This window comes from Thermoplasma sp. Kam2015 (genome assembly GCF_003205235.1).
In the GTDB taxonomy this organism is placed as follows: domain Archaea; phylum Thermoplasmatota; class Thermoplasmata; order Thermoplasmatales; family Thermoplasmataceae; genus Thermoplasma.
This window is the reverse complement of the sequence record NZ_QJSM01000032.1, coordinates 1-40,957: the sequence shown is the minus strand read 5'-3', so window position 1 is coordinate 40,957 and position 40,957 is coordinate 1. Positions and strand designations below refer to the sequence as shown.

Annotated in this window: 37 protein-coding genes; 16 read left to right on the top strand and 21 right to left on the bottom strand. The window is 42.3% G+C overall.

The genetic code is table 11. The features are described 5' to 3' along the window. From DMB44_RS06930 to DMB44_RS06910, 5 genes are all read left to right on the top strand, one after another. Positions 1-223: zinc ribbon domain-containing protein (locus tag DMB44_RS06930; RefSeq protein ID WP_153280189.1), on the top strand; the 223-nt coding region annotated here is incomplete at its 5' end. A gap of 271 nt (positions 224-494) precedes the next feature. Then, complete coding sequence (locus DMB44_RS06925) at positions 495-1,091, top strand: orotate phosphoribosyltransferase-like protein (RefSeq protein ID WP_010901571.1); 597 nt, start codon at positions 495-497, stop codon at positions 1,089-1,091. 148 nt (positions 1,092-1,239) lie between these two features. Next, a complete protein-coding gene (gene lysS / locus DMB44_RS06920; RefSeq protein ID WP_110642173.1) occupies positions 1,240-2,772 on the top strand; it encodes a lysine--tRNA ligase in 1,533 nt (510 codons plus the stop codon). A 64-nt stretch (positions 2,773-2,836) separates the two neighbouring features. After that, positions 2,837-4,480: a methionine--tRNA ligase gene (gene metG, locus DMB44_RS06915; protein ID WP_110642167.1), complete on the top strand. Its 1,644-nt coding sequence runs from the start codon at positions 2,837-2,839 to the stop codon at positions 4,478-4,480. A gap of 140 nt (positions 4,481-4,620) precedes the next feature. Continuing rightward, positions 4,621-6,069, top strand: coding sequence for an amino acid permease (locus tag DMB44_RS06910; RefSeq protein WP_110642165.1), 1,449 nt, complete (start codon positions 4,621-4,623; stop codon positions 6,067-6,069). On the opposite strand, the gene DMB44_RS06905 is transcribed toward DMB44_RS06910, so the two are convergent. The 6 genes from DMB44_RS06905 to rnz form a co-directional block, all read right to left on the bottom strand. Then, a complete protein-coding gene (locus tag DMB44_RS06905) occupies positions 6,066-6,251 on the bottom strand; it encodes a DNA-directed RNA polymerase subunit K (RefSeq protein WP_110642163.1) in 186 nt (61 codons plus the stop codon). The two genes, DMB44_RS06910 and DMB44_RS06905, sit on opposite strands and share 4 nt — an antisense overlap. A 113-nt stretch (positions 6,252-6,364) precedes the next feature. Beyond that, positions 6,365-6,811 (bottom strand): UPF0179 family protein, encoded by a 447-nt coding sequence (locus DMB44_RS06900; RefSeq protein ID WP_110642161.1) that lies wholly within the window; start codon positions 6,809-6,811, stop codon positions 6,365-6,367. A 1-nt stretch (position 6,812) separates the two neighbouring features. Next, positions 6,813-7,871, bottom strand: a complete 1,059-nt coding sequence (locus DMB44_RS06895; protein WP_110642159.1) for an NAD(P)-dependent glycerol-1-phosphate dehydrogenase — start codon at positions 7,869-7,871, stop codon at positions 6,813-6,815. Between the two features lie 104 nt (positions 7,872-7,975). After that, positions 7,976-8,845 carry a dihydrodipicolinate synthase family protein gene (locus DMB44_RS06890; RefSeq protein ID WP_110642157.1) on the bottom strand — a complete coding sequence of 290 codons (870 nt, stop codon included), beginning with the start codon at positions 8,843-8,845 and terminating at the stop codon, positions 7,976-7,978. A gap of 40 nt (positions 8,846-8,885) precedes the next feature. Continuing rightward, positions 8,886-9,869, bottom strand: a complete 984-nt coding sequence (locus DMB44_RS06885) for a hypothetical protein (protein WP_110642155.1) — start codon at positions 9,867-9,869, stop codon at positions 8,886-8,888. A gap of 110 nt (positions 9,870-9,979) precedes the next feature. Next, positions 9,980-10,900, bottom strand: coding sequence for a ribonuclease Z (gene rnz / locus DMB44_RS06880; RefSeq protein ID WP_110642153.1), 921 nt, complete (start codon positions 10,898-10,900; stop codon positions 9,980-9,982). Positions 10,901-11,000: 100 nt separating this feature from the next. Here rnz and DMB44_RS06875 point away from each other — a divergent pair, with 100 nt between their 5' ends. Then, the gene (locus DMB44_RS06875; RefSeq protein ID WP_237265345.1) at positions 11,001-11,795 is read left to right on the top strand and encodes a fumarylacetoacetate hydrolase family protein; all 795 of its coding nucleotides are present in this window, start codon (positions 11,001-11,003) and stop codon (positions 11,793-11,795) included. A gap of 40 nt (positions 11,796-11,835) precedes the next feature. Here DMB44_RS06875 and acs read toward each other — a convergent pair whose 3' ends face one another. After that, positions 11,836-13,932 carry an acetate--CoA ligase alpha subunit gene (acs, locus tag DMB44_RS06870; RefSeq protein ID WP_110642149.1) on the bottom strand — a complete coding sequence of 699 codons (2,097 nt, stop codon included), beginning with the start codon at positions 13,930-13,932 and terminating at the stop codon, positions 11,836-11,838. A gap of 196 nt (positions 13,933-14,128) precedes the next feature. Continuing rightward, entirely contained in the window at positions 14,129-14,797 is a 669-nt protein-coding gene (locus tag DMB44_RS06865) for a hypothetical protein (protein ID WP_153280188.1), read from the bottom strand. A 109-nt stretch (positions 14,798-14,906) separates the two neighbouring features. On the opposite strand from DMB44_RS06865, the gene DMB44_RS06860 reads away from it, so the two are divergent. Continuing rightward, positions 14,907-15,302, top strand: a complete 396-nt coding sequence (locus DMB44_RS06860; RefSeq protein WP_237265344.1) for a toprim domain-containing protein — start codon at positions 14,907-14,909, stop codon at positions 15,300-15,302. A 72-nt stretch (positions 15,303-15,374) separates the two neighbouring features. Next, positions 15,375-15,815: a single-stranded DNA-binding protein gene (locus DMB44_RS06855; protein ID WP_110642143.1), complete on the top strand. Its 441-nt coding sequence runs from the start codon at positions 15,375-15,377 to the stop codon at positions 15,813-15,815. A gap of 3 nt (positions 15,816-15,818) precedes the next feature. On the opposite strand, the gene DMB44_RS06850 is transcribed toward DMB44_RS06855, so the two are convergent. Next, positions 15,819-17,585 (bottom strand): ATP-dependent DNA ligase, encoded by a 1,767-nt coding sequence (locus tag DMB44_RS06850; RefSeq protein WP_110642141.1) that lies wholly within the window; start codon positions 17,583-17,585, stop codon positions 15,819-15,821. A gap of 176 nt (positions 17,586-17,761) precedes the next feature. Between DMB44_RS06850 and cysS the strand changes: the two genes are divergently transcribed. From cysS to DMB44_RS06835, 3 genes are all read left to right on the top strand, one after another. Beyond that, the gene (gene cysS / locus DMB44_RS06845) at positions 17,762-19,120 is read left to right on the top strand and encodes a cysteine--tRNA ligase (RefSeq protein ID WP_110642139.1); all 1,359 of its coding nucleotides are present in this window, start codon (positions 17,762-17,764) and stop codon (positions 19,118-19,120) included. A gap of 157 nt (positions 19,121-19,277) precedes the next feature. Beyond that, the gene (locus tag DMB44_RS06840) at positions 19,278-20,375 is read left to right on the top strand and encodes a transposase (protein WP_237265343.1); all 1,098 of its coding nucleotides are present in this window, start codon (positions 19,278-19,280) and stop codon (positions 20,373-20,375) included. Positions 20,376-20,470: 95 nt separating this feature from the next. Then, positions 20,471-21,658 carry a nicotinate phosphoribosyltransferase gene (locus DMB44_RS06835; protein ID WP_110642137.1) on the top strand — a complete coding sequence of 396 codons (1,188 nt, stop codon included), beginning with the start codon at positions 20,471-20,473 and terminating at the stop codon, positions 21,656-21,658. Between the two features lie 156 nt (positions 21,659-21,814). Here DMB44_RS06835 and DMB44_RS06830 read toward each other — a convergent pair whose 3' ends face one another. Further along, positions 21,815-22,000, bottom strand: coding sequence for a DUF1059 domain-containing protein (locus DMB44_RS06830; protein WP_110642135.1), 186 nt, complete (start codon positions 21,998-22,000; stop codon positions 21,815-21,817). Between the two features lie 33 nt (positions 22,001-22,033). Then, on the bottom strand, positions 22,034-22,171 hold the full coding sequence (locus tag DMB44_RS06825) for a YHS domain-containing protein (protein ID WP_201796949.1): 138 nt from the start codon (positions 22,169-22,171) through the stop codon (positions 22,034-22,036). Between the two features lie 85 nt (positions 22,172-22,256). Here DMB44_RS06825 and DMB44_RS06820 point away from each other — a divergent pair, with 85 nt between their 5' ends. After that, complete coding sequence (locus tag DMB44_RS06820) at positions 22,257-24,275, top strand: cation-translocating P-type ATPase (protein WP_110642133.1); 2,019 nt, start codon at positions 22,257-22,259, stop codon at positions 24,273-24,275. A gap of 2 nt (positions 24,276-24,277) precedes the next feature. Here DMB44_RS06820 and DMB44_RS06815 read toward each other — a convergent pair whose 3' ends face one another. Beyond that, positions 24,278-26,149, bottom strand: a complete 1,872-nt coding sequence (locus DMB44_RS06815; RefSeq protein ID WP_110642131.1) for an aldehyde ferredoxin oxidoreductase family protein — start codon at positions 26,147-26,149, stop codon at positions 24,278-24,280. A gap of 311 nt (positions 26,150-26,460) precedes the next feature. On the opposite strand from DMB44_RS06815, the gene DMB44_RS06810 reads away from it, so the two are divergent. Further along, positions 26,461-26,904: an HIT family protein gene (locus DMB44_RS06810; protein WP_110642129.1), complete on the top strand. Its 444-nt coding sequence runs from the start codon at positions 26,461-26,463 to the stop codon at positions 26,902-26,904. Positions 26,905-26,912: 8 nt separating this feature from the next. Here DMB44_RS06810 and DMB44_RS06805 read toward each other — a convergent pair whose 3' ends face one another. Then, a complete protein-coding gene (locus DMB44_RS06805; RefSeq protein ID WP_110642127.1) occupies positions 26,913-27,374 on the bottom strand; it encodes a GNAT family N-acetyltransferase in 462 nt (153 codons plus the stop codon). Between the two features lie 119 nt (positions 27,375-27,493). Here DMB44_RS06805 and DMB44_RS06800 point away from each other — a divergent pair, with 119 nt between their 5' ends. Beyond that, positions 27,494-27,922, top strand: a complete 429-nt coding sequence (locus tag DMB44_RS06800; protein ID WP_110642125.1) for an adenylyltransferase/cytidyltransferase family protein — start codon at positions 27,494-27,496, stop codon at positions 27,920-27,922. Between the two features lie 32 nt (positions 27,923-27,954). On the opposite strand, the gene mptA is transcribed toward DMB44_RS06800, so the two are convergent. From mptA to DMB44_RS06785, 3 genes are read right to left on the bottom strand one after another with little or no spacing between them, the layout of a single operon-like run. Beyond that, positions 27,955-28,815 (bottom strand): GTP cyclohydrolase MptA, encoded by an 861-nt coding sequence (gene mptA / locus DMB44_RS06795; RefSeq protein WP_110642123.1) that lies wholly within the window; start codon positions 28,813-28,815, stop codon positions 27,955-27,957. Next, positions 28,812-29,186 carry a prefoldin subunit beta gene (locus tag DMB44_RS06790; protein WP_110642121.1) on the bottom strand — a complete coding sequence of 125 codons (375 nt, stop codon included), beginning with the start codon at positions 29,184-29,186 and terminating at the stop codon, positions 28,812-28,814. The genes mptA and DMB44_RS06790 overlap by 4 nt, the downstream gene beginning before the upstream one ends. Further along, on the bottom strand, positions 29,179-29,397 hold the full coding sequence (locus tag DMB44_RS06785) for a KEOPS complex subunit Pcc1 (RefSeq protein ID WP_110642119.1): 219 nt from the start codon (positions 29,395-29,397) through the stop codon (positions 29,179-29,181). The genes DMB44_RS06790 and DMB44_RS06785 overlap by 8 nt, the downstream gene beginning before the upstream one ends. A gap of 105 nt (positions 29,398-29,502) precedes the next feature. Between DMB44_RS06785 and DMB44_RS06780 the strand changes: the two genes are divergently transcribed. After that, positions 29,503-35,748: a glycosyltransferase family 39 protein gene (locus tag DMB44_RS06780; RefSeq protein WP_110642117.1), complete on the top strand. Its 6,246-nt coding sequence runs from the start codon at positions 29,503-29,505 to the stop codon at positions 35,746-35,748. After that, the gene (locus DMB44_RS06775; RefSeq protein WP_110642115.1) at positions 35,745-36,518 is read left to right on the top strand and encodes a CARDB domain-containing protein; all 774 of its coding nucleotides are present in this window, start codon (positions 35,745-35,747) and stop codon (positions 36,516-36,518) included. The genes DMB44_RS06780 and DMB44_RS06775 overlap by 4 nt, the downstream gene beginning before the upstream one ends. A gap of 107 nt (positions 36,519-36,625) precedes the next feature. Here DMB44_RS06775 and DMB44_RS06770 read toward each other — a convergent pair whose 3' ends face one another. The 5 genes from DMB44_RS06770 to DMB44_RS06750 all read right to left on the bottom strand — a co-directional run bounded on the left by DMB44_RS06770 (position 36,626) and on the right by DMB44_RS06750 (position 40,880). Further along, the gene (locus DMB44_RS06770) at positions 36,626-37,318 is read right to left on the bottom strand and encodes a hypothetical protein (RefSeq protein ID WP_110642113.1); all 693 of its coding nucleotides are present in this window, start codon (positions 37,316-37,318) and stop codon (positions 36,626-36,628) included. A 72-nt stretch (positions 37,319-37,390) separates the two neighbouring features. Further along, positions 37,391-38,731: a DHH family phosphoesterase gene (locus DMB44_RS06765; protein ID WP_110642111.1), complete on the bottom strand. Its 1,341-nt coding sequence runs from the start codon at positions 38,729-38,731 to the stop codon at positions 37,391-37,393. Then, the gene (locus DMB44_RS06760; RefSeq protein WP_110642110.1) at positions 38,728-39,165 is read right to left on the bottom strand and encodes a 30S ribosomal protein S15; all 438 of its coding nucleotides are present in this window, start codon (positions 39,163-39,165) and stop codon (positions 38,728-38,730) included. Before DMB44_RS06760 ends, DMB44_RS06765 begins: the two co-directional genes overlap by 4 nt. A gap of 187 nt (positions 39,166-39,352) precedes the next feature. Next, positions 39,353-39,643 (bottom strand): hypothetical protein, encoded by a 291-nt coding sequence (locus DMB44_RS06755; protein WP_153280186.1) that lies wholly within the window; start codon positions 39,641-39,643, stop codon positions 39,353-39,355. A 4-nt stretch (positions 39,644-39,647) separates the two neighbouring features. Further along, positions 39,648-40,880, bottom strand: coding sequence for an NAD(P)/FAD-dependent oxidoreductase (locus tag DMB44_RS06750; RefSeq protein WP_110642106.1), 1,233 nt, complete (start codon positions 40,878-40,880; stop codon positions 39,648-39,650). Between the last annotated feature and the right edge of the window lie 77 nt (positions 40,881-40,957).

The window sequence follows — 40,957 nt, the reverse complement described above, 5'->3', positions numbered from 1 at the left end:
TGGCTATGTAAATAAAAACAACAGGCATGGCTCGGTATTCAAATGCCTGAACTGTGGCTTCGAACTCCATGCGGATCTGAATGCCTCAAGGAACATCGAAGTGCCCGGTACATCTGAGTACTTCAGGCTGATGTCAGCCAGCCGATCGTTGCGGTTCGATGAAACCTCGTCTACGGGTGAAGGGGAGACCAGCAGCAAGCTCCGAAGCTTTAGCGAGGAGTAGCTGACGCATTGATCTATTGATTATCCATGCAGTGTTCGCATGACAGGAAAGTTTATGGATATATTTTGTATGCATGAGCATGATATCGCCTGCGATAGCCAAGCAGTGCGATATCATAATATAGGGCTGGTGCGGTCCGAATCTACGCCTGTGGAGATGCATATGAACATACCTCAGAAAAGGTATGGCCATTGCGTCTTTGAATCAGGAAGCTCCCAGGCTTAAGTTGGGGAGTAGGCCATCTGATGTTGCAAAGGCAAGGGGTATTGATATGAAGAGCATTGAAGAACTCTATAAGAGAGCTCTTGAATTAAAGAATAAGGGTATGAGCGACAAGGAGATATCAACTGAACTTCATCTTTCAGTAAATACAGTCACATGGCTTCTCAGTAAGGAATTTCTAAAAGAAGGCGCTGTTCAGGACGTCAAGATAGGTTGGAGAAGTGTAGGAGTATTTGGTTCAAGGATCATCAGTATAGCAGAGATAATGAGTGATATCATTCGTGAGGAAATGAATAAAAACTCATTTGAAGTTGATTCAATACTGGGCATAGCTATAAATGGTATACCTTACGCTACATTGGTCTCATATCTGATGGATAAGGAGCTGATTGTTTACAGGCCACATCCTGCGAGAAAGGAAGGTGTATTCAGTTCTAACTTTGCATCGGTAGAGGGCAAAAGAGTCGTGATTATTGACGACGTTGCCAGCACAGGGGAGACGATGAGAAGAACCATAACGGATGTCACCAAAGAGGGCGGAAAGCCAGTGCTCTGTGTGCTGTTGGCTTCCAAGATGAGCGTAAATGATCTGAATGGGGTACCTGTCAGATCGCTGATAAGGACGCAGGTCATCGGTGGCTCATAGGCACCAAATAGAATTCCATTTTTTACGGGAAAATAAGGAAGAAAGCTTTCGGATTCAAAGTGGACAATATATCGAATAAGGATTGAATTTACATTTTCATTCTTTATACGAATGAAAGTATTATTTACGCCTCTCCTATCTCGTGGCAGTGATAAGATTGTTCTGGGCAGATGCTTTGGTGAAGGATCTGAATGGTCCACAGCGTGTTTCCACCGGTATATCGCCCTCTGGTCCAATACATGTCGGAAACATGAGAGAAATCCTGACCGGAGATATACTATTTAAGGCCATATCCAAGAAAGGATTGGAGGCGGATTTTATATATTTATGCGATGATATGGATCCTTTGCGAAAGGTCTATCCTTTCCTCAGTGAAGATTACAAAAAGTATGTGGGACAGCCATTGAAGAATATACCGGCACCTGAAGGAACAGGGAAGTATTCTGATTATTATCTTGATCCATTCGTCCGTGTTATGAAGGAGGCGAACATCCCAGCAAGAGTCATAAAGACCTCCGATCTGTATGATACTGGTATACTTGCCAGAGCGTGCGATATTGCAATACAGAACAGGGAAAAAATAAGAGAGATACTTGAAACCGTGTCAGGAAGGCAGATAGAAGGTGATTTCTATCCCTACGAACCTTTATGCGAAAGATGCGGTAGAATAAACACAACCCAGGTTGTTTCATATAAGTATCCTTATGCTGAATATGTGTGCAAATGTGGCCATCATGGATTTGCCGATATTAGAAAGGCTGAAGGCAAGATGCCATGGAGGGTCGAATGGCCAGCAAAATGGTTCGCGCTCAAGGTTACTATCGAACCTTTTGGAAAAGATCATGGCGCACCAGGCGGTTCCTATGATACGGGAAAGAGAATTGCATCCGAAATATTCGGAATAGAGCCACCACTGCCACTGATATATGAGCGTATAATACTGAAAGGAAAGGGTGCTATGCATTCCTCCACTGGTCTTGCTATAGCGGCTTCAGAAATAATGGAGGTAATACCGCCGGATCTTCTGCGATATATGATTGCACGCGTTAATCCGGGAAGGCACATAGATTTCGATCCGGGACTTGGCATATTGGCACTCGCAGATGAACTTGGTAAGCTGCAGGATGCATACTTTGGAGATAGATCCGCGCTTGATGAGGATCAGATCGCTATAGTGGAATATTCACTCGTTAATAAGGACAGAAAGCCTTACCCGGTGGACTTCAGGCATCTGGTGACCCTTGTCCAGATATACAGAAATGAAGACGAGCTGTTGCGCGCCGTTAAGATGAGTTCCACATCTAATTTTGATGAGGCAGACTTCAAAAAGGAGATAGAGTATGCCAGGAGATGGCTTGATAGATATGCTCCGGAAAACGTCAAATTTAAGATCTTGCCAATTGATCAGCGCGTAGAATTAAATGATGAGGACGCTATGCTGCTGGAATCATTCGTGAACGACATCGATGGTATGCCCTGGGAGTCAGCGTCAATACATGATAAGGTGTACGATCTTGCTCAGAAATACAAGAAAAGCCCTGATTCAGTATTTTCATTGTTTTACAGGATATTTATCGGAAAAGATCGAGGACCAAGGTTGGGATATTTCCTATACAACCTCGGCAGAGATTTCGTGAAGAACAGAATAGAAAATGTATTATCGCAGCATGGAGATGCCTGATTTCTGGAGCAAATTCTATCAGGAATTAGAAAACCAATAATATTTGAAATAAATTAACCGTGAGGTGGTTCATATAAAGGTACTGATTAACTGTGCCCTTCCATACGCCAATGGCCCGCTCCATATAGGCCATATAGCTGGAGCTTATCTGGGGGCAGACGTGTTCGCAAGGTATAACAGATTGATAGGTAATCAGGTTCTCTACGTATCCGGCAGCGATGAATATGGTACGCCCATAACCGTCAGGGCTGAAAAGGAGGGAAAAACCCCAAGGGAGATAGCCGACAGGTACTACGAGGAACATCTGGAGACGTTTCGCAATCTCAACATAAATTTCGATATATTTATGAGGACCACCTGGCCGGAGCACTCTGAAAATGCTCAGGATTTCTTCCTAAAGCTTTTAGATGCTGGTTATATCGATAAGGGTACCATGATAGCTCCCTTTTGCCGCAAGATCGGTCGGTTTATGCCGGACCGCTATATTGAGGGGACTTGTCCCTACTGCCACTATCCAAAGGCAAGAGGAGATCAGTGTGACAACTGCGGGCGCACACTTGACCCTCAGGATCTCATTGATCCTAAATGTATCCTGAGTGGCGAGACGCCCGAATTCAGGGAGACTGATCATTTCTTTTTGAGGCTCGATCTGCTTGAGGACAGGCTAAAAGAATGGATTTCCACAAGGAGTTCATGGAAGCCAAATGTGGTTGCATATACACAGAATTTCATAGCAGGAGGGTTGAAAAAGAGGCCAATAACTAGAGACATAGATTGGGGTGTAAAGATACCTCTGCAGGGGTATGAAACCAAGAGGATATATGTATGGTTTGAGGCGCTCATCGGATACATAACGGGAGCGAAGGAGTATTCAAAGAGAATTGGGAACCCGGATCTGTGGAAGGAATTCTATTTCGATCCAGAAGCGCGCAATTATTACTTCATAGGAAAGGACAACATACCTTTTCATGCGATAATTTGGCCGGCTATGCTGATGGGTTACGGAAGCTTCAACCTGCCATACGATATACCGGCCAATGAGTACCTCACATTCAAAGGCCAGCAGTTCTCTAAGAGCAGGGGAATCGGGTACAGCGTCGATGATCTACTTAAGGCCGTTTCGGCAGATTATCTCAGGTACTATGTGGCTTCGATACTACCCGAGACTGGTGATTCTGATTTTTCCATCGAAGAACTCGTTAATACCGTGAATTCTGATCTAATAGACAAGTACGGCAATCTCGTGTATCGTGTCGTGTCATTCATTGATAAATACGATCTTAAGGTTGAACCTGTCGATATTAGCAAAGACGAGGAGTTTTTATATGCAATTCATTCATTCCAGGCCTTTTCAGACGAGCTATCCAGCGTGCACATAAAAAAAGGGCTATCTATATGGCTTGATCTAGCGATCTACGCAAACGGATTTTTCAACAGATCGGAACCATGGAAAACTGTTAAGATCGACAGAAATAGACTCAACCACGATCTATACCTTTCGCTGAAGATAATAGAGATTCTCACTGCAATGGCCTATCCATACATTCCTGCATCGTCTGAGAGGATGTGGGATCTGCTTGGAATACCATTCAGGATAGGTGAATCGTACAACCGCCTGAACGAGATGCACACGTTCGATGTGCGCAGAGGCAGTATACCCTTTGTGAAGCTTGATCTAGAATCAGTGAAGGCAAAATTAAATAATTAGACGTCTATTTTAATTTTATCCTTGTGAATCCACATCCTCATAATATTTCAGTTATGTTTATATAACATAAGTACAATATAGAATTAGGACTGGCGATAAAACCTATTCTTTCGCCATTCCGTATTTTCAGAGGTTTAAAGATGGTACGTAGAAGAAGTGGACTGAAAAGGAACTCAATAGGCATAATGCAGGGGATATTCCAGTCTATGGGACAGGTTGCTCCTGCCGCCGATATTGCAATATTGCTTGTGGCAACGTTTTCAATAGCCGGATCGAGGACAATACTTTCCGTGATTTTTGGGTGGCTCGTATACGCAGTATTCATGGTCACGCCCTATCAGTTCTCAAAGTACAAGGCCAACGCAGGAAGCTACTATGCATTTGCAGCTGGTTCCACAGAGAGCGGCAAGCTCGGGCCAGTAACTGCACTGAGCTTCATGTATTATGATATAACGGGCGCCGCATTTGGAATACTGGGTCTTTCATCGTTCATATTCCTGATTTCACCAAGGATAACCGCAATACCCTACATATGGATACTCTTCGCCGGTGCATTCACAGCTTACATAACGATAGTAACTTACATCGGTATAAAGCCTTCACTTGGATACAATGCCGTTGCAGGCCTTGCCGAGGTCCTGTTTCTGGTCATAGGCGCAATAATCATCATACTGAGGGTTGGGCCACATAATTCAGTGGTGCCGTTCACGCTTCCAAAGAACCTTGGGGTAGGTTTTTCAGCAATAATGTTTGGTGCTGTGTTCTCTATACTGGATTTCACGGGTACTGGAATTGTTACAACGGTCTCTGAGGAGATAAAGGACCCCAAAAGAAACATAGGTAGGTCGATCCTGTACGCCATGATTCTGACTGCTATAGCGATAATACCTGCAACTTACGCCCTAACGGTTGGCTGGGGTATAAGCAATATAGGATCGTTCGCCAGTGCACCCGACGCAGGGATAATAGTGTTTGGAAAGTATCTTGGTACGATAGGTGTGATCTTGCTGATAATATTCACGATCAACAGCTACCTCACCAATGGAGTTTCGAAGGCAACTGCGGTGGGCAGGTGGTGGTACTCCGCAGCTGGGGACAATGTGATATTTCCGAAGGTCATAGCCAGGATACATCCGAAATATCGTTCACCTTACATGGCCATAATTGTTTGGAGCATAACCTCCTTTGTTCTTGATGTGCTTATGGGGCTATACTTTGGTCCGAAAACTGCAGCGTTTATTCTTGAGGCCGGTACCGGGATATCCATAATCATAGTTCATATAATGGCTAACACATCATTGACATATTATACCAGAAGGATCAACAGATTCGAATTTTTGAAGCATGCCCTGGCGCCAGCGGTTGCGACAGTTATAGGTCTTGTGGTCATTTATTTCACCGTCTCCAACATATGGACAAGATGGGTAACGGATCCAACGCCTGTGAATGATGCCTATTTCGCCTCGTTCATTATAACCATACTCTGGGTCGTGATTGGAGGAATGATCGTGACACTTTATTATTCGAGGAAGAGACCAGAGATCCTAAAAAATGCCGGTGAGTTTGATGTGGAGAACGCAAAAGTTTAATTTAAAATTTTTGAAGCTTTTTTAATTGTTATGGGTATAACGTTATTCTCGAACTCCAGCATTGCTATATCAACAGGATCTATCATATTTTTAGGCACATCGATGATAACTGGAGCACCCATGGCTATTTGAAGAGCTCTTGCTCCTATAATCCTTGCTTTTTCAAATTTGGTATACTTCATAGAAATCTGGTAAAAACTACATTAAAAACCTCTATAATAGCTTTGCGATTTTTAAAACGACATAATGCCCAGTGTCTTCCATGTTTGCTACACGATCATCGTATTTTACGGCATCATTTGTATGATATGGATATCTGCTTCATCTTATATCCTTTGGGGCAGCTTATCTCCTTTCCAATCGATTTCACCATCACCTTGATGTCAGGTTTGAAATAATAGAGATTGCACTTTTCTATATTGGGGCACGTGATGTAGTCGCAGTTCATCGATTTAAGAGATATTATGGCCCCTTCCTGAATGCGTTTACTTTCCTGCACGTTCACATAGTCTTCGAGTTCTTCCACCTCAACAGTATTGACTTTATCACCGTTGAAAATTATGCATGGGTTTACCTGCTCCCTGACCTTCGTGACTCTGTAGCGATGTCCCTGCTCCAGATTGAAGCAGACATTCTTCACCCTGCAGTCAGAGCACGCTGCGAGTGGACCGGCAAAAACAAACTCGAGACCTTCCTTTGCTATGCTGCTACCGATCAGACTTATCTTTGGCAGAACAATCACCTCAGATTATTCCAGTAAGTTCCAGAGCCTTCACCGCCGCATCATAAGACATATCGCTCTCTCCAAGTATGGTGTATCTCTCCGGCCTTATGGAATGGGCCTTTCTGAGAGCCTCTATAACGATTTCGTCACTAATGCCATAATCTTTGGATCTTATTGATATTCCAAGCGTATCGAAAGCTTCCTTTATCTGTTGCCAGTTCTCGTCATGAAGATACAAGGACACAACCGTGCCCATGGCGCACATCTCTCCATGCAGCATGTTGTCGACACCTGCCGCCTCCAGTGCGTGGGCGAAGAGATGTTCACTCCCACTTCCGGGTCTTGAATTTCCAGCGATGGCCATGGCTGTGCCAGAGGCCAGTATGTTCTTCGTTACAAGCCATACGGATGATTCTTCATACTTTTTGATCTCATTTATCTGAGAAAGAACTTCTTGTGCTGAATATTCCGATATAGCTGCTGCGCTGGAACTGAACTCTTCGCCCTTGAGCCTGTGGGCCAGCTTCCAATCTTTAACGGCGCTGAGATTTGATATTACATCCGCGGCACCGGCTGCAAGATACCTGTATGGTGCCCTTATCATTATCGCAGTATCAGCTATAACACCTATGGGCATTGCGCCTTCCTCAGAATACGATATACCATTTCTTCTCAGAGATGCCCTGGGTGAAGCAATACCGTCATGACTTGGCGCCGTAGGTACGCTCACGAATGGCAGCTTTCTGTCGAAGGCAAGTTTTTTAGCCAGATCTATCTTTGCTCCCCCGCCCACACCTATCACGATGCCTGCCTGAAAGTCGTAAGCATCCTGCTCAAGCTTTTCCAGCGTCTCATAATTAGCATTACCCGTCAGAAAAACGCGTACTTCATATCCATCAAGAGACAGGAGATCTTCGATCTTCTTTCCAGCAAGTTCATATGTTATACTTCCTGATACGATAATCGTCTTCTTATTACGGCTGTTTTCTCCCACGACGTCAACGATATGATCAAGAACATCATGTCCTATGTATACGTCTCTGGGGAAATGCATCGTCCTGAACTTCTGGAATTCCATTAAAGGAACAAACTAAGAAGGGATATAAATCTTTCACTGTTCGGATAAGACATATACAATGATAACGAAATGCGTATAATTTTTAAAAAAATCGAACCTGGAATTCATGCGATCTTTGAAATCTCCAGATCGATGATCCTCTTTTGGTCTGAGCTAGGCTCTACCATCGGGACTCTGTAGCCACCCTTTATGTTGTTCATCTTGTAAAATGCATAGTAGTAGCCTGACGGAAACGTAGCACTATTGACCGCGTACATCAATGGATTTATCATATTCATCTGTATATCCCTTGCTTTATCGAGGTTACCTGACGAAAATTCATGATAGAGATTCGTTATGTAGGGTGATATGTTGGAAAGGCCGCAAACTCCTCCGCTTGCTCCGATGGAAAGAGAAAGAAATAGCAGATCGTCCTGGCCCTGGAAGATGTCAAAGTTGGTCCCTTTATGTTTCATTATTCTGGAAAAGAATCTCATATCACCTGAGCTGTCCTTAATTCCCTTCACGTTTGAAAATTCTTTAGCAAGTTTTTCTATGAGATCTTCACCGATCCATGTGCCTGCCAGCTGTGGGATATTGTAGATGAAGAGATCATTGGATGCAGCAGATATGACAGCTGAAAAATGCTTATAGATCCAGTTTTCATCAGGCTTTATATAGTATGTGGGCATCAACACTCTTGTCTTTATTCCGATATCTTCAGTATACTTTGAGAGTTCTATCGATTCCTGGGTTGATGAAGATCCCACGCCTGCATACACCTGCATCTTTCCAGAGTGTTCACTGACAAAGCTCAAGAATTTCTTTCTCTCCTCTATGCTGAACATCGGGAAGAGACCAGTTGATCCCATTGGAAAAAGACCATCAACACCGTATTTACCAAGTTTCTCAATTAATACCTGCGTAGCGCTGTAATCTATTTCGCCCTTCACGTTCATAGGCGTGATCATGGGCGTTATGATACCCTTATACATACGTAGACATCACTGAAAAGTAGTTAAATATTGTTGAATTTCAGATATATCGATTTTCTATGACCTCCTTATTGCGATCGTTTTTAGTGACGTAATCCAGCTGAATGGCCTTTCTGAGGTTTATTTTGTATCCAAGATATCCAAGAACCACCACTGATAACACCACTAGGAAGAATGGGAGTCCAATGGCATCAAGGTTATGTATCTTCACTCCGGTTATTATCTGATAATTCCACAGTGCTGGAAATATAAGAGTAATGATACCGGCTACAAAAAACGCTATCCCTCCATATGAGAGGACGAAGTGGCTTATCCCCCTGGCAACAAAGGCTATCCCCTTCACGGTAAGGTTCTTCTTTTTGGTCAGCCAAAGGCCAAAGGCAGTTCCTGCTAGAACCTGCATGGTCATCGTTCCAAGACCGAACATGAGACCGGGTACAAAACCGAGGTAGATGGGCATATTCGGCGCGATGACAAAGTAAATTATCAGAGCGAATGCACCGAAACCAAATCCGGCAATCAGTCCATGAACAAAGGCAAGCTTCAGCGGTACGGGTCTGTATTCTCCATCGACCTTTGTCATTATGGGGTTTTCCATGTGTTCAAGTTCCATCTTCTCTTTTTCTTCATGGCCCTTATGAATGCCGAAGGCATGGTACAGCCATTCCTCTATTATGTGTATGTGAGGATATTTCAGTTTATTTGCAATGTAGAATCCGGACAAAGCCATAACTGCACCGACGATGATATATACTATGCTGTTGAAGTAGGGATAGAGCATAAAGCTAGCTAGAGCGAGCGCCGCTATCTCTGACATTATTGCTCTCTCCACGGTGAAGCCGGATGAAAATAGAAGACCTGCCTTTGCGCCTCCCTTTGTGGAATAGCTGCCCACCGCGTAAGAAAAGGTTATAGGCCATGTATGCTCATCGGGAGTTATACCATGGACTATACCGAGTAGATAGGAAATGAGTATTGCGGCATAGATACCTTCGTAGGTAGGGTTCCAGAGATTTATAATCATAGCTTAGTATCATACTAAGATATTTAAATATTTTTAATGATGTTATGTAATCATAGAATTATTAACTATATGCTAAAATAATCCGCATGGCTGTTAACAAGTATCTATTCTTACTCGTCATGCCGAACCTTAACCTCCAATTCCATGAGATCTTTGCTTTCATAGGTATTCTCGAATTCAGTTCTCGCGTCTTCAAGGAGAACCTTTGTATCGGTTATTCTTGGGCTGTAATGATACAGATAAAGTTTGCCAACACCCGCCCTCTTCGCTATCCTGGCAGCCTGTCTTGAAGAAGAATGTCCGAATTCGTTCACAGCTGGCTCAAAACTTGAGTCTGTTGTGGTATCATGGATCAACACGTCTGCGTTCCTGGCAAATTCCACCATCTTATCCATCGGCCTGGTATCGCCAGTATAGACTATCTTTCTTCCTCTCCTTACACCGGCCGATATGTCTTGGATCCTGTACTCCACACCCTTATATACATAGGTTCCGTTTTCTCTGATTTTCTCTATGATTCTTGATGGTATATTCTTTTCCTTAGCTCTGTCTGGATCTATCTTTATCAGATCCTTCTCCTCTAGGCTATAGGACAGGGCAGGCACTGGATGATCGTTGAGTATAGTTCTGATCAGAAATTTACCGAAGTCATAGGTTCTGTCAGGTTCCAGTTCATATATCTTCAAGGGAAAATGAAGCGTATAGTAACCAACATTGAGAGCATTCGAGAGTATATTTATCGCACCCTTGGGACCGAATATGCTCAGCTGTTTTGATCTGTTATTGAACGACATGCTCTGAACCATACCAAGCAATCCAAGGAAATGATCACCGTGAAAGTGCGTTATAAATATATTGTCTATATCCATGAAAGAAGTAGAACTTTTCATTATCTGCTTCTGAGTCCCCTCCCCACAATCAAAAAGGTTGAGAACATCATCTATCTTTATACCAACGGCTGGCATCGCTCTTATGGGCGTGGGCCAGCTACCACCTGTTCCATAAAAGATGATCCTTATATTGGAGGCCATTGACCTCTCATTCCACTATTCTACTATTATTTTTCCATGCCGGAGATCGATAATGAATTATTTTAACTCACAATATAGATACATGAAGATCGGTAGATGCATGGTCGATAGTGAAGAGAGATTATTTCTATCAGATGGTCAAAATGTAAGGCTGCTGGACGGAATCAACGACATAAACAAATTCATAGAGCAATATGGTGATACCTTTTCTTCCACTCAATACGATGGGAAATTTCAGTATCTTCCTGCTGTCAGCCCTTCCAAGATATTTCTTCCAGCGGTCAATTTCAGATCTCATTCAGAGGAGTCGGAAACCAGATTTCCGCCTAAACCTTACTTCTTTACGAAATTCTCCAACGCACTTGTGGCCCATGGCGGAACAGTTCACAAGCCGAAAGAGATAGAAAAGCTAGATTATGAAGGCGAGATCGGCATCGTAATAGGAAGAAGGGGAAAGCGAATACCACTGGAACAGGCCGAGGATTATGTGTTCGGCTTTACGATAGTAGACGACGTAAGTGCTAGGGATTATCAGTTTCCTGAGATGCACCCGTATGGATACAACTGGGTACAGGGCAAGGCATTTGATGAAGCGCTGCCCGTTGGGCCGTACATAGTGACCAAGGACGAGATAAAATTCCCTCTAAAGATAGAAACAAGAATCAATGGAGAACTCCGTCAATCCGGAACAACAGATGACATGATCTTCAGCATTGCCCAACTCATATCCACACTTTCACAGACTATAACGCTTGATCCTGGGGACCTAATAACCACCGGAACACCCTCCGGGGTGGCTGCCTTTACGGCTGGACGTTATCTTGCAGATGGAGATACAGTTTCGATTGAGGTGAGTGGGATAGGGGAACTGAAACATAATATAAAGGATGAATAATTTTATAGTTTTCTTTATTTGACTCATAAATTATGTATTTTCAATGATGAGTGGTTGAAAGCATTATTCTTGCGTCAACCACCGTTGCTCCATGCTCATTCACGATCATTGGGTTTGCATCGATACCTTCGATCTCTGGATGATCGTATGCCAGCCATGAGAATCTTACAATCTGATCCACAACAGCATCTATATCCAGTGGGCCTCTGCCTCTGAATCTCTGCATCATCTTACCGGCTACTGTGTCGTGTATCATATCGTATGCTTCTTTAGAGCAAACAGGCGCAACTCTGAATGAGACATCTTCCAGTACCTCGACTGCTGTTCCGCCAAGCCCAAACATTACTGTAGGCCCGAACGTTGGATCATTTACTGTGCCGATAATGGTCTCTAGGTCACCTTTGAGCATTTCCTCGACAACCACGCCATCTATCTTTGCCTGTGGCGCGTTCTTTTTGACATTTGAAATTATGGTATCAAAAGCCTTTAAGGCCTCATCTTCAGATTTTACATTGACAATGACTCCTCCAACATCCGTCTTATGCACTATGTCCGGGCTCTGTATTTTCAAGACCACTGGATATTTGAAATCCTTGATTATGTTCTTCAATTCATCCTTACTTTTCGCAAGTTCCGTCCTGTTTACCTTTATTCCATAGGAAGCAAAGATCTCCTTGGACTCCAATTCATTCAGACTCTTTATGCCAGCTGTTGCATATTTCTTGAGTTTTTCACCAACGCCATCGCGCTTGAGATCCACAGGTCTTGCCGGTCCAAGGCAAATAAGATCGTTCATTCTCTTATGGTTGCGCAGGGCGGCCATTGCTTTCACTGCCTTGTCTGGTGAATCGAACGTAGGAATTCCATTTTTGATAAGATACAGAGCTGCATTCTTGGAGTGATCGCCACCGACAAAGCCAGCAACCACTGGGATCTTTCTCTTTGATGAAAGTATACCATTTATAATCCCCTTCGCTGCATCAGATGGATCCAGATTCGCGACCTCGCAGTAGAGTACAACCAGACCATCGACTCTTTCATCTTCCATCACGGTTTTCAGAGTATCTGCATAAATCTCTGGAGTGGCCATTGCACTCATATCTATCGGGTTCTTTGTGCTGCCGAATGAAGGTATGACCTGCCTGATTTTTGCCTGTAGATCGTCAGGAGGTGTCTGCAGGGGTATACCTGATAACTCAGCCTGATCAGTGGCCAGCACACCGATTCCACCACCGTTCGTAACAACCATCAGATTATCTCCGGCCATCGGTGGCTGCAACGATAGCGTAAGGGATAGATCGAAGAGCTCCTCTATGGAATTAGCGCGTACAACACCCGCTTGTTTGAGCGCACCATCATAAACACGGTGGGACCCTGCAAGAGATCCTGTGTGTGATGCTGCCGCAACAGATCCATGTTTTGATATTCCAGATTTCAGCATCACAATCGGCTTCTTAATGGCCCTTGCTGTGTCTATGAACTTTCTCCCTTCCTTCAGGCCCTCAGTATAAAGGGATATACAGGATACATTTTCATCGTCAGCCAGGAATGTTACGAGATCTGAGAAATCAAGGTCGGCCATGTTACCTATACTTATCAGGAAGCTTGTTCCTGTCTTATTGCTCCAGGTCATGGCATCGAGACCCACTATCAAAGCCCCGCTCTGCGATACCATTCCTATGGTACCTGGATATGGAAGATAGGGTGCGAAAGATGCATTGAGTTTCACTACATTGTTCATAAGGCCTACCACATTCGGCCCTAGCAGGCGCATGTTGTATTGTCTGCAGACTGATACTAATTGATCCTCAAGATCCTTTCTTCCCACTTCTGAAAAACCGGAAGCCACAACTATTATACCGAACACTCCTTTCTTTCCGCACTCTTCAGCAGCTTCTGGGGTATGTTCAGCTGGTACTGATATTATGGCCAGATCAACCTTGTCAGGAACGTCCCCTATAGACGGATATACTGTATAACCTAGTATGTTTCCGCCTTTCCGATTGACTGGATATACTTTACCGCGATAGCCACCCTCCTTGAGGTTGCGAACAATCTGATAACCGATCTTCGTTGTATCAGCTGAAGCCCCTATGACCGCGACTGATTCAGGATAAAACAAACTTTTTAGATCCATAGATGATAATCGCAGCGTAAAGAAAAATGTTTTTGTTTTTAATATTTAAATCAAACATATTAATTGATATTTATTGATAATCAGATATCAAATATCTTATGCATTCAGCTGATTCAATTCATAGTGTATTACAATTAAATACGAAAATATGTATTCAAATGCAGATATTTTCATTGATAGATATTAGTTATCAGTATTACAGTTGAAATGTTCTGTTTCTTATAGCTTCAATGAATTCCTGATTCAATCCGGCCTTCGATAGGTAATACCATCCGGGTATCACCCCATGATTTATCGCATCGTTTATTATATCATAGATAGGAACGTATCTTGAGACGCTCTGGTATTTTATAGCGAATACCCAGGGCGGGATATCGAAATAATTCTTTATCTTTCCAGGAACGGCGTCATGTAGTGTCTCATTCAGTATCGACGCGACCTTTTCGTTATAGTACCATTTATTTACGATGGGCCTCTCATAATACTGTGGCGGTGAATATATTTTCCACAGAAGCCCGAACATGGAGATCTCTCCGCCATATATTGCGTTTCCTCCAAAGTCGTCGATCATGGTTAGTGGCGCTGTTTCTTCCATTCCTGTCTCAACGTTGATTATCTTAACATCTGTTTTCCTGTAGGATCCCATATACTTTATTACGATCCTGTCTAGAGACTCTGCCTCTGACTCACTTATATCTCTGTCATTCTGGTATTCATCCATTATGTACATGTATTCATTTATGGGGCTGTTAAGAATCAGCTTCAGGTAATAATCATACCTGTCTATGGACGTTTTACAACACCCCCTAAACCGGATCGCCGGTATGATCCTCGCACACCCCGTTCCAAGCCTCAGACAGCTCAAAAATGCATATATTCATATCCTGCATACTCACCTTACTGAATATAACGAATATTCATATATAAATGTTAATGATTAGCAATGGACATAATCTTTAAATAGCAAGCGGAGATTGGCAAATACGTCCTCCAGAAACAGATTTTTGGAGATTATTGAGAAGTACCGGTCCAGAAATATGAGTGTACCCATAGTAGTTGAAGGGCGAAACGATCTGAAATCACTGAGGAAGATGAAGTTCCTGGGAGAAATACTGATATTGAATAGAGGGATGTCCCTTGTTGAATTTTCCGATCGGATTGCTGAACGATACAGACACATCATACTGCTGACCGACTTTGATGCAAAAGGTTGCGATCTTGAAAAGCGAATGAGCGAATATCTGATGGGAATGGGGGTTGACATAGATATATACCTCTGGAATTTCGTGAGGAGGAATGTTCCGGTGAAAACCGTAGAAGAGCTCCCTTCGGAATATGAGCGTCAGTATGAAAAGACAGTGCAGATGTAAAGAGTTAAATACGCAATTGAAATGTGTGGTTGGTCTTTCTAGAGACGTTCTAGAGACAGGATAGTAAGTAGTATGGAAGATATAACGAAAATAAAGGATCTAACACCCTCCTCAAGGAGAGTGAATGTTGTTGGAAAAGTTTTGTCTGTTGGAGAACCAAAAACAATACAAACGAAGTTTGGAGACCAGAGATCTGTGACAGAAGTAACCATCGGAGACGACACGGGAAAGGTTATACTGTCCCTATGGGGCGATCAGGCTAGCCAGGCTAAGACCGGTGAGACTCTTGCAATAGGGAACGGATACGTTTCACTTGTCAGGGGTCATATAAGGCTTAACGTTGGCAAATACGGTTCATTGAATGTTTCTGATGAAGAAGTGGCAGAAGTTAACGAGGATTTCGACGCAAGCGAAAAGGAATATGAGAATTTCCATCGATCCGGTCCACGCAGAGATAACTTCAGACGCGGCGGATACGGTGGAAGATCGAGCAGAGACGAAGAAGAAGAGTAATTTTTAACTCTTCTCTTCCGTCAAAGTCTTTTTTTGTTCTTTATACATCTCAAGGATCTCCCTTGATGTTGTTGAATCTTCAGGTTTTTTATCCTCACGCCATTTCCCGGTGAATCTCGGGAATCTTACGGATAACCCGGAATCTTTTTCTATTTCTCCATAGGCACATGTATGCACCGGACTCACGGTTATTTCAGCTCCAATTACCTCCATCACAACTTCCGGACAGAACCACACATCGGGTTCAAGATTGCTGACTACTCTGGCTGGTTTCTCCTTTGATACATATTTTTCAAATTTCTTAGGCAGAGAAAACAGAACATCGTCAGAAAAACCAGATCCAAGTTTACACACCGTTTCAAAGGTATCATTTTTATCATTGTATGTAGCCAGGAGCAGTGCTCCATAGGTCCCCTTTCTTCTGCCATGTCCGTAGAATGCACCCACCACGGTTAGATCTAAGGTATCCCAGAGCTGTGCCTGATAGTCTCTCTTCAATTTTATCCATAGCCAACCCCTTGCACCGGCTTTGTATACGGAATCCTGAGAGAGGCTCTTCGCAACAAGTCCTTCGCAGCCATCCTCTATAGCCTGGTTGAAGAATCTGTGCACTTCGGCCTGATCCCCGGATTCTATTCTCTTTGCAAGTCTGAAATTATCGTTCTCCTTGAAGAGCGATTCCAGTATGCTCCTTCTCTGCGAATAAGGTGTCTTAGACAGATCCTTACCATTTAGATAAACAATGTCGAAGAGGAATACTGTGATTGGTATCTCAGACGACACCTTATCTACATCGTGTTTTCTTCCTCTCCTGTGAGATATGGCCTGGAATGGATATAGTTCGCCGGTGTCCGGGTCGTATGGTACCGCTTCTCCATCCAGTATGGCCGAATCAACCTTGAACGTTTCCAATGCTGCTTTCCTTATATCCGGAAACTGATTCGTTGTCTCCTCATTTCCCCTTGAAAATAATCGAACATTACCCTTCTCTATATGCGTCTGCGTGCGCATCCCATCATATTTGTATTCGAATGCGCATCTCCCACCCATCTTCTCGAGGATCTCCTCCACGGATCTCAGGCGTTCTGCAAGCATGACCTTGAAGGGTATCATTGGGGTAGGCCCCAATCCGATTATATTCTGGCTGTTGCCATTCCTCAGCTCAGATGCTATATAACCGAGATCAGGATGGAAATTATAGGCATTCTCTATATCCTCAGCATATTTTTCATCTGAGAATGCCTTTATTATGGCATCAAGTATCGTGGCATCGGATATTCCAACACGCAGTTTGCCCGTTATGATTCTTGTTATGTACATTATCTCCTTGGGGGTGCTGTTGAGGAACAGATCCATATATGCATCGATTCTTGACTTTGTGCTTCCGGATCCAGATGATCGGGCCATCTTCATAAGAGAATCATGTATGTATTTTACAGTCAGTTCAACTTTCATCAATGTGCTCATGCTTCTCCTTTCGGCCATTTCGCGTGCCAGCGATCCTATGTCTCCAAGTTTTGTATATTCTTTTTCTATTTCTTCTTCCGATATATTTGAGGCTGTTGAAAGCGCTTTTAGGATCAGTTTGTCAGACATCTGTGTTTCAAGACCAAGATAATCCGGACCAAGTTTTCCTTGGACAAGATAAACGAGGAGAGGCAGATCATCATCAGCAGTCTTCAAAAGATTAACAAGAAGATCAGTAAGCTCCAGCCTTTTGGTTGTGTTCTCCATCTTTTCAAAGGCATCCGCAACTACAGAAAACAGCATATATCATGTATACGACTGGGAGTATAAAAGCTATCTGCAGTAGACTGTGAAGGCGTGATCAGAGTTCCCGGTTTCATCTTGTAAGTTTAGAGAATATCGAAGGTCGCATCAAGTGGCCTAGTGGAATATGGATCAATGTTTATATATCTTATAGATTGATTATGGAATGATTGTATATGCGTTTCTACAATACACTGACACGAGGGATTGAAGAATTCAGGGAGATGAACAGAGGGCGTGTAAACATATTCGTTTGCGGTCCAACTGTTCAGGATCATTTTCATATAGGACATGCAAGAACCTACATATTCTTCGATGCGGTTGTCAAATTTCTCAGATCTGAAGGTTATTCGGTCTTTTATCTTCAGAATATAACTGACATAGATGATAAGATAATAAATAAAGCCAGAGAAATGAACATAGATCCCAGCGAAGTTGCCGAGATCTATTTCAGAGAATTCCTTGAGGATATGGCTGCGCTGAAGGTGAATTCAATAAACTATTTCGCCAAATCAACCCTATATATCCCTGAGATCATATCTCAGATAGAGAGACTCATTGAAAAGGGATATGCCTATGAGACAACCGATGGCGTTTATTTTGAGGTAAGAAAATTTCCAGATTATGGCCAGCTTTCGAACCAGAGCCTGGATCAGATAATACATGGATATAGGGTTGCAGTGAACGAGAATAAGAGAAATCCAGAGGATTTTGTGCTCTGGAAGAAGAGAAAGCCGGGAGAGCCTTATTGGGAATCACCCTGGGGCCCGGGGAGGCCTGGATGGCACATAGAGGACACTGCTATAACAGAGACCTATTTCGGGCCCGAATATGATATACATGGTGGAGGATCCGATCTTATATTCCCGCATCACGAGGCAGAGATAGCACAGATGAGATCGATAAGCGGTAGGAAATATCTTTCGCATTACTGGATCCACACAGGCATGATCAACGTCAACAACGAAAAAATGTCAAAATCCCTGAAGAACTTCGTTACCATAAGGGAGGTTCTGAAGGAATACAGACCGGAAGATCTTCGCTATGCGTTGCTGAACGCAAACTACAGGACCCAGCTGGACTTTTCAAAGAATCTTCTGGAAGAATCAAAAAAGCAGGTGGAATATATCAATTCTACCTACAGAAAACTAATGAACGCATCTGGGAATAAAGACATCGAACTGGATGCTGGATCAATCATAGCCAAGATGGAAGAAGAAGCGTCAAATGACTTTGACTTCCGATCGGTGTTTAGGGATCTCCTTGAGCTTGCCGGTGAGATAAACAGGGATCTGGAGGACATATCAAGAAAAAGTGCGGATGAGGCTGCGAAGATATTCAGATGGGTTGACGTCTTCGCTGGAATACTGTTCTCTGAGAACAATAATCTTTCAGGAATCGTCGAAGATCTGCTCAATATGCGAAACAGATTGAGGAAAGAAAGGAAGTTCAGCGAGGCAGATCAGATACGGGAAATCCTGATCAGGAATGGAATACACATAGAGGACAGAGGAGATAATACCATATGGTGGTGACGATGGAAGCTCAGGATATCTATGAGTTTTAAATGATCATAGAACTTATGGATCTTATATTTCAGGAATAAAATCGGGATCTGTGCATAAGCATGAAATACATTCGGTTCACCATTTCCTGTCGCAAAGAAGCCCCATCCTTTAGGGTGGAGAGGAATTGCGACGAACTTATATATTGAATTATTATGTCTATATTGTTCTTAAAACCCTTCAGATCAAATTGCTTCCCGATGAGAAACAAAAGGAAGCACTCATAGATACTTTCGTCAGATTCAACGAGGCATGCAACTTTGTCTCCAGAATAGCCTTTGATAAGAAGATTTTCAACAAGGTGTTCCTGCAGAGGATAGTCTATAGGGATATAAGGGAGAAGTTCGGTCTTGCCGCACAGCTCGCCGTAAGGGTTATAGCCAAGGTTGTTGAAACCTATAAAGCGGATAGGGAACATTTCCATGAGTTCAGGGATTTTGGATCCATTGTCTATGACCAGAGGATACTCAGTTTCAAGGGTATGGATGAAATAAGCATAAACACAGTTCATGGAAGGATAAGAATACCCATAACCATCGGTAAATATCGAGAGATGCCTTTTGAAAGGATCAGGGGTCAGTGCGATCTCATCAGGAAGAACAAGCAGTTCTACCTCATGGTTGCAGTGGAAGTTCCAGAAGAGCCCCTGGTTGAGGCGAAGGATGTTATCGGGGTTGACATGGGCATTGAAAACATTGCCGTTGATTCCACCGGCAAGTACTATTCTGGAGAGGAGATCAAGGATGTCAGAAAACATTACTCCGATCTTCGTTCCAGATTGCAGTCTAAAGGAACTAAATCTGCGAAGATGCATCTCAAGAAGCTCTCTGGGAAGGAGAGCAGGTTCGTAAGGAATGTCAACCATGTGATATCGAAGGAGATCGTTCAGAAGGCCAATATATACATCCACAACTCCTGGGCATTCCATCAGCTCAGATCCTTCATAGAATACAAGGCAATGGAGGCAGGTATTCCCGTCATAGTTATTGATCCAAAGAATACGAGCAGGGAGTGCCCTGTGTGCCATACCATAGACAAAAGGAACAGGCCTGAACGATCCCGTTTTAGATGTATTTCCTGTGGATTCGAGGGAGAGGCTGATTTCGTTGCTTCCCTCAACATCAGGAACAGGGCTGCCGTCAGCCAGCCTATTGTGGCGGGTGCTATTTTCGGTCATTCGACCCTCCCAGCTGCAAGCTCCGAAGCTTTAGCGAGGAGCAGCTGACTTAATTCGATACTACGTTTATGCCAGTTGAATTAGAAAAGTTCGAGTCTCCATTTATATATACATTCGATATATTCAGATGATGGGATGGTAAGATGAATACATTCAACATTGCCAGCGATGAGGAGATAAAGAAGGGTCTGGCCTCTGACGTTTATTTTGAAAGGACAATAAAGGCACTGGGAAATAGATGCAAGGATCTTGAAGTATCTATGGAGGCCACAATATCAGGGCCACTGGATACATGGATAAATTTCACGGGCTTGGATGAGGTGATCAAGCTTCTCGAGAATATAGATGTGGATCTTTATGCAATACCAGAGGGCACCATAATATATCCAAGGGATGCCAACGGAATGCCTGTACCCTTTATAAGAATAGAGGGAAAGTACTGCGATTTCGGAATGTATGAAACTGCGATATTGGGCTTTATATGCCAGGCCTCCGGTATTTCAACAAAGGCCTCAAAGGTCAGAATGGCTGCCGGTGATCTTCCATTCTTTTCGTTCGGTATACGCAGGATGCATCCGGCCATCTCACCCATGATAGATAGATCAGCCTATATCGGTGGTGCAGATGGGGTTTCTGGTGTGCTTGGTGCTAGGATTATAGGTGAGGATCCGGTTGGAACTATGCCGCATGCCCTTTCCATAATGATAGGCGATGAGGACGCCTGGAAGCTGACTTTAGAGAACACGAAGAGTGGGCAGAAATCCGTTCTTCTCATAGATACATACATGGATGAGAAGTTTGCTGCCATTAAAGTTGCTGAGCTCTTCGATAAAGTTGATTATATTAGGCTGGACACTCCCTCATCCAGACGGGGTAATTTCGAGGCACTGATAAGAGAAGTCAGATGGGAACTAGCCCTCAGAGGCAGGAAGGACATAAAGATAATGGTATCGGGTGGCCTTGACGAGAATACTGTCAGGCGGCTGAGGGATGCAGGAGCTGAGGCCTTCGGTGTAGGAACCTCAATATCATCTGCCAAGCCTTTCGACTTTGCTATGGATATAGTTGAGGTTAATGGAAAGCCGGAGACCAAGAGAGGTAAAATGTCAGGCAAGAAGAACGTGCTCAGATGCGAGAAATGTAACAGAGTAGAAGTGGTACCCGCGGATGTTCAGGAAAAGGCCTGTCCGTGTGGTGGCATGATGCGAAATCTGATGGTAAAATATCTTTCTCATGGAAAGAGGCTTTTCGAATATCCTCTACCAAGGGCCATAAGAGAGAGATCTCTTAAAGAGCTGAAATTCTTTATAGACCAGGATCAGAACAAATAATAGAATGCATGACCAATATATCATCCTGGCGCATAAAGCTGTTGAAAATATCGGATATTTTTTAGATACAATTATAATAATCTATAAAATTAACTATGTGAATTAGATCAAAAATATAGGCGAAACGAACACCTATCGTTTCATTTCATTGACTGTTCAGAACATCTTTTTCTTTATTGCGGCTGTGACCTTATTCTTCAGATCCTCATTTATCTCCGTTATGTTATGGGCTGTCTTTGCATGTTCAACGATCTTTGGCATCAATTCATCTATACTCTTTGCAGAGGCTTCAAAGCCGCAGTTCATACCTATGTCGGCACATTTAAAAACATATTTTGCCATAAATTTATAATTCGTCTATCTTAATAAACTTTTTTATCTTGTATATTTTATAGGATTCTTATCGAATTCAATCTTGCAATGTTCACTGCAGAAGTAGTATTCTTTACCATTGTAGCTTGATCTGTATCTTGCGTTCTTATCAACCTTCATTCCACACACTGGATCTATCATAATCAAGTATTCTTGATTCCCGTTTAAACGTATCCTTTGCGAAATGCACAGAATAGCCTTAACTTATGGTGGGTAATGCTTAAAAATGGCTACTGATCCTATATGCGGTATGTATGTTCCCGAAACCTCGGATCTCTATGTTGATAGGGATGGAACGAGATATTATTTCTGTTCGAAGACATGCATGGACAAATTCCTGGAGCCAGAGAAACAAGGGAAAGATCTCGCCAAAAAATTATGGATTGCATGGGTATTTTCTGTGGCCGTGATGGTTCTAACATATCTCAGCGGTATAAAATTCCGCGATTTCATTCTCCTTCTGCTTTCTATTCCGGTAATTTTCTATTCTGGTACGCAGTTCTATCAGGGTGCATGGGGAGCCATAAAGACAAAAAGCGGGAACATGGATCTTCTGGTGTCTCTCGGCGTTATCACTGCGTTCGCATTCTCTCTATTCATAACGTTCTTCCCGCATGTCATACCGCATTCCATGGTATATTACGATTCATCGGATTTCATAGTATCCCTGATATTAACAGGATCCTATATTGAAAATGTTACAAAGGCAAAGGCAAGTGAGGCTGGAAACAAGCTTATAGATCTGATTCCGGACACCATTCATGTGGTCTACAGCGAGGGTGTGAAGGACAAACCTGCTTCAGATGTTCATCCTGGAGATCTGATAGAGGTCAGGGCTGGAGAAATAATACCGGTGGATGGTACGGTAGATCGTGGATCATCTGATGTGGACGAATCGATGATAACCGGTGAAGCATTGCCGCTGGCAAAAAGGGAGGGTGACTTCGTCTCAGCAGGTACGAAAAATCTCAACGGAATTCTTACGGTAAGGGTGCAGAATGTAGGTGCAAATTCAACTGTTGGCAAGATATATTCTTTCATCAAGATGGCTTCCTCAGGAAGAACAAAGATTCAGAGGCTTGCAGACATCTTTTCCTCTTACTTTGTTCCAGTTGTGCTTGCAGCGGCTAGCCTTTCATTTCTCTTCTGGTTCTTCTATCTTAGATCCATAGGAGATCCATATTTCATCGAAATAGCTGTATTGGCATTTGTTTCTGTTATAGTCATAGCCTGCCCATGTGCAATTGGACTTGCCGGCCCTATAACACTTCTGATAGCATCTGAGGGTTCCTTCGAGGCTGGAATACTGGTGAAAAATACGGGGGCAATGGATAGGGTAATAAAGGTGAACAGGGTAGTCTTTGATAAGACTGGAACACTAACGGAACCAGAGATGCATGTCCTGAGTTACGATGGAGATATGAATGCCCTTCATATGGCGGCGGCACTGGAATTGCATTCTAACCATCCGGTAGCAAGGGCAATAGTAGATTATTCTGGTAACTCAACATCGATGGATGTTGCGAATGTAAATGAAATTCCTGGGATCGGTATAGAAGGTGATTGCTCTGGGCATCATGTCTCCGTGCGATCAGGAGATGATGGCTACATTAAGATTTATGTTGATGGAGAAGAGAGAGGCATTCTGAGTGTGGGCAGTAAATTGCGTCCAGGGGCTGTTGAAACCATATCTCATCTCAGATCAATGGGCATAAGGATATCTGTTCTTACAGGCGATAGGAACAAGAACTCGCTGTCCGTTCTAGATACCATAGGTGCCGATGAGATACATTCTGGTTTGAGGCCAGAGGATAAGGCTGAGATCATAAGGAGATACCAGGAATCAGGAGAGTATGTGATGTTCGTTGGGGATGGTATGAATGATGCCATAGCAATCGATCAGGCCGATGTTGGGGTCGCAATGGGATCTGGATCAGACATAACGAGAAGTCAGGGAGACTTCGTTCTTCTCAGAAATGATCTCAGGGCCATAATAGCAATATTCGATATATCATCGAAGACCATTTCTAAGGTCAAACAGAACATATTCTGGGCCATATTCTATAACTCTGCGCTCATACCTGTAGCTGCTGGCATCCTGGTACCTATCTTTGGAACGGGGATATACTCATTCCTTCCGATCCTGGCCGCATTTGCCATGGGAATGAGTTCAAGCACGGTCGTTCTTAACTCGATGAGACTAAAGGGAAAGATTAGGGTAAATCAATATTATATCGGCATCTGATTTCAGATACCGACAGCGATCTCCGGATCTATATCCAATTTTTTGAGGACGTCCGGTGATGGCCTGCCATCTCTTGACAATCCAATCTCGGACAGATATTCGTTTCTCAAAGTCTCATAATCCACGGATACCCCAGCGGTAGGACCGGCTTTCAGAGGTGGATAACCCATGACTCTCCCTGGTGGCTTGATCTCATACTGATTTATACCCTGCTTAGCATTGAATATGTGCCTGGCCATCTGTATCCTCCATCCGATCTCCACAAGATCGTCTTCGGTAAGATCCCATCCTGTTATCGCCTTTATCAGTTCAAGATACGGATAGCTGTTTGGCCATATATTGGTGGAGAACAGGCACATCCCGGTGGAATTCAGGATCTCCTGTCCTGCCACAGATAGCAGCTGCCAGTGGGCCTTTCCATGATACTCGTATCTCGGGATCTTTGTTCCGCTCTCCTTATGCTTGAATGGAAGGACAAGCTCGAAGCCCTCGTTGAACCCTATACCACCAGCGGTATGTCTTCCAGGTGTGGCATCCGAGATATAGGTATTTCCAAGGCTGGGCATCAGCCTTGGGTCATGCATCGGAAGATCCTGCCCGCCTATTTCCATGGCAGATTCTTCAGCACCCTTTCCTATGACCTTTGCTGCATATCTCTGTCCCATGCCAAGTATTCTCCCAATTCCCTCACCTTTCCCTATCAACTCAGTGAGCTTGACCTCGGCATCTGAATTTCCGAATCCTATCTTGAACCCTATATCTTTTTCGGTTAAAATTCCCCTTTCATACAGCTCGTTGGCGAATGCTATCACGGCCCCGGTTGTTATTATATCGAGTCCATATCTATTGCACAGCTCGAAGGACATGGACATAGCGTCAAGATCCGCAATCAGGTTCAGGCCGCCGAATGCACCTGTACCTTCATACTCCAGACGATGCCCTTCAACTGTTCCATATCTTGTCTCTCTCTTCACATGTCCTCCACATGCCAGTGTGCACTGCGCACAGCCGTATGATTTGAGGACATCCTTCCTGATTTCCTCACCGCTTATCTTGCGAGCGTTCTCCTCGCCGAAGTCAATTATGCCAACACCAGCCCAGTTCTTGATAGGGGTATCACCATTTAGATGGGATGATTCCGTAATTTGAGTTGTACCGAACATGTGCCAAGGATTGACTAGATTCATTGAATTTCTGAACTGAATCTGAGCTTTCTTTATGGTATCGGTGAGCATCTTATCATCATATACCGGTATCTTCTTTGTTCCACGTACAAGCACACCTTTAAGTTTCTTGGATCCCATAACGGCAGCCAGCCCTGATCTGCCTGCGGCTCTTCCGTATTCATTCATTATTGCAGCGGCGTAGAGCATCTTTTCTCCCGGTACCCCTATAACCATTGCCTGCCCTTTCGGCTCTATTTTCTTCAACTCGGTTTCCGTTTCATACGCATCTTTGCCCCAAAGCGTACTTGCATCCTCTATGGAATAATTATCATCCACTATCTTTATGTAAACCGGGTGCTTCGCTATACCCTTAACAAAGAGTGCGTCAAAACCAGTATTCTTCAATTCAGGAGCGAATTTTCCACCGCAGTTTGAATCACCCCATGTACCGGTCATTGGGGATTTGGCCACCACTTCTAACCTTCCACCGAGTGGTGCATTATGGCTGTTGAATATTCCAGTTACGAAGCCCAATATATTATCGGGGCCAAGTGCATCGATGTTATTTTTTATTTCACGATTGAGTATATAGGCACCAAGACCAACCCCGGCAAGATATTTCCTGTATATCTGTTCTGGGATCTCTTCAACCCACATCTTCTCATTTGTGAGATCAGCCCAAAGAACCTTTCCATTTACCCCATACATAACGATCATAGTTGATTATTCTATTTTAACTTAATGGGAATTTCTAAAAGAAGAGCCATATTATGAAAGATCTTAAATAATAAAAGAAACATCTGAGATAATAATCATCGTAAATCCCAATTTGCACAATTGGAATAGTCAGGAATACTTAAGGTATGATGGAATGGCAAATATATTAACTTTGAATTGATTGACCTAGGAAGACGTGCATAAGTCATAGGATCTGGATATGTAAGGAATATTGAAATATACGGGTCGCATCGATAATATTCCTTGAGCCAGAGCAGCAGAATAAACATGGGTGTTTCGAAATGGTATTGGACGATTCATGTGTTTTTTGTAAGGAGATTATCATAAAGAGAAATGCAGCGATAGTGGCCGAAAATGATATGGTGATATCATTCATGGACAATGCTCCTGTTGAACCTGGGCACATCCTTGTAATTCCGAAAGAACATTTTGAGAACATCTTCGACATAGATCAAAGATACTATATTGAAGTTCAATTGATGGCCAAGAGGGTTGCCAAAGCTGTAATGAAAGCTATGGGAGCTGATGGCATCAATATAGGCCAGAACAATGGATCGTGTGCAAATCAAAGAGTCATGCATTTTCATGTGCATGTTATACCGAGATGGTGTGATAAACCTTTCAAATGGGGGAGACTGGAAGTATCTTTTGAAGATCTTCAGAGAACAGCACAGAAAATAGCCGGAGTTTACAGCGAAATGGAGAGAAATCACGATTTTGATTGAATCATGGATCAAGCAGTCTTTTCTTTACAATTTCTTTTCATACGATAAGCATTTATTGATCCTCTATAGGATTCATGATAATATCCATTGAGAAATTCTATGATTTCGAATCCCATTTTCAGATACAGCGATATGGCCTCAGTATTTTTGTCCCTCACTTCGAGAATTATGTTTTCATATTCATTGCAAGCCCAATTTATAAGCATGGAAATCATACGCTTTGCTATGCCCAGGCCCCTGCAGTCGGGATCTGTTGCTATGCTCTCTATATCTATGGATCTTTCATCCAGTGGCAGTGCTACCAGATAACCACATATCGAGGAGTTTATCTGCGCCACCATGCTTATCGATCCAGGATACTCCAGCACAGTTTTGAGATAACGTTTGGAATATGGGCCGACAGTGAAAGCCCTCTTTTCCAGCACTGCTATATTATCGAGGTCTGATCTTCTGTAGCGTCTGATTATCATTTATGTGGGAATAACCTCTCTGGATATAGGAGTATTTCATCATATCAAGATTAGATCTTTAGAAGTGAATATATGACGGGTGGTGAAATCTTTATTTACAATCTTAAAATAGGGCGCTGATGATTAAGGTAATGGCAACCGGCGTTTTCGACATCATACATCTTGGTCATATTCATTATTTGAAGGAATCAAAGAAACTGGGAGATATGCTGGTTGTGGTAGTGGCAAGGGATAAGACTGCGAGAAAGAATGGTAAGTCGCCTATTTTTGACGAAAACTCCAGATTAAAGCTTGTATCCGAACTTAAACCAGTTGATTATGCGATCCTTGGTCATGAAGACGATATGATGAAAACAGTACTCGAAGTCAGACCGGATATAATAACTCTAGGGTACGATCAAAAATTTGATGAAGTAGGACTTAACAGGCAGCTGCAAAAAGTTGGAGTGGAAGCACGCATAGTTCGCATCTCGAAATATGATGGAGATCTCAACAGCTCGTCATTGGTGAGAAAAAAGATAATGGATCTGATTGGAGAAAAAATGTAAAGATGAAATTTTCTTGGGCATGGGCAATTTGATTATTTTCTGGAGATCCTTCTAAGTTCACCCGCGCTCAGTTCTAGTTCTGCGAACGCATTATGTGGGTGTATGCTCTCATCACTTTCGGATGATACTCTTATCTTCGCTTCGTCTGGAATTGCCAGAGAATTGGCAGCCACATAGGCTATTTCACGTACAACATCTTCAACAAATCTTGGATTCTTATGAGCCCTATAGACAAGATTTCCTTCATCAATCCTTTTAAGAAGCGAATCGAGCGGTCTACCCTGAACATTTTCTATTATGCTTGCAAGTTGCCATATAGAGATATTGTTCCCTTTGTTTTCAACAAATAATTTTATAATATTTCTCTGATTATGAGTAACGGTTGGAATAGATATCAGATAATCCGATAGTTCCGGATTATCCTTACTGATCAATGCTCTTGTGGTTTCCATGGCGCATGGGCAGGCCGTCATCGTAACATAGGACATCCCAATTTCGTTTTTTAGGGTATTAAGACGATTTTTAATTGAATGTAAATATATTTTATATTCAAGGTATCTATCCTTTTCCCTTTTGAAATAGTTTATTTCAATGTAACTCTCTGATTTTTCTGAATAGTTGAACCTTGAGAGGGCTTCATCACATATGGCAATACCTATTTCTCCTATTCTTTCGCTATCTGACCAGCTATTAAGGACCTTGTGGATGGATTCCACTGCTCTGGACATGTCAGCGCCTTTTCTTGTTTCAGGGATATCAACAAATAGATCGATAACTAAGAAAGCGAAATCCTCGCCGAGTTTCAGTGGAAAATTTATCTTCTTTACCCCAACCCTATTGATCCTCACACCAATGGATGGGAGCTCCTTCTGGACATCCAGGAAATCTATCAATTTGTGGCACCTTTCTTATTCTCCTGATTATATCTATCCCTTATTGCATTCTGTAGTTCCTTGTATTTTTCTTCAAGTGATTTCTGCTGTTTCTCGAGTGTACTTATTCTTATCTTTGCCAGTTCTATCTGCTCATCCAATTCATCTACCAGCTTTTTCTTATCCTGCACTCTGTATAAAATAGATCCCACGGTGCGATATATTGGAGTACTTTCATCGAGTTTATTCAATTCGTCAAGCGTCTTCTGCATCTCCTTAAGACTTAGATCAAGTTGATATCTCTGTGTTGCTAGTTTTTCTATATTTTCTTCAAGTTCCTGGGCCTGGCGTAATTGATTCTGCAAGTATGCACTTATATTTGGTTCAACCATTAATTAATCCCTCCATCCTATCTATCACATGAAATAGTCTCGCAATTGAGGACAATGAAGTTCTCAGCGATCCTGTATCAGGTGCTTCTATATAAATGTAAAAACTCCCGCCTTCACTATGGAGAGAGACGTCAGCCTTACCATATCTCCCCTCAACATCTGGTCTTAATATACGGTACTGATATCCATCAAGATATAGTTTAACTTGCATCAATGGTTGAGTGAATTCATAACAATTATTTATTCATCCTGTAAGACCAATTCTAACCCAATCGATCAGTTTTTTATATAGAGATTTGATTAGAGGTTTCGCTGTATGTTTGAAACTGTAGAGAGAAACGAAAACAAATTCGATCTTACATTGATATTCAAGAGATACGAAACAGAGATAATACTGGGTATAATCTTTGTTTTCTATCTCTTTATGGCCAACTTCTTTTCTTGGTCGCAGGCTTTTGACTACCCGTTTCTCAACAATTCGGGTGGCAGTGATCCGTATTTCAATTATTATATTATTCAATATATATTAACATACCACACTCAGTTATTGCATGAATTGTTCCTCAATTATCCTATTGGGGCAGGAAATCCGAGACCACCATTCTTTCACTGGATGATAGCGTTTGTAGCCACTATACTTTCACCTATATTTGGTGTATATAAGGCTGCATATTACGCATTCGCCGAGTTCGATGCGGTATTCGGGGCGCTTCTTATAATACCAGTTTATTTGATGGCAAAGGAGGCCTTCGGTAAAAAGGCAGGTATAATAGCAGCATTCCTGTATGCACTTATGCCAGGAAACCTATCTGCCGGTATATTGACCGATGGTAGAATGCACACTCCAGAGCTCCTATTCGCATTCCTGGCCATATACTTCTTTGAGATGGCGATAAAAAATGCCAAGAAAGGCCTATTTATAAATAAACTATCGGATGTAAAGTCATATTTGCCGTCCATAATTTCCTACTATTCCAAGAATAAGAAAGCTACTATCTATGCCCTCCTGTCTGGGGCTGCTCTGGGGGGGCTGATGCTCTCCTGGCAGGGTTATGCCTACATTCAGGTAATCATACTTATATATGTAGTCGTTCAGTCTGTGATAAATCTTCTCACAAGAAAGCCTACGGGCTATCTTACCTATATAACGACACTGTCTATGTTTCTTGGTTTTCTGATGGGCGCTTACTACTACTACGGTTCAGGGCTTATATCTGGCTGGTATACCCCAGAGGTGCAGATGGCGGTACTTGGTATCGCATTCCTTATCCTAATAAATATAATTGGCAGGAAACCATGGGTGATAACAGTTCCGTTGACCATAGCCGTTTCTCTGGGTGGTTTCTTCGTCTTACTCAAATTGGAACCAACCACTATGCATACTCTCATATCCGGAGAAGGTTATTTCATCAAAACGAGGGTCTATACCACGATAGCAGAGGCAGCTCCGCTACCGCTTGGTGAATATATAAATAGTTTCGGTGTGGCTCAGTTCATATTTGGAATGAGCGGAATAGTCTATGTATTGTACAAATACGTGAAAGAAAAAACCGACATACTTATGTTTATTCTAGTCTTCTCTCTGGTCTCAATTTATATGAGCTTCGAAGCAGCAAGGTTCAATATTACTGCAGCTCCAGCTTATGGGATTCTAGGTGGCGCCGTATTGATCTATTTCATAGACATGGCCAAGCTAACAGAGGTCAGAAAGAGAAACATTGGAAGCTCTACGCTGAAGAAGACGCTGAAGGGAAATATAAACTGGGTTCATGCAAGCTTCGCAATAATACTGGTATTGGTGCTTATAATACCTTCCGGTATTGGCATGGTAAATGCCGCTATACCGGAAAACAGTGCCTCAACAATAAATTCTCAGATCTATCATGAGCTTCCACCTTTCCTCAGGGCCAACAATTCGAGTAACGCCCAATACTTTGGTTCATCAGGTTTCTACATAGCCAATTCATCTCAGCCGCTGGCTCAGTCCTTCGCATGGCTATCTACGCAGAACACCAATGTTCCTATAGATGAGAGGCCAGCGTACGTTAACTGGTGGGATTATGGTTTCCAGGAAGTTCTAGAAGGACAGCATCCAACGGTGGCGGATGACTTCCAGCAGGGTTACGTTCCAGCTGGTCAGATACTGCTATCTGGAAATCAGAGTCAGATACTTGGCGTGATGATAGCAAGATTGATAAAAGGCTATGAAGCTAATTACCACAATTTTGCCCCAATAAACTCGACGATCAAACAATATTTGGGATCAAAAGCTGCCCAGATTGTATATAGATCATATGTTGATCCTGCATCATTTACCTCCACCGTACTTTCGAACACAAGCATCTATGGAAATTTCATTAATTCTTCAACACCAGACAATATCTACTATGGATTCCTTAGGGGATATCTTGCCAGTACATTTAGTCTCAATACACTCAGCGATCTTTATGCTGCCCTTGAAGATGTTACAGGTTATTCAATTCAGTATATCCAGATCGATCACAATCTTTTCCCATTCTCTGGTGATAACCCGGGTATCTTTTATGCACCAGCATACCTTACAGATCAGGCAACATATACCTATGATGGAGAGATAGTTCCATACACATATTATCAGATCTACGCATCCACTGATCAGGGTACATATCCGCTCAACCAGTTACCGACAGATCTTACGCCTATTGGGTTTAACATAACGTATACCCCAGCATTTTATAACACATCAATATACAGATTTCTGGTCGGATATCCGCCTTCAGCGGTGGGGCAGTCCAACGGTATTCCTGGAATTTCGTATGGGGTTGGACAGTACGAGATAATGCCTGCCTGGAATATGAGCAACTTCGAGCTTGTATACCTTGGTGTTCCTTACAATCCATATAACAATACAACTGCTCATCCAAACGCATGGAAGATAGTACCGATCCAGGAAGCGTATACCCTTACATCTGAAGGTAAGGGAAAGGCTCAGCTTCTGCCACCGCTGTCCGAAATATATAATGGTGCAGATCCGATCGTTGCCTATTATCCAGGTGCATATATAAACGGTAGAGTTACCACAGAATCTGGTTCTGGTGTTGGCGGGGTTTACGTCACTATATTCGATCAGTATGGTATACCCCATGAACGTGTAATCACTAATTCAACTGGGTATTACAATTTAATAGGTCTTCCAGGAAATGATACAGTTGTTATAAGCACAGGTACGTTGGATCCACTTACACTCATAGGATCTAATGTTATCTCATACTGGAAGGTTCATATATCAGATGCGCAGGCAGAGCATATCTCAACATCGGTCAATTTGACAAGTGGTTTGCCAGATTATTATATTATACACAATTTTGTGATAAAGAACACAACAATAAGTGGTAACCTGGGATATACTTACAGGACGTCGTACAATCGAACATCAACCGTGCATGTTAATACTGGAACTGTGATCCTTCACAACTCGACATACAACTATACGATTAGCAAAAACGTTGTTAACGGTCAGTATGAATTTAATAGTATACCTCCTTATGATTATTCTGTATCCGCAATAATTGATGGAAAATATTATGGAAACATTACTATAGCGAATACAACTGTGGGAGGGTCTTACGTATACAACGCATACGTTCCAATGAATACAGTGAATCTGACCGTTCTGGTAGGTAATACGCCCATAAATGGTCTCACGATTTACGTTAACGGTGCTCCTTATAATGAAGTATCCGCAGAAAATGGCCATTATCTGATATATCTTCCCTCTGGCAACTATGAGATAAATGCCATGGATCAGAATTCAACAACCGACACGATTTTTGAGTCGCTTTCCGGCTGGAACGAATTCATTAACATATCAGCCAACGCGTATCCTGTCGTTCATGTCAGTGGTATTGCCTCTAATATTTCAACGCTCAAGTTTCTTTCAGACGGAAACTATGGAAATGTAACTGCCTCTGTTGATATAAGCAATGGCAGTTATGCAGTATCCATACCGTCCGGATCATATACCGTATACGGTTACGGAGATGGATATGCGTTCCTTGGAACGTATACATTTACAACCGATACAAAATTGAACATCTCTGGATATCCGTCCAGCTTGATTTCCCTGGAATCAAATGTCACCAACATATCTTTGAGCTCTGGATACTATTCCATAGTTACTGGCAACTCTTTCATATATTACCAGTACAGTGGCAGCTCTGAGTTTAATATCAGTCTACCCGATGGATATTATTCCATATATTCATCAAGTGTTGTGGCCGGTCAGAGCTATTCGGCGAATATTAAAGTCCCATTGATGCGCAGCCTCACTTATCAGATGCATCTTGTCAACTCAACATTAACCGGTATAGTTTTATATAACTCCGGTGTTAGCCCATCTTACGATTCAAATTCTTCTATAAGGAATGGTTATATCGTTCTTTACTCATACAGGACCCCTATTGAAGCTGTGCCAATTACGCCTTCAGGATATACTGATATAGTTTATGCATCCAATACCGGGAGCCCGTCAATAAAGGTGATATCTCCATACTTTGAAAATTACACCGTCACAAATCTGGCACCCGCCATGACCCTCGGTATGACTCCAATTAACATTCCAATTGATATAACGCTATACAATTCATCTATTCCAGCGGTGTTCAACGGTTATGTAGATCTTAGAGGAGAGTACGATTATAACCTTTCACTGATCAATGGCGTCATAGTTGGATCCGTTCTACCAGGAATATACACAATAACGATTCACAATGCTACAAACATCATAAAATATAATGATCGTCCAATAGCTGCATCAAGGACGATAAAGCTACCTGTTCAGATATTAGCCAATGTATCTAGCAATCTAAGCAACCTGTATCTGTTCAGTCAAACTGGTTCGCGTGTTATGTTAGGAATTATTCCTGTTGGAACATACGAGGAATATTATATTTCAGGTTCAAGCTACCATCTCTCTATGTTTAACGTGACGAGAAATATTCAGATAAACAACATAACCACGGCATCTGGTTTCTATCTCAACATCAGCAATGACCTTGGCATTTTAGGCAATTATACTGTTTCAGGGAATGGATACAGGATATCAGGCCTATCCAGTCTGGTCTTACCGGCAGGGAGTTACCATATAACATTCTCCGGTGCTCTTTCCAATTACACTGGATCCTTCTATGCAACAGGATATTCAAATGTAACGTTGAATGCAAACACCAATGAAACAATAAATGTCACGCTTGTCCAGGTCATGACCAATTTGAGGATAGATACAGATCATCCATATTCCACAGTTTACCTGTATTATAATGGTTCTTTTTACTCCGGAGCCAATGCAAACGGTACGGGCATAGCATATTTCAAGGTTCCTACGAGAGATTATACCGTATATGCATTGAGTCGCACGTACAGTACTGGTTACTTCGGTTCATTATCCATAAGCCCATTTGAAAGGTCAAAGACATTCAACGCAAGCATGACCAACTCCTACAAAGTCTTCATGTTGACGGCTGTAGATGGAGTACAGGAGCCCTTGAACGTCTCAATTTCTTCTGGAAATGCTAACATAAATGTAAACAGCTCGATCGGATACATCTATCTGCCGATAGGGAATTATACCGTTTCTTCACAGATAAGCAGTAGCGAAAGTTTCCCATCAGAGACGGTTAGCATAACATTCGCCAGCTCTTCCACCGTATACGTAAAAGGTCAAACATATGTGAACCTTAATTTGGTCAAAGAGAAGGTCTTTTCATTCTCTATAACTCAAATTTCCAAGATAAAGACCTTTAAATATATTATCAAAAATGGAACGATTATCTACTATCCTTTGAGCTATAACTTCACAATTATGAATACTGGGAATTCAATCGTAAATATAACGCTTTCATCCGGTAATCTGAGTGAGTTTCGCATGATATTCTTCGGTAAGAACATAAGCGATGGAAAGTTGATGTTGATCCCTGGGCAGGAAGATAATGTAACCGCAAACATAACTCCACTAAAGATGATGAACTCCGGGCAAATAAGCATCCCAGTGAATATAACCTATAATGGCGGTAATACTACCAAATATCTTTACGCAAACTTTCCATCTCTTGTTGCTTTCGATGTCTCTGCCGGAATAAGTTCAGTGAATGGGACTTATCTTGAATTACCAGTTATAATAAACAATACCGGCAATGCGAACATAACGGTAAATCTTAATATATCTGCGGCTGAGATAAACAATCTTTCGCTGCTAGATTATTCTGTTAAGTATCCATACAATGTTACTATACCTGCATACAGCTCCAGATCGGTGAATATAACTCTTATACCCACAACGAGCACTCCGGCGCCGCAGGTTTCAGTTAAGGTTGTGGTCAGTGGTTATAATACCACGTATAGTTTAACGCTGAATGCCAGTTATCCACAGCTCTCAAAGGCAAGCGTGGTTGCGAGTGGCAATGGAGTAATAAGCAATTATACATCGAATCCATATCTTAGCCTCATAATCGGCTTGAGTTTGATCGCTGTGACCGTCATAGTTGGTCTAAGTGTATCAGCATACAGGGGGAGGCGCAGGAAATGAACAAATCGATAATCTTTGTGGCAGTGATCGCACTTCTTATGATCGGAATGGCAGGAACTGCGGCCAATGCACAGACCGCGCCCTTCTACTCGAGTCAGGTGAGTTTCCCATCGTATGTCGGCACAGGCCAGCAGTTCAATATAACAATAACAAGTACAGCTGGATTCAGCAATTATAATTACACGATTTATATAGCTGGTACGAATCTTACTGGAATAAGCCCAACTAACACTATACATCAGTATTACCCATCAAAATATAATTACACTGCCAGTATAACGGCTCCAGATGTTCCACAGACACTTTATCTCTACATAGTAACATCTGCTGAATTCGATGGCATCCAGGAGAATTATTCAGAGATGATAACGATCTCGGTTGTTTCACCTATCTATTTCCATGTATCTCTGAGTAATCCATCCGCATATCCAGTTTACAATGTTACGGCAACGTTTTATGTGGATGGCGTCCCCGTAATTCAAAAGACGGTGCCGAAAATAATGCCAGGATCAACTGTGGAGGTTAACGTCACATACGTTAATCCCAATCTTGGTCATGGATCACATACGCTTACGGTCACCTTGAACAACGCCAACATCAAAATAGATGGGAATGCAAACTCCATAACTACAAAATTTTACTACGGAACCCCGCCGAACTATGACTGGATATTCTATGTATTTGGCGTCGTATTGATATTTATGGTGGTAATGGTCCTCGGATCGAACAGAGGACGCAATCAGCCCAAATGGAAAAGATCAAAGAAATAAGAAAAGGTATACCCAACAAAATATTAACAAATATGTGATATAATCATTTACTTGATACGAAAACAATGGTATTCCTCAGATATAACTTCCCTTTTTATGATCTTTGATCAGGTCTGGGTATTACTGTTTTCATGTCTATCCAACATGTTTTTGTTTTCTATTACATTTCTCAACGTTGTGAACTCCTTTTCGTATACATTTTTTCTGCTGAATTTTATTGGGATTTTCTTTGTGGGATAAAAACCGTTTATCTGTGCTATTCTGGCGGCAGAAAGTGCATTATCATGGATCTTGTGTGGCGTGCTGGTGTTTTTTTCGTTCACTATCTCTATGGCGATATCCACATCTGATAGTCTGCTCATTATGATCTCTCGATTTGGCTTATCGCCATTTCCTATCTTGATCATTATATTTTCATAGCTATAGCTCATACTTATTGAGTCAACAAAATTTCTGACCGAAAATACTGTTGGGCACTCGAAGGCCTCCAGCAGAACATCATCACCGAACACTGCAATACCAGGTTTTGGGCCAGGATCAATACCGATGATCAGATCCTTAAACATGGTCTTATTGAGAAGTCTGGGTATAGCCCTTCTTATTCCATCAATACCATCCTGAGCCTTTACCTGACCAGGCAGATCAATATCGTCCCTGATTGAACTTAAGATCACAACAACATCGTCTGGAATTCCATCCTTCAGATCCAAGCTTACAAACGGTATTTTCCAAGATTTAAGTTCATTTATAACATCATGGTAGAATTTGAAGTCAGATGTTATTATCCCAACTCTTGGCATTCATATAACTATCGAATCATCATTTAAATTTTTTTCGGTAAAATTTATATATAAATTATGAAGAATAATATTTTACTTGGCCTTTGCAGCTATTTTACCTATCTGTGATTCCACGATCTTCTCAGCCACCTCTAAGAACTGTATCTCTCTGCCCTTTGGAATCACAGCACCTGCTGCTATATCATGCCCGCCACCAGATCCACCTACTGCTGAAGCAGCTTCGCGCATGACCACTGAAAGATTTAGGCCCTTGGCCACGAGCTTTCTAGTGCCGCGAGATGATACTTTTGTGTCGTCCTTTCCTACACTGAACCCAATCACCGGTTTTGATTGATCCGCTAGGTAAAGCATTATTATGCCTGAGATGGCTCCAGCCATCTCTGACTCAGGGGCATAGAAATACGAGATATGTGCGGTATTGAACATTTCTGCTATAGATCTGTATGCATAATCAATTATTTTAGTCTTGAACATTTTCCAGTTTGTTTCCATCTCCTGCTTGAACTCGGGAAAGCCCAGAAAATATGCCACTGGAACCGAGTTTTTACCCATTTTACCATTGCCGTCAATTATGGAAGCAAGCTGTTTTGATGAATATCCAGAATCAAAATAATAAATATCGCCCTCTATGTATGATAGAGCTTCAAAACCAGCTTTTTGTTTAAGCAGTCTCAATCCAAGGGCATTGGCTAGCAAGCGCTTTTCATCCTCCGAGAGATCCTGCGGTTTCTTTTCAGGATTCATACCGATGGATCTCAGAAAGGCTTCAGCATTATCAGGAAAACCTGTGATATCCTTGAAAAAAGGATCTGTAGAGTACGTTAGTGAATCCTTTATGGAGGATCCCTCTAAGTTAAGGGTGCGTTCCTTTCTGAATTTTGTACCATAGGCCTCGACAAGTTTCTGGTTCAGGCCGGTTATTCCTCCAAGATCCTGCTTGTCAGCAATCAGCCCGCTCATGAAGAATGGGAAGAGGTCTGAATTATTCTCGTCAATCACAAGCGCCATTATATAGGACATGGTCGATCCGCAGGCCTCATGGGTGCCATCCACCCCATGATCCCTAGCATTTATATTTAGGCCCTTCCAGCTTCCTTGAGTATAGAAGTGATGATCAAGGACAATGACATTCTCCTTATCCGGTATGAATCTGAGCTGGTCGGATCCAGCATCGGCTACGATTGTAGTGTCATCGGTTATGAACGATCTGAAACCAGCCTCGTTCAGCTCCTTTATGTAGCTAAGATGAAATTTCTTATTCAATCTCTTCAGCATGTTTGTTAAGATAACGGCTGAACTCGTTCCATCTCCATCATAATGAACAATAACACGCAAAAAATCGGAACCAAGGATCATATCCCTGGCCTTCACATACTTACCGTATAATTCTTTTGGAATTAGGTCTTCAATCATCTCAGAACCTTACTTAGGTTCCACTTTTCATCAAGTACTCCCGTCCTCTTGTAATATTTCACAAGGCGGAGCATTTTGGCCATTATGAGGTCTCTTCCCCTCTTATTGGCCTGGTCCTTGGGATTCAGATCCACGTGCTTTGCCACATTATTGTATCTCTTTATGAGATTCGCCAGATCCTCCGGTACCTCGTCCTTGAGGCCCTTTTCCACGAGTATTTTCCCAAGCTTAGTGTTAAGTACTGCTTTAACAGTCGGAATGCCGTACTGATCTCTCAGTTTAATCCCGATCACGGATGGTGGAACTCCCGATTTTTTCAGATTAACTATTGTGTTTATGATCTCGTCTTTACTGTATTGAATCCAGGTCGGTTGAACACCATAAACCTTCTTTGAACCTGATTTGCCTCTTTTCCTCGTATGCATTCGTGCCATTCTTACACCTGATTTTAACGCAATCTATATCCCATTTATTTACTTTTTCATTTTTTGTCCGCCTTCAGTATGAGGCTAATGTTGAAGAATTATTCCAAGAAAATTATACGTGGCCCTGCTAGATGAATATGTGATATAGCCCACCTGATCTGTTAATTCTAAGAAATAAATCATAAAAATATTATTTTCAGCTAAGTTTTTCGAGGATCGCAGAGATATTGGCATAGGTTTCGTTCTTGGAAAGCAGGGCTATAAGTTTTACAATATTATCTCTGTTGACCAGTATCTCGAGCATGGTATCACTGGTGAGGAAGGATGTTATGGCGCTTATGGTTCTATCATCGTCCAGAATGCCTTCCAGCACATCCAGCAGCCCCAGTCTCTCAAGCTTCTGTGCTATTCTGGAAAATTTCTGCATTACCTCTATATCTTCCGGCGTAATCTTACTCAAATTATCAAGCTGACTCAACAACGACATATGATCACCAACTTGTTAAATACTTATCCATAGCGAGATCTCCCTTACTCCACAAGAAATATCTTGTGAACAGCGTCTTTTTCAAGTGATTTGCGGCTGAAGGTATGGCCTCAGAAATGTTCCCTCCGTAGAAGGTGGAATCTGTCACTGCAACGGCGTAGTTACCGTATGGGCTATCAGCCACGCATACGATCTTCGGATCGTATACTTCTACAGGCACAGACAATCCAAATCTGTTGGCTATGTTGGCAGCAGCTATTCTTGCAGTTTTTACAGCAAGGGATGCCATCTTCGGTACGATAAGCGCATTTACATCACCCACCGCATAGATATTATCGTATTTCACAGATTTCATATCAGTTCCGGTAAGCACGAAACCAACATCATCGCCCAGATTGGCATCCTTTACGATTTTCTGCCCGGTATAAGGTGGCAATATGAAACTTATATCCGAAGGAAGTCTCCTGCCGTCTTCACTGATAACCTCCTTTTCGGTCACCTCCTTCACAACAAAGTTATCTATAAGTTCTATGTTCATTCCCTTGTACATCGAGGCTACCGTGGCACGGCTTGTTCGTGATAAATCGCTCAGATATTCACCTGGTGAATACACCGTCATTTTGACCTTATCCAGCATGTTCTTTGATTTGAAGTAATCATAGAGCATGATCGACATCTCGAAAACTGGTCCTTCGCAGGCTGAATCAGCTATGGGTGCATATTTATCTGGCGTATTTGTAGGTCTGTTCTTTGTATCCTGGATGAATTTCGCAGATCCAAGAGTTATATTTCCTCCCTTAAAATCCTTAAGTTTCTTCCACATATTCTCGGCGAGATCCGCCTCGCATACGCTTGATCCGTATTTATCGAATCCGGTTATCATCTCGCTGGCCAGGTGGGCTCCAAGAGCTACAACCAGAAAATCGTATTTCTCCTTGTATCCTCCACCCCCTTCCTTGGCGTATTCCACAAAGTTTCTTTCGGGATCTATGCGCGTGACAGTTCCCTGTACGAACTCTATGCCTCTCTCCGGTAAAACCTTCGTGAGATCTATCCTTAGATCCTCAGAACGTTCAAGCCCTATTCCTACATGCGGAAGTGCAGGACGAAAATAGACATACCTATTCTTCTCTATTATCTTGATATCTGCTTTGTTCTTCAGATATCTTTTGAGATCGTAGGCTGTCTGTAGCCCACCGAACCTCCCACCTAATATTAGAATTTTGACATCTGCCATTGTGCATCGATTTTCCTCATTTATTTAAAAATAATTTATTATTAGATGAAACATTATATATAAAAAATAAGAATATC

Excerpts from the sequence above, each read along its gene's own strand:
- DMB44_RS06770 (WP_110642113.1), bottom strand. The coding sequence starts at position 37,318 with ATGCCAAGAGTTGGGATAATAACATCTGACTTCAAATTCTACCATGAT.
- rnz (WP_110642153.1), bottom strand. The coding sequence starts at position 10,900 with ATGGCCTCCAATATAAGGATCATCTTTTATGGAACAGGTGGTAGCTGG.
- DMB44_RS06810 (WP_110642129.1), top strand. The coding sequence starts at position 26,461 with ATGGTATTGGACGATTCATGTGTTTTTTGTAAGGAGATTATCATAAAG.
- DMB44_RS06790 (WP_110642121.1), bottom strand. The coding sequence starts at position 29,186 with ATGGTTGAACCAAATATAAGTGCATACTTGCAGAATCAATTACGCCAG.
- DMB44_RS06765 (WP_110642111.1), bottom strand. The coding sequence starts at position 38,731 with ATGATTGAAGACCTAATTCCAAAAGAATTATACGGTAAGTATGTGAAG.
- DMB44_RS06755 (WP_153280186.1), bottom strand. The coding sequence starts at position 39,643 with ATGTCGTTGTTGAGTCAGCTTGATAATTTGAGTAAGATTACGCCGGAA.
- DMB44_RS06910 (WP_110642165.1), top strand. The coding sequence starts at position 4,621 with ATGGTACGTAGAAGAAGTGGACTGAAAAGGAACTCAATAGGCATAATG.
- DMB44_RS06825 (WP_201796949.1), bottom strand. The coding sequence starts at position 22,171 with ATGATAGATCCAGTGTGTGGAATGAAGGTTGATAAGAACGCAAGATAC.
- cysS (WP_110642139.1), top strand. The coding sequence starts at position 17,762 with ATGCGTTTCTACAATACACTGACACGAGGGATTGAAGAATTCAGGGAG.
- DMB44_RS06835 (WP_110642137.1), top strand. The coding sequence starts at position 20,471 with ATGAATACATTCAACATTGCCAGCGATGAGGAGATAAAGAAGGGTCTG.
- DMB44_RS06885 (WP_110642155.1), bottom strand. The coding sequence starts at position 9,869 with ATGATTATAAATCTCTGGAACCCTACCTACGAAGGTATCTATGCCGCA.
- DMB44_RS06895 (WP_110642159.1), bottom strand. The coding sequence starts at position 7,871 with ATGGAATTCCAGAAGTTCAGGACGATGCATTTCCCCAGAGACGTATAC.
- DMB44_RS06815 (WP_110642131.1), bottom strand. The coding sequence starts at position 26,149 with ATGTATGGGGTAAATGGAAAGGTTCTTTGGGCTGATCTCACAAATGAG.
- DMB44_RS06855 (WP_110642143.1), top strand. The coding sequence starts at position 15,375 with ATGGAAGATATAACGAAAATAAAGGATCTAACACCCTCCTCAAGGAGA.
- DMB44_RS06780 (WP_110642117.1), top strand. The coding sequence starts at position 29,503 with ATGTTTGAAACTGTAGAGAGAAACGAAAACAAATTCGATCTTACATTG.
- DMB44_RS06820 (WP_110642133.1), top strand. The coding sequence starts at position 22,257 with ATGGCTACTGATCCTATATGCGGTATGTATGTTCCCGAAACCTCGGAT.
- DMB44_RS06850 (WP_110642141.1), bottom strand. The coding sequence starts at position 17,585 with ATGCTGTTTTCTGTAGTTGCGGATGCCTTTGAAAAGATGGAGAACACA.
- DMB44_RS06805 (WP_110642127.1), bottom strand. The coding sequence starts at position 27,374 with ATGATAATCAGACGCTACAGAAGATCAGACCTCGATAATATAGCAGTG.
- DMB44_RS06775 (WP_110642115.1), top strand. The coding sequence starts at position 35,745 with ATGAACAAATCGATAATCTTTGTGGCAGTGATCGCACTTCTTATGATC.
- DMB44_RS06750 (WP_110642106.1), bottom strand. The coding sequence starts at position 40,880 with ATGGCAGATGTCAAAATTCTAATATTAGGTGGGAGGTTCGGTGGGCTA.
- DMB44_RS06785 (WP_110642119.1), bottom strand. The coding sequence starts at position 29,397 with ATGCAAGTTAAACTATATCTTGATGGATATCAGTACCGTATATTAAGA.
- DMB44_RS06905 (WP_110642163.1), bottom strand. The coding sequence starts at position 6,251 with ATGAAGTATACCAAATTTGAAAAAGCAAGGATTATAGGAGCAAGAGCT.
- DMB44_RS06875 (WP_237265345.1), top strand. The coding sequence starts at position 11,001 with ATGGTCGATAGTGAAGAGAGATTATTTCTATCAGATGGTCAAAATGTA.
- DMB44_RS06890 (WP_110642157.1), bottom strand. The coding sequence starts at position 8,845 with ATGTATAAGGGTATCATAACGCCCATGATCACGCCTATGAACGTGAAG.
- DMB44_RS06830 (WP_110642135.1), bottom strand. The coding sequence starts at position 22,000 with ATGGCAAAATATGTTTTTAAATGTGCCGACATAGGTATGAACTGCGGC.
- acs (WP_110642149.1), bottom strand. The coding sequence starts at position 13,932 with ATGGATCTAAAAAGTTTGTTTTATCCTGAATCAGTCGCGGTCATAGGG.
- DMB44_RS06760 (WP_110642110.1), bottom strand. The coding sequence starts at position 39,165 with ATGGCACGAATGCATACGAGGAAAAGAGGCAAATCAGGTTCAAAGAAG.
- DMB44_RS06925 (WP_010901571.1), top strand. The coding sequence starts at position 495 with ATGAAGAGCATTGAAGAACTCTATAAGAGAGCTCTTGAATTAAAGAAT.
- DMB44_RS06800 (WP_110642125.1), top strand. The coding sequence starts at position 27,494 with ATGATTAAGGTAATGGCAACCGGCGTTTTCGACATCATACATCTTGGT.